The sequence below is a fragment of the Streptomyces sp. NPDC031497 genome (assembly GCF_055580905.1).
This window is the reverse complement of sequence record NZ_JBVIKO010000004.1, coordinates 114705-171352: the sequence shown is the minus strand read 5'-3', so window position 1 is coordinate 171352 and position 56648 is coordinate 114705. Positions and strand designations below refer to the sequence as shown.

The following is a 56648-nucleotide window of genomic DNA, read 5'->3' as shown; positions in this document are numbered from 1 at the left end:
GTGCGCGCGGTGGAGTTCTTGATCGACCAGGAGGGCATCGCGGGGCCGGTGAACCTGGCGGCTCCCCATCCCCTGCCGCAGCGCGCATTCATGCGCACCCTGCGCTCCGCGTGGGGTGTACCGGTGGGTCTCCCTGCGACCAAGTGGATGGCCGAGGTCGGCGCGTTCGCTCTGCGTTCCGACACCGAACTGCTGCTGAAGAGCCGCCGTGTCGTCCCGGGCCGACTGACCCAGGCAGGCTTCGACTTTCATTACGCACAGTGGCCGCAGGCCGCGGCTGAGCTGGTGCGTCGGGTGCGCAAACGGGTCGAAGGCGGTTCCGCGGCACGCCGCTGAACGGATCCGGGACGGCGGCCGATCTGGCCGCCCGTCGGGCCCTGGCCAGCCTGTGCTGCACCAGCCACCATGCGCGCAACCCCGGCTGCCCTACTGACCTGCGGCCAAGGGCGCTGGAGCCCCTGGTGGGTTGCCCTTCGATTCCCGGTGTTCCCCGTACAACCTGGCATGCGCCTGGCACGACCCCTTCCTGAACTGCGAGCGGAGCCGCCGCTGACGTCTCTTCGGGCTATCGGCTGGCCTGCTCGGCGTTGCCCCTTGGAAGACCCTCTTGTGTTGTCAGTACACGGCTTGCTCTTGACCGCCATGTACTTTGCATCGCAAAGTTACTGCCGGGGCGACCATCCGATGGTCCGCTCACGAGCGCTGCCAGAGCGCCGGCCACAAGGGGGAGAGATGGGAACATCCGCAGCGAGCAGCGCGGGATCGGAACCGAGGGCGGCCGCGGCCGCTTTGTTGGCTGCGACGGAAGGCCTCCGGGCGAGGACCCGCACGCAGACCAACGGAGCATGGACTCCCCTCCTCGGCTTCGGGCTCCTTGCACTGGCGGCCATTCCGGTCGCCCGGTACGCCTTCAACTTCGGAGCCCATGGACGCTACGTCGGGTCCTATCCGGCCTTTGCCTACGCCGAGCTGACCGGCCTGTGCGTCGTCCACGAACCAGGAACCCCCTGCCTGAAAGGCGAGTTCGACGGAGCCGTTTTGCGCTTCGCGGCATGGGGCGTGTGGTTCGCGCTCCTCCCCCTCGCATGGTTCGTCTTCGCCCGCTGGTATCGCCTGCGCGGGGAGGCCCGGGGCGTCGTCCCCCGGCGCGGCATGTGGGTCAGCGTGACCGCCGTATCCACCACTGTGATCACGACAGCTCTGGTGGCGCTGCTGTTCGGCAGGAACCAGTCCTGGGAGGCCGTGCTGCTGGAGAACAGCTACGCCTCCCCGTGGTACCTGGTCGGCATCGGACTTCTCGCCCTCGGAATCGCCGAACGCAGCTGGATCGCCACGGTGGCCGGCACCGCTCACGCCCTGCTGCTCACGGGGTACCTGGGAGCCTCCTGGGGCAGTGGATGGCTTCCCTGGCAGCACCCCGCCCATCCCGGCTGGGCCGACGGACCGCAGTTCAAGGCCTTTCTGCTCGCTGCCGTCCTGCTCCTCGCCGGTCTGTGCGAGTGGACAGCGGTCCGCCGCCGGGGCGCGCCCGGTGTCGCAGTTGCGGGTACGGTCGTCTCATGAGCGTCGAAGACTCGACCGCTACGCAGGACGACCAAGAGGAACTGCATCCCACCCAGGCGCTGGACGACACCGTCCACCAGCGCGTGCGGCTCGGCGTCCTCACCGTTGCCCGTGAAGCCGACCGGGTCGAGTTCAGCTTCCTGAAGAAGCAACTGGCCGTCACCGACGGAAATCTCTCCCGGCACCTGAAGGTGCTGGAGGAGTCCGGAATGATCACCGTGGAGAAGGGCTACGCCGGTCGACGCCCCCGAACATGGGTATCCCTCACCCGTGAAGGTGCGCAGGCCCTGGACGCCGAACTCCGGGCCCTACGCGCACTCGTGCTCCGCCTTGAGGCTCCCCGTCCCGTGCCCGGCACACCCGACGCGTGATCACCGCTTTAGGAGCGAGGTTGGGCGATCACGGTCATGACCTGGGGATTCCCTACCTCGGACGGCGTGGGGCGTCGCACCTCCGCGAACCCCGATTCCCCGTGAGTCCCCGTCCGTTCTGGCACGGGAATGGCACGACACCTCGCCGTGCTACCAGGACTCGGCCTGCAGGAACAGCGTGATCACCTCCGCGAAGAACCAGATTGTGAACACCAGACACGCAAGCCACAGCCCCCACAAGATCCAACGGATCTCTCTTCGTATGCGCATGAGCGGATCATTCCCCCCCTGCAGTCCTGGACCTGTCACCGGCCCAGTCCTCCCAAACCACCGCTCACCCCTGCTCCCATCCCGTCCGCCGTCGACCCACACACCGTGGAGCGGGCGTGGTTCATGGCTTCCAGGTGGAGCGCGCAACTGTACGAACGACCTGGACGCCATGGGCCGCGTCTGCTCGGCTCTGCCTGGGTCGATGGTGGACGGGATGGGAGCTCCCCGCGCACGCCACTACGGGCCCGCGGTCGCGAACGGCGCCCCCTCCATCCCGGTGCCGGCCGATCCCCCGCCGGAGGCATCGTCTTGACCGTGGGCCGCGCTCTGCGGTGATCGCCTCATGGCCACCGGCCCTATTCACATGTGGGCGCGCGTCGGCGCAGCGCGGGCGGAGCGGGCCGGAGGCAGGAGCGGCGCCCGCAGCGGAGCCGGGAGCGCGCCCGGCGGAGCTGAGCGCAGTCGGGGCTTGATGAGGTAGGGAAACCCGTAACGGGCTACGGGCACCGTCGGCTATTCAAGGTCATAGTCGGCGGCAAGCTCGCGGTCCGGGCCCATGAAGTCGCCGGCATACTCGGTGACTTGGCGGTGCTGGTCCCAGTAGGTGTTGGCCATGGTCAGGGCCAGGGTGCCAGCTTCAAGGGCGAGGAGCGGTGCCACGTCCTCGGGCACGGAACGCAGTGATACGACATCCCGCCGCTTGACCGCTCAACGCCCCGTCCGATCTTCGATCAAGCCAAACGGGCGCCGAAGTCCGATGCCGGGGTGCGGCCGGTGGCCTTCCCGACCGAACTCCTGCCGGACGTGAAGCTGCATCTCGCCCACTTCCACGACCTTCGGCACACGGGCAACACTCTCGCCGCGTCCGGCGCGAGCCTGCGTGAGCTGATGACCAGGATGGGCCACAGCACGCCGCGCGCGGCGCTGATCTATCAGCACATGGTCAACGGCCGTGACCGTGAGATCGCCGACCGACTCGGCTCGATGATCCGGAAGGAGCGCGGGGACGTGGCACCGTAGTGGCATTGCTGGCACGTGAGTGGCACGGCCGTGATCATAACTAAGGGCCAGTTCGAGAGGATCAAGCCTCTGAACTGGCCCTTAGCCCTGTGCCCCCGGGCAGATTCGAACTGCCGACACCCGCTTTAGGAGAGCGGTGCTCTATCCCCTGAGCTACGAAGGCGAGGGTGGATCGTGGCCGTGTGGGCCACAGGCGTCAGCGTACCGGATTCGGTTGGTGGGGTGTGGGGGTGTCAGGAGGGTGGGACGCGGGTGAAGCGGGAGGCGGTGTGCAGGTCGGTCTGGATGTGGGTCGCTGTGGCGCGGAGTTCCGGGAGGAGCTCGGTCACGCATTCCTCCAGGGTGCGGCGGGCCGCGTGGGTGGCCACGTTCAGGGCGGCGACCGGGCGGCCCGTGCGGTCGCGTACCGGTACCGCGATCGAGCGCAGACCCGACTCCAGCTCCTCGTCCGCCAGGGCGTATCCGCGTGGCTCGTCGGGGGCGAGGAGGGCCCGGCCGAGAGAGGTGCGGGCCGCCGGCAGGCGGGTGCCGACCGTGATGTCCACGGTCAGGACGCGGCTCGCGGTCGCCACCGCGATGTACTGGATCTCCGGCGGGTCGGTTCCCGGTACCAGTACGGCCAGGGCCGCCGGCTCGTGCAGGCGGTCCGTGAGGGCCCGGAGGCGGGGGGTGGCCAGGCGGGCGAGGGTGGTGCGGGACAGCGGCGGGTAGCCGAGGGACAGCACCCGGGGGGTGAGGGCGAACGTGCGGCCCGCCGCGGTCACCAGGCCCAGGTGCTCGTACGTGATCAGTGCCCGTCGGGCCGTCGCCCGGGCCAGGCCTGTCGCCTTCGCCACGTCCGTCAGCGTCAGGGCCGAGCGGCCCTCGCCGAACGCGGTGAGGACCGTCAGCCCACGGGCCAGTGACTCCACGAAGTCGCGGCCCAACTCGTGCTTGGACGCCGTGGTCCAGCCGGCCAGACCGGAGGGCGGCGGGCCCGGCCGCGGCGGCGGGGCCTCGCGCAGTTCCGTCTCCATCGCCGTCACCGCCGTGCGCAGGCGGGGGAGGAGTGCGGCACGCAGGTCCGCCGCCGTGTGACGGCTCGTGTGGCTGACGACGCTGGCCACGCAGGCGACCCTGCCGGTGGCCGGGTCGCGGACGGGGACGGACACCGCGACCAGGCCCGGTTCGATCAGCTGGTCGTCCAGGGCCCAGCCGTCCCGGCGGGCCCGGTCCGCCCTCGCCTCGAAGCCGTCCCCGACACCGGGGCCGCGGGGCGGTACGGCCGGGAAACCCGCGTCGGTCGGGTCCGCCGCGCGCCGGGCCCGCCAGGCCGACCACTCCGTCTCCGTCCAGGCCGCCGCGAACAGCGGGCCGGGGGCGGTGCGTTCGGCCGGCAGCAGGTCGCCGATGCGGAAGCTGACGGACATCGCGCGGCGGCGGGTGGCCTGGTGGATGAAACGGATGCCGTCCCGGTCGGCGACCGCGAGCGAGACCGACTCGTCGAGTTCGTCGGCGAGCGCGTCGGCGTACGGGTCGAGGAGGGCGGGCAGACGGAGCGCGGCCAGGTAGGCGTTGCCGAGCTCCATCACGCGCGGGGTGAGCACCGCGTCCCGGCCGGCCGGGCGGACGTATCCCATGCGGGTGAGGGTCGCGGTGATCCGGTCGACCGTGGAACGGGCCAGGCCGGTACGGCGTTCCAGCGCGCTCGCGCTCAGGGTCCCGCCCGCCTCGGTCAGCGCCTTCAACACCGCCACGCCCCGGATCAGCGGCGCGACCGCCTCGGCGGGCGGCTCGTGCGGTGCGGTGGAGGAGGGCAGGGGGGCGGCGGCGGTCATCGACTCTCCGGTACGGCCATCAGCACAGGCCTCGATCGGGCCACGCCTACCGTAAACCGTGAACGCCTGAGCCGATCAGCGCCGGGTCCGGCAGCGCCGCGCCGGGGCCACGATTCCGTGCCGGGTCTGGCAGCGCCGCACCCCCCTACCCCCGAGCAACCCGCACCCGGTAGTCCCCCGTCGCATCCACCCCCAACACCCGCACCTCGATCCCGTGCTTCGGGTCCTTGAAGGTCTCGCCCGGGCCGAACGGGGCGTCGGAGAGTTCCGCCTGGACGTTGGGGCTGCGGGTGCAGCCGCCGGTGTCGCCGTGGGCGTCGTACACCTTGATCGGTCCGCGGCCGGTGTCGACGTTCGCGTCGACCTTGTAGACGAGGACGCCTGGGCGGCAGATCTCCTCGTCGTTGCCGCCCTTGGTGCGGACCTCCAGGGCGTAGCCGGTGCGGGCGTCGACGGGCACGAAGACCAGCTTGGGGCCGCCGGCGCGGGAGAGCGGGGTCAGTGTGTGGTCGGTGGTGCCGTGCGCCGCCGCGCAGCTGACCTGGTCGGCGTCGAGCCAGCCCAGCTTCCACTTGTGCCAGGCGAGGAGGTCGTTGTCGGCGCCCCAGTCCTCGCTCATGATGTCCCAGTGCCCGACCGCGCCCCCGCCCTCTTGGGTGTAGAGGTCGGGCAGGCCGAAGACATGGCCGTTCTCGTGGGGGAGGACCCGGTAGCCGGTCTGCGGGTAGGAGCCGGAGCCGTCGTCCTGGCGGGAGTAGACGAAGGAGGCGTTGGCGACCGGGACGCCGTCGGCGACCGGGGCGTCGGAGTTGCCGGCGAAGGTCACCGACAGCACGGTGTCCAGGGCGGAGGGGCCGGCGTTCGGGGTGATCAGCACGTTCAGGAGGTCGTACGACCGGAAGTCCACGTCCGGGTCGGCGGCGGCCACGATGTCCTGGACCAGCTGCCGGTAGCCGGGGTCGAAGGGGGCGCCGCGCTCTATGCCGTACGCCGCGAACGGCTTGGGCATCCGCAGCCAGTGGTCGACAGGGGCGGCCGGCTGGTAGTCGAGCTTGCCGTAGGAGGCGGTGCGGAACCAGTCCTGGGTCTGCGGGAAGAACTCGCGGTAGCGGTCGAGCGCGCTGCCCTGGCCGGGCGCGTCGGAGAAGTCGACCATCAGGGTCAGAGCGTGCACGGTGCCGGTGGAGCGGGAGTAGCCGCCCGGGGTGGGTATGCCCTCGGTCATCTGGACCTCGTGGGCGCCGCTGATCAGGCAGGGGCCGTAGGCCGAGGAGCGGGCCAGCGCGATCGGGCCGGCGCCGGCCGGCGTGGGCGCCGCCGTGAGGTGCCCGGTGCCCGCCGAGGTGCCGACCGCGAGGATCAGCACGGTCACGGCGGCGAGGGAGACCGCACGGCGGCGGCCTATCCGGCGGTTCGGGGGTATCGGGCGGCGGGGCTGCGGCTGCATGCATGGACCTTCCGCTCCACGGCAGCCGCCGGTACCCGGCTGCACCCTTTCGATCACCCTGTGTCGACGGGGCGTCGGGCGCGCGCTGGAGAGGCCGATCGTGGGATCCTCCGCGGCCAGAAGGTGTGACTCAGGTCACATGAAGTTTGGAGAAGGTGTGGAAATAACCGGGGACCCGCTCCCCGTTTAGACGTGTGTCCGCGCGAAACGGGGAGCGGATCCCCGGATCGTGGAAGCCCAGAGCATCACCCAGACCACCGACCAGGAGTGCGCCGTGCAGACCGCGACCGCCATCCCCACCGTGCGCAAGGCGCCCCGGCCTCGCGCCGATGCTCTGCGCAACCGGGAGCGGATCGTCACCGCCGCCCGCGAGATGTTCACCGAGTACGGCCCTGACGTGCCGCTCGACGAGATCGCCCGCCGGGCCGGCGTCGGCAACGCCACGGTGTACCGCAACTTCCCCGACCGTGACGCACTCGTCCGCGAGGTCGTCTGCTCCGTGATGGACCGGACGTCGGAAGCGGCCGAGCTGGCGCTCGCGGAGAGCGGGGACGCCTTCGGGGCGCTGGAGAGGTTCGTGCACGCCTCCGCCGACGAGCGGGTCAGCGCGCTGTGCCCGATGGTCTCCAGCACCTTCGACAAGAACCACCCTGACCTGGAAGCGGCGCGCGAGCGGTGCGAGCGGCTCATCGAGCAGCTCATGGACCGCGCCAAGGCGGCCGGACAGCTCCGTCCGGACGTGGGGGTCGGCGACGTGATGATCGCCGTGGCTCAGCTCAGCCGGCCCCCGTTCGGCACGGACTGCCTGGTCGGTGACCGCTTCGTCCACCGTCATCTGCAGCTGTTCCTGGACGGACTGCGGGCCCCGGCCTGCTCCGCCCTGCCGGGCACGGCCGTGACCATGGAGGACCTCCGCCAGGCCTGAACGACCGAGAGCGACCGCACCGTCCCGCAGGGGGCCGATCAGTTCCGGACCGAGCAACGGTCCTTCATTCGGCGCGCCCCTTGGTTCGCGCCGACCACCGTCTGCGCTGCACCGACCCCTTTTTCCGTCACGACCGCCGACCTTCCGTCAGGAAACGCCGACCTTCCGTCAAGAAACGCCGACCTTCCGTCACGTAGCACCGACTTTCCGTCACGCATTCACGAAGTCAAGAAGTGGGTACCCCCATGTCCGAAACAGCCGCCAAGGCTCCTGGCGCACCGGCACAGTCCGGTGACGCCAACCGCTGGAAAGCGCTCGTCTTCATCGCGCTCGCCCAGCTGATGGTCGTCCTCGACGCCACCATCGTGAACATCGCACTGCCCTCCGCCCAGACCGACCTGGGCATCTCCGACGGCAACCGGCAGTGGGTCGTCACGGCCTACGCCCTCGCCTTCGGCGGTCTGCTGCTCTTCGGCGGCCGGATCGCCGACCTGTGGGGCCGCAAGCGGGCCTTCGTCATAGGCCTGACCGGCTTCGCCGCCGCCTCCGCACTCGGCGGCGCGGCCACCAGCGGCGCGATGATGTTCGGCGCCCGCGCCCTGCAGGGCGTCTTCGGCGCCATGCTCGCCCCGGCCGCGCTCTCCCTGCTCGCCGTGATGTTCACGGACGCCAAGGAGCGTGCCAAGGCGTTCGGCATCTACGGCGCGATCGCCGGTGGCGGCGGCGCCGTCGGCTTCATCCTCGGCGGTGTGCTCACCGAGTACCTGGACTGGCGCTGGACGTTCTTCGTCAACATCCCGTTCGCCATCGTCGCGGCGCTCGGCGCGTACTTCGTCATCCGCGAGCCGGAGGGCGGCCGCAACCGCAACCCGCTCGACATCCCCGGCGTGCTCCTGTCCACCCTGGGCCTGGTCTCCCTGGTCTACGGCTTCACCCGCGCCGAGTCCGACGGCTGGGGCGACGCCACCACCATCGGCCTGTTCGTCGCCTCCGTGGTGCTGCTGGTCGCGTTCGTCGTCACCGAGGCCCGGGTCAAGGCCCCGCTGCTGCCGCTGCGCGTGGTCCTCGACCGCAACCGCGGCGGTATCTACCTCTCGCTCGGTATCGCGATCATCGCGATGTTCGGCACGTTCCTCTTCCTGACCTACTACCTCCAGGTCATCAAGGGCTTCTCGCCGATCAAGACCGGCTTCGCGTTCCTGCCGATGATCGCGGGCATGATGGTCGGCTCCACCCAGATCGGCACCCGTCTGATGACCCGGGTCCCGGCCCGGGCGCTGATGGGCCCCGGCTTCCTGGTCGCCGCGGCCGGCATGCTGGTGATGACCCAGATGGAGATCGGCTCGTCGTACGCCTCGACGATCCTGCCGGCGATGCTGCTGCTCGGTCTCGGCATGGGTACGGCGTTCATGCCGGCCATGTCCCTGGCCACGTTCGGCGTCGAACCCCGGGACGCCGGTGTCGCCTCCGCTATGGTCAACACCTCGCAGCAGGTGGGCGGCGCGATCGGCACCGCCCTGCTGAACACGATCGCCGCGTCCGCGACGGCGTCGTACATCAAGGACCACATTGGCACCGCGACCTCCAAGTCGCAGCAGCAGCTGGTCCAGATGGAGGGCGCGGTGCACGGCTACGCCAACGCGATCTGGGTCGCCGTCGGCATGCTGGTGCTGGCCGCGGTGGTCGTGGTGACCTTCGTAAACGCCGGCAAGCCGGACACCACGACGGTGGCCTCGGGTGAGGGCGCCGAGGACGAGGTGGCGGTCCCGGTGGTCGCCCACTGAGCCTCTGAGCCACCACTGAGCGACCACTGACCGGCCACCGGTCGACCGGGTACCCGCACGCGGACCTGTCCTGGGCTTCCTGAGTTTCCTCAGCGGAGCCAGGGCAGGTCCGCGCCCGCTTCGTTGGGCTGCAGGCCCTCGGCGACGATCTGCATGATCTCGCCGAGGGCCTGCTGCTGTTCGCGGGTCAGCCGCTCGAACAAGGCCTGCCGTACGGCGGCCACATGGCCCGGCGCGGTGCGCCGCAGCACCTCGGAGCCCTCGTCGGTCAGGACGGCGAACTGGCCCCGCTTGTCGTCGGGACAGTCCTCCCGGCGTACCCAGCCGTTCTTCTCCAGGCGCGCGACGGCGTGCGAGAGCCGGGACCGGGTGATCTTCGCCCCCATGGCCAGCTCGGTCATCCGCAGCCGCCGCCCGGGCGCCTCGGCGAGCCCGACGAGCAGGCCGTAGTAGATGTGCGGCATCCCCGCGTCCCGCTGGAGCTGACGGTCCAGATGGTCCTCCAGCAGGGTCGTGGCGTGCAGGTACGAGCGCCAGACGCGCTGTTCGTCGTCGCTGAGCCAGCGGTGCCGTTCGGCGGTCGCGGATGTGGATGCCGTATTCATGTATCCCACTGTACGAGGCCTCTCCTTGAAGGTTAAACAAGTGGGGCGTAGGGTGTTCCACGAAAAGCTTGAGAGTTAAAACATGCGACCACGGGGCCCTGGGGGTTTCCGTCCGTGGAGGGAGCCGCCGTCATGACCGCCGCCGCACAGGAGCGCACCGCCGCTTCCGGGGAGCGCATGCCCGCCCTCTATCTGAGCCACGGCGCGCCCCCGCTCGCCGACGACCCGGTCTGGCCCGGCGAACTGGCCGCCTGGAGCGCCGGTCTGCCCCGTCCCCGGGCGATCCTGATGGTCTCCGCCCACTGGGAGGAGGCCCCCCTCGCCCTCGGTGCCGTACAGACCGTCCCCCTCGTCTACGACTTCTGGGGCTTCCCCGAGCACTACTACCAGGTGCGGTACGCGGCCCCCGGCGCACCCGCGCTCGCCGAGTCCGTACGCAAGCTGCTGCGCGCCCCCGGCACCCCCGTGCAGGACATCCCGGACCGCGGACTCGACCACGGCGCCTATGTGCCCCTGGTGGAGATGTTCCCGGGTGCGGACATCCCTGTCCTCCAGATTTCCATGCCCACCCTCGACCCGGTCCGCCTGATGGAGATCGGCCGCCGGCTCGGCCCGCTGCGCGACGAGGGCGTGCTGATCGTCGGCTCCGGTTTCTTCACCCACAACCTGGCCGCCCTGCGCCACACCGGGGCCGGGGTGCCCTCCTGGTCCTCGGAGTTCGACGACTGGGGGCACCGCGCCCTGGAGAACCGCGACTGGGACGCCCTCCTCGACTTCCTCGACAAGGCCCCGGCCGGCCGCTACGCCCACCCGCGCACCGAGCACTTCGCCCCGCTCTTCGTCACCATGGGCGCGGCGGAGGCCGGCGGCGAGCTGGACGCGCAGAAGTCGGTGATCGACGGGTTCTGGATGGGGATGGCGAAGCGGTCGGTGCAGTTCGGCTGAGCCGACCGCCGCCGCCGGCTGCTCGTGTCGGCGGCTGGAGGGGCCGTCGCGTCGGCGGCTGGAGCGGTCGCTGTGTCGGTGGTCAGAGCGGTCGTTGTGCCGGTGGCTGGACCGGCTGTGTAGGTGGCTGGAGCGGCCGCTCGTACCAGGCCACGTCCCAGTAGCGGCCGAACTTGCGGCCCACCTCGCGGTACGTGCCGACGTACCGGAACCCGAAGCGTTCGTGCAGCCGGGTGGACGCCTCGTTCGGCTGCGCGATGCCCGCGTAGGCGCGGTGCAGGTCCTCGCCCACGAGCGCCTCGAAGAGGGCTTCGTAGAGGAGCGTGCCGATGCCGCGGCCGCCCGCGTCCGGGGCGACGTAGACCGTGGTCTCCACCGAGGTCCGGTAGGCGGGTTTCGCGCGGTAAGGGCTGGATGTGGCGTACCCGAGAATCTGCTGTGAGTCCGCCGCCGTGGCAACCATCAGCCGGTACGGGCCGTCTTCCGGGTGGGAGAGCAGCCACGCACGACGCTCTTCCGGCGTGAAGACCGCAGTGTCAAAGGTGATGGAGGTCTCACGTACGTAGTGGTTGTAGAGGTTCGTGAGGGCTTCGAGGTCCCCTTCGACTCCCGGCCTGACCTGCACCTCTGTACGTTCCGACGACATCATGCCCCCTCGGTCGGTCGGACAGGGTACTGCATGATCAGAAAATCGGGGGACGGCATGGGAATTCTGTCCGGATTCCAGTCGTTGTTTCCTTCGGATGCCGGGCACCCGACCAGGACGCCGGGAGTTCCAGAGGTGGACTTCCGCGGCGCCGGGAGCCGAGCGCCGAGCATCCACCGGAAGACCGAGAAGAACCGGATAGGACCACCCCGCCCACCATCGCAAGGGAGCACCGCATGGCAACCCGTGCCGTCGCCCGTCGTCAGTCCGCCACAGGCGAGACGGCCGACTCGGCAAGCAGTGTTCGCCGCGTTCATGGCGGCGAGATCGCCGACCGCGATCTGGTCGGCATGTATCTCGACGAGATCGCGCGCACACCGCTCCTCGACGCCGCCAAGGAAGTCGAACTGTCCCAGACCATTGAGGCGGGGGTGTTCGCGCGGCAGGTCCTCGACGGCGAGGAGGAGTCCGGGTCGGACGCCACCCGCGAGGAGCTGGAGGCGCTGTTCGCCGCCGGCGAGCGGGCCAAGGACGTCTTCATCCGTTCCAACCTCCGCCTGGTCGTGGCCGTCGCCCGACGCTACCCGCGCAGTGGTCTGCCCCTGCTGGACCTGATCCAGGAGGGCAACGCCGGCCTGGTGCGCGCCGTCGAGAAGTTCGACTACCGCAAGGGCTTCAAGTTCTCCACGTACGCCACCTGGTGGATCCGTCAGGCGATCACCCGTTCCATCGCGGACCAGTCCCGGACCATCCGGCTCCCCGTCCACCTGGTGGAGGAGCTGGGCCGGATCCGGCGCGTCCAGCGCGAGTTCAACCGGGAACACGGCCGCGATCCGGAACCCGCCGAGATCGCCGCCGAGCTCGGCTCCAACCCGGAGCGCGTCATCGATGTCCTCGACTGGGCCCGTGACCCGGTGTCCCTGAACATGGCGGTGGACGACCAGGGCGAGACGCAGTTCGGCGACCTCCTCGAGGACACGTCGGCGGTCAGCCCCGAGCAGTCCGTCCTGACCCTGCTGCGCAGCGAGGAACTGGACGACCTGATCGGCCGCCTGGACCAGCGCACGGCCTCCATCATCAAGATGCGGTACGGCATCGAGGACGGCCGCGAGCGCACGCTGACCGAGGTCGGCAAGGAGCACGGTCTGACCCGCGAGCGCATCCGCCAGATCGAGAAGCACGCGCTGCTGGAGCTGAAGAAGCTGGCCCGCAGCACGGGGTTCGAGCCGGCCGCGTAAGGGAGTGCGAGGGGGCTCGTGCACAGGGGGCTCCCGCCTCCGCGGGGCTCGCGGGTCCGTGGGGACCTGAGTGTGTGTGCGGGCTCGCGGGTCCGTGGGGGCTCCCGCGTGTGTGCGGACTCGCGAGCCTGGGGGCGCGCGTGGAACCGTTCACGCCGAGCGCGTGCGCCGGGTGGCGAAAGACGGCGCAAACATGGCGCTGTACCGCTGCTTCAAGGCTCCGCGTGTAGGGAACAACCATTCCGGGTCGGGGAGTTGAGGGCCCCGGCCGGGGTGGTGGTCGGCTCAGGAGAGCCGACACGGGAGAGCAGGCTTTCGGTGAGTCTGCTCCGGAGGGTCCACTGGAGGGTCCCCATGGCGAACTTGTGCCCGGCCGACTCCCGGTGGCAGCCTGCGCCGACCTCTGACGACGACGTATGACGACCCCTCAGTGAGCTTCGTCCCGACGCGCCATCCCCCCCGGCGCCGGGACTTCCCCAGAGCCGGGCTTCGGCACCTAACCCCCCCCGGGTGCCGGAGCCCGGCTCCATTACTGGGCGATTGCCCGGCGACTGTTCCGCGGTTGCTCGATACGGCTCGGCGCGCGGGCGGCGCGATCGATGCGGTCGACCCGCCCGCCCGCCACGGCTCGGCGGGGATCGATCGCCCGCCACGGCTCGGTGCGTTTGCCGGGTCCGTCTCTCCCCGGCATGCTGGAACGCTCTCCCCGGCATGCCGGAACGGCGGCCCACCCCGTACCTGAACCACGGGGTGAACCGCCGGATGGCAGATTCTGCCACAGCGGCATAGCCTGCCGAGGTGAGCACCCCCAGCACCACCGGCAACACCCCTCGGCAGGATCCTCCCGGTGTCTCCCTGACAGAGCGTCGCAAGGCGGAGACCCGGATGGAGATCGCCCGGGCGGCCGCGGGCCTCTTCGTACGGCAGGGCCTGCGGGCCACCCGTGCCGAGGACATCGCCCACGCCGCCGGCATCGCCCCCCGCACGTTCTACCGCTACTTCGCCACGAAGGAGGAGGCGGTCGCCCCGCTCTACGCGGCGGGCGCCCGGCGCTGGGCGGAGGCCGTACGGTCGGCCCCGGCGGCCCTCTCGGTCCCCGAGGCACTAGAACACGCCGTTCACCACACCCTGACCCCCGGCGTGGGCGTCTCCGCGGCGTCCTGGGAATGGGTGCGCACCCTGATCCACCTCGCCGACACCAGCCCGGCCCTGCGCAAGGTGTGGGCGGAGGTCTGCCAGTCCTCGGAAGACCTTCTGGCGACGATCCTGGCGGAGCGCACCACACCCGACAACGTTGCCCCCACTCCTCGCCTCCGTTTCACCTCGGCGGTGGCCGGCGCGGCGGTCCGGGTGGCGGTGGAGTCCTGGGCGGCGGGCACGGCGTCCCCGTCGGGCGCGGAGGGACCGGCGGCGCTGGCGCTGCGGAACCTGGGGGATCTGCGCGGGTTCGCCTGGGGGGAGCAGGCGTAGCCGGTACGGCTGCGCAAGCCGACTGCGGGCCGTCGCGCCTCCCCCCCAGCGCCTGAAGCGCCTTCAGCGCATCAAGGGGCTTCCCGTGTCCGCAGGGCCCCCCGGTGCCTGGGGGGCTTCCGTCTTCTGAAGGGCCCCCGGTGTCTGAAGGGCCCCCGGTGCCTGAGGGGCATTGAGTGTCCGAAGGGGCCCCGGTGTTTGAGGGGTATCGAGTGTCCGAAGGGTTCCCGGTGCCTGAGGGGCCTCCGGTGTCTGAAAGGCCGGGGAGGTGCCCCAGCCTCCCGCTCACGCCCACTCGCTCACGCACCCCCCGCCGCCCGAACCGCTCACGCACCCCCGGCCGCCCGAACCGCTCACGCACCCCCGCCCGCCCGAACCAGCCGACCCCCCAACTCCCGTACGCACTCCACGAGTTCCCGAGGCTCCCGCACCACGAACTCGCACCCCGCCATCACCAACCGCACCGCCAGCCACTCCATCGGATCCCCGCCGGCCCCCCGCACCACACACCACCCCTCCCCTTCGTCCACCGGCGTCCCCAACCACCCCGGCACCCGGGCCCCCACCTCTTCCACCGTCCCGGCGAACGCGATCACGAACTCGTACGTTTCCTGCTGCCGTTGGATCGACCGGCGCAGATACTCCGCAGCGCTCCCCGTCGGCATCTCCCGCGCAGCGAACCGCACCCCGGTCGCGAACGGCTCGCTCACCCGGTCGACCCGGAACGTCCGCCAGTCGTCACGATCGAGGTCGTACGCCACGAGGTACCACCGCCGTCCCGTCGACACCAGCCGGTACGGCTCGGCCTGCCGCCGCGTCTCGCTTCCGTCCGCCGCCCGGTAGGCGAACCGCAGCCGCTCCCGCCCCGCCACCGCCGACGCCATCACGGTCAGCGTCTCCGGCGCGATACTCGCCCCGTCCCCGCTGGTCAACGGGGTGGTCGCGGCCTGGAGCGTGGCCACCCGGTGCCGTAGCCGGGCCGGCAGCACCTGCTCCAGCTTCGCCAGCGCCCGTACGGACGCCTCGTCCACCCCCTCCACGGCATGCCCCGCCCCGGCGCGCAGCCCGACCGCGATGGCCACCGCCTCCTCGTCGTCGAGGAGCAGAGGTGGCATCGCCTTCCCGGCGACCAGCCGGTACCCGCCGTCGGCGCCCTTGCTGGCCTCCACGGGATACCCCAGTTCCCGCAGCCGGTCGATGTCCCGCCGCACGGTGCGCCGGGACACCCGGAGCCGTTCGGCGAGTTCACCGCCGGGCCACTCGCGGGGCGTCTGGAGCAGAGACAGCAGCTGGAGCAGTCGAGCCGGAGTGTCTGTCGTCATGCACCAGAGGATGCCGTACGACTAGGACAGGATCTGTCCTACTCGCGTCCTACGTTGACGACATGACTTCCGTCGACGACAACGCCGCACAGGGGCGCGGGGAACTGCGCACTCCACCACGACGAAACCGCAGGCAACCCACCACAGCGACCCCGACGGCGCTCGAAGCGTCGGCCGCCCCCGGCGCCCCGCACCGCTGGCTCGCCCTGGCCATCGTCATGACCGCGGCCTTCATGGACCTGGTCGACGTCACGATCGTCAACATCGCCATCCCGTCCATCCAGCGGACCGCCCACGCCTCCTTCAGCCAGATCCAGTGGATAACCGCCGGCTACGCCCTCGCCTTCGCGGCCGGCCTGATCACCGGGGGCCGCCTCGGTGACATTCACGGCCGCAAATGGATCTTCCTCCTCGGTGTCGGAGGCTTCACCCTCGCCTCGGCCCTGTGCGGCTTCGCCGCCAACCCGGAGATGCTGGTCGCCTCCCGCATCCTGCAGGGCGGCATGGCCGCGATGATGGTCCCGCAGGTCCTGTCGATCGTGCACGCCACCTTCCCGGCGCATGAACGCGGCAAGGTATTCGGCCTGTTCGGCGCGATCGTCGGCCTGGGCGCGGTCTCCGGCCCGCTGCTCGGCGCCCTCCTGACGGAGTGGAACCTCCTCGGCCTCGAATGGCGCCCGATCTTCCTCATCAACCTCCCGGTCGGCATCGCCGCCCTTCTCGCCGGTCGCCGTTACATCAGCGAATCCAAGGCCCCCCACGCACTGAAGCTGGACCTCGTCGGCGTCGCCCTGGTGACCCTCGGCCTGCTGATGCTGCTCTACCCGCTGACCCGCGGCCGCGAGCTGGGCTGGCCGCTGTGGGGGTACGCGTCGATGGCGGGGGCGCTCGTCGTCTTCGGTGTGCTGGTCGCGTACGAACGCCGCAAGGCCGCCCGCGACGGTTCCCCGCTCATCGAACCGTCCCTGTTCCAGGTGAAGAGCTTCGCCGCCGGCATCGCCGTGCAGACCGTCTTCGGTGTCGCCCTCGGCATCTTCTTCCTGGTCTGGACGCTCTACATGCAGGTCGGCCTCGGCTGGACCCCGCTGCACGCGGGCCTGACCGGGGTGCCGTTCTCGATCGCCGTCTCCGTGGCGGCCGGCCTGTCCGTGCAGAAACTGGTCCCCCGCTTCGGCCGCAAGGTGCTCCAGGCGGGCGCCCTGGTGATGGGCCTCGGCGTCCTGCTGTACATCTGGGAATCCGATCGCTACGGCCTCGCCATCGCCTCCTGGCAGATGGCCCTGCCGCTGGTCGTGATGGGTACGGGCATGGGTTTGATCGTCGCCCCGCTGACCGACGCGGTGCTGTCGGAGGTGCCGCGCGAGCACGCCGGTTCCGCCTCCGGGCTGATCAACACCGTGCAGCAGATGGGCAACGCGCTCGGCCTCGGCCTGGTCTCGGTCGTCTTCTTCGGCGTCATCGACGACCGCCTGACCTCCGCCCGGCTCGGCCCGGCCTTCGTGAACGCCTTCCAGCACGCGCTGCTCTGGGTGGCCGCCGTCATGGCCGTGATGTTCCTGCTGATGTACGCCCTGCCGAAGCGCCCGGCGCAGCACGCGGAGGGCGGCGGCGCGGACCTGGAGGGCGACGGCGCACGGGAGCCGCTCCCGGCGCATACGCAGGAGGAGGGCGCGCTCGTCCACTGAGCACGCCCCCTGCTGAAGGGCCTGGCGCCTCCCGGTGTCGGGCCCTTCGACATGCGCGAGGAAGTCTCCCGCGCTCCCCGGCCGCCCCCTCGGAACAGCACGGAAGTCCGATCGTGCCCGGTCCATGCCCGAACCTGTTTACTTTCTGGAAATCCGGGCGTAGCCTCCAGCGAAACCACAAGTTCGGGCACGAGTCGGACGCAGTCGGACATGAGCCGGACACCAGTCGGACGTATCTTGGAGCGGAGGCGCAGGGCATGTACGCACCGGAGCGGCAGCAGGAGATCCTCCGGCTCGCCCGTGACGGCGGCCGGGTGGACGTCGTGTCGCTCGCCGAGGAGTTCCAGGTCACCGCGGAAACCATCCGCCGCGACCTGAAAGCCCTGGACCGCGCCGGTCTGGTCCGCCGCGTGCACGGCGGTGCCATCCCGGCCGGCCGCCTCGACTTCGAGCCGGACCTCGCCGAACGCGAGTCCACCTCGGCCGACGAGAAGGACCGCATCGCCAAGGCCGCCGTCTCGGAACTGCCGACCGAGGGCACCCTGATCCTCGACGCCGGCACGACGGTCGCCCGCCTGGCCGGGGCCATCCCGCTGGAGGCGTCCCTCACCGTCGTCACGCACAGCCTGCCGATCGCGGCCCGCCTCGCCGACCACCCGGGCATCCAGCTCCACCTGGTCGGGGGGCGCGTACGGCACCGCACGCGCGCCGCGGTGGACGCCTGGGCGCTCCGCGCATACGGCGAGATCCGCGCGGACGTCCTCTTCGTCGCCGCCAACGGCTTCTCCGCCGACCAGGGCCTGACCACCCCCGACCTCGCCGAGGCCGCGGTCAAGCGGGCGGCCGTCGCCGCGGCCCGCCGGGTGGTCCTGCTCGCCGACTCCGCCAAGCACGGCCAGGAGCACTTCGCCCGCTTCGGCGACCTGAGCGACGTGGACCTGCTGATCACCGACAGCGGGCTGAGCCCCGAGGACGCCGCCGCCATCGAGCGCGGCGGTACGGAAGTAGTACGAGCATGAGCACCACGAACAGCGCGAGCGCGACGAACGGCACGAGCGGTACGGCCATGATCCTCACCGTCACCCCCAACCCCTCCCTCGACCGCACCTACGAGGTCCCCTCCCTGGAGCGCGGTGAGGTCATCCGCGCCACCGGCGAACGCATGGACCCCGGTGGCAAGGGCGTGAACGTCTCACGCGCCGTCGCGGCCGCCGGCCGGCGCACGGTCGCCGTGCTGCCCCTGGGTGGTGCGCCCGGCGCGCTCGTGTCCGACCTGCTCGACGCGCAGGGCATCGAGGTCGCGCCGGTCCCGGTCGCCGGAGCCACCCGCTCGAACATCGCCCTCGCGGAGTCCGACGGGGTGCTCACCAAGATCAACGCGCCGGGTCCGGAACTCTCGCGGGCGGAGCAGGAACTGCTCCTGGAGACCGTGCGCGAGCAGTCCCGCGACGCGGACTGGATCGCGTGCTGCGGGAGCCTGCCCCGGGGGCTCGCGCCGTCCTGGTACGCCGACGTGGTCGCCCGGGCGCACGCCGGAGGCGCACGCATCGCGCTGGACACCTCGGGGCGCGCGCTGCTGGAAGCGCTGCGCGAGCGCCCGGACGTGGTGAAGCCGAACGCCGAGGAGCTCGCGGAGGCCGTCGGGCGCCCCCTGGCGACGGTCGGCGACGCACTGAAGGCGGCCGAGGAGTTGCGCGGCATGGGCGCACGCGCCGTCCTCGCGAGCCTGGGCGCCGACGGCCAGCTCCTCGTGGAGGACGCGGGCGCCTGGTTCGCGAGCGCCCGCGTGGACACCGTCCGCAGCAACGTCGGCGCCGGCGACTCCTCCCTCGCCGGATTCCTCATCGCCGGCGGCAGCGGTCCCAAGGCCCTCGCCTCCGCCGTCGCCCACGGCGCCGCCGCCGTCCAGCTGCCCGGCAGCGTCATGCCCACCCCTGCCGACCTGGACCCCACGGCGGTGACCGTCACCGACCGCGTCCCCGTCGACCGCGAACTGACGGAGCCGGTGTCATGAACGCTCGTACGACCTCGCTCGCGGCCGCGCCCCTCACCGGCGCCGCCCTTCCACAACCCGCCCAGGAGCGGCGAGGTTCCTCCTTACTCGCCGCGCCGACGGGCCGACGGGGCACCCTGAGCCGCCCTGCCGTCCCCGGGAGGCGGGGCTTCCCCTGCCCCGTCTCCCACCCCGCCCCCCACGGCACCCCCGTCCCCACCCTCGCCCACCCCACATCCCGGGCGACACGCGTGCATTGGAGCCCGCGATGAGCGACATGATCACCGCGGACCTGGTCGATCTCGACCTGTCCGCCGACACCAAAGAAGCGGCGGCGCGCGCCCTCGCCGAGCGCATGGTGGCCCTGGGCCGGGTGACCGACCTGGAGGGCTTCCTCGCCGACGTGGCCGCCCGCGAGGCCCAGATGCCCACCGGCCTCGACGGCGGCATCGGCATCCCGCACTGCCGCAGCGCCCACGTCACCGAGCCGACGCTCGCCTTCGGGCGCAGTGCCGCCGGCATCGACTTCGGCGCGGCGGACGGCCCCGCCGACCTCGTCTTCCTGATCGCGGCCCCCGCCGGCGCCGACGACGCCCACCTCACGATCCTCTCCTCGCTGGCCCGCCAGCTGATGAACAGCGAGTTCACGGACGCGCTGCGGTCGGCGGGCGACGCGGAGGCGGCCGCGGCGCTGATCCGCGGGGACGAGACCCCCGCGAAGGGCGCGGAGGCCGGTGATACAGGCGCTGGCGTTGCTGCTGGCGCTGGCGCGAAGGGCACCGTGAGCGCCGCTGAGGGCGCCGTGAGCGCCTCCCAGAACACCGCTGCGACGCCGGCGGCGGCCTCCGCCGGCGTCGCAGCGGCAGACACGGCGCAGGCGTCCGCCCCGGGCTCCGGCGCGGACGCGGCCGCCGAGCGCCCCTTCCGAATCGTCGCCGTCACCTCCTGCCCCACCGGCATCGCCCACACCTACATGGCGGCCGAATCCCTGGAGAACGCGGGCCGCGAGGCGGGCGTCGAACTCGTCGTCGAGACACAGGGCTCGGCCGGTTTCACCCGGCTCGACCCCGAGGTCATCGCGGCGGCGGACGGCGTGATCTTCGCGCACGACGTGCCCGTCCGCGACAAGGACCGCTTCGCCGGCAAGCCGACCGTTGACGTCGGCGTCAAGGCGGGCATCAACCGCCCCGCCGAACTGATCGGCGAGGTCCGCGAGAGGGCGGCCCGCGGCGAGGCGACCTCCGGTTCCGCGCCGGCCACGCCGGTCGAACGCGCCGGGGACGCCGGCGAGGGCTACGGCACCAAGCTGCGCAAGTGGCTGATGTCCGGCGTGAGCTACATGGTCCCGTTCGTCGCGGCCGGCGGTCTGCTGATCGCCATCGGCTTCGCGATCGGCGGATACAAGATCAACAAGGCGCCGTCGGTCATGGACCACTTCATGTGGACCCAGGCCGACAGTTGGGGCGCGCTGTTCTTCCAGATCGGCGGCGTGGCCTTCGCCTTCCTCGTGCCGGTCCTGGCGGGCTACATCGCCTACGGCATGGCCGACCGGCCGGGCCTGGTCCCCGGATTCGTCGGCGGCTCGATCTCTCTCACCATCAACGCCGGCTTCCTCGGCGGCCTGGCGGCCGGTCTGATCGCCGGCGCGGTGGTGATGGGCATCCAGAAGGTCAACATCCCGGCGGCGCTGCGCGGCATCATGCCGGTGGTGGTGATCCCGCTGATCTCCTCGGCGATCGTCGGCTTCCTGATGTTCGTCGTCATCGGCAAACCCATCGCGTCCGCCCAGAAGGGCATGACGGACTGGCTGAACGGCCTCACCGGCACCAACGCCGTCCTGCTCGGCGCCCTGCTCGGCGTGATGATGTGCTTCGACCTCGGCGGCCCGGTCAACAAGGTCGCCTACACCTTCGCCACCGCCGGTATCGCGGTCTCCAACCCCAGTGACTCCGCGATGAAGATCATGGCCGCGGTCATGGCGGCCGGCATGGTCCCGCCGCTGGCGATGGCCCTGGCCACCACCGTGCGCGGCAAGCTCTTCACCGAGACCGAGCGCGAGAACGGCAAGGCCGCCTGGGTCCTGGGCGCCTCCTTCATCTCCGAGGGCGCGATCCCGTTCGCGGCCGCCGACCCGCTGCGCGTCATCCCGTCCTCGATGGTCGGCGGCGCGGTCACCGGCGCCCTGTCGATGACCTTCGGCGCCACCCTGCGCGCCCCGCACGGCGGCATCTTCGTGGTCCCGCTGATCGGCAACCCGTTCCTCTACCTGATCGCCATCGCCGCCGGTGTCTGTGTCACCACGGCCCTGGTCGTCATCCTGAAGGGCCTGCGCAAGCCGGCCCCGCAGACCCCGGCGGGCGGCTCCGCGGCCGGCCCGGCCGCCACCACGAAGGAGACCAAGCAGCCCGTCGCGGCCTGATCACCCGCACCCTCTTGTCCCTTTGATTCGCTGTGAGTTGTTCACGGCACCTGCGAGATACGTCACGGTCCGGGACCAAAGTCCCGGACCGTGGTGTGTACTGGGGCGCATGCCTGAGCACGTCGCGCCCCTCCAGCTGATCGGAGTGACCGCCCTCGCCCTGGCGACCGTCGCCTGGGTGGTGGTCCTGATGCGCGTGCTGCGCCACACCCGCCGTGAGGTCACCGCCTGGCACACGGCCCGCGTGCTCCCCGGCCACCCGCACCCGCTGCAGGCCGGGCCGCCGCGGGAGTCCGTGGAACTCACCCCCGCCGAACAGGACGCCTTCGCTGGCCTGGTACGCCGACTCGGCGGCCGCTGAGGCGCGGTCGATGGGGTGCGCTCGGCTCAGGACCGCCGCGCCGCCCGCCGCTCCATGGCCTCCCGGGCCGCGTCCTCCGACGGGTACACCTCGCACATATGCCGACCGTCCGGCGTCGCCGTGTGCTCGACCTCCCACAGGGACAGCTCCCGGCCGTCGTTCAGCAGGAACGCGTGCTCGTAGAGCGAGAAGCTCAAGCCGGTCCGGCCCGCCCGCCCGGGCCGTCCGAACGCCTGGGTGATCTGGTGCGCGAACGCCGTCGCCAGCACCTGAGCCGTCTCCGTGTCCGGCCGGTCGGTGTTCTCCGCACGGCGCAGAAGCCGGCGCGCGTGGTCCGCGGAGTCGTCCGGTACATACACGTGCCGTGGTTCGGGGACCGCCGCCAGCGTCATCAGCACCGGCAGCTCGAAGTCCGGGGCGTCCGGCGGCAACGGCAGCCGCGCCGTCGCGGCCCGCAGCTCCTCCTCGTCGACGTACACCTCGGCCTGCGGGTCGCTGCCCGGCGCGGTGTTGTGCACGAGCTCCCACAGAGTGACCGCCGACCCGTCGGCGAGCAGCCAGGTGTGCCGGTACGTCTCCCGGTGCAACCCCGCGCTGTGGTGCGCGGAGTGCAGCGAGCTGTCGTGCGCGAGCGCGCAGTCCAGCTGCCTCAGCGCCTCGTCGGGCAGTTCGAATGAGTTCAGGGCACGGCCGAGGAGCCGCGCGAGATGCTCCTCCGGAGACTCGGGCGACTCGGCTGGTTCGTACGCTGCCGTCTCGTACGGAACGCTCAAGGTTTCTCCCGGCGTTGCTGCATGTCACCTTGTGGGTGCATACCGTAGCCCCTCGGTCGGACATCATGTCCGGGAACCGAGAAAACGTATGCCGGGAAAACACGCGGGCCGCGCGAAAAGTTCCCGCGCGGCCCGACGATCCGTCAAAACCAGCCGGTCAGGCTGCGCTTCCCGCGGTCCACTCGCTCCACGACAGGTTCCACCCGTTGAGCCCGTTGTCCGGCTGCACGGTCTTGTCGGGGGAGTTCTTCACGATCACGACGTCCCCGATGAGGGAATTGTCGTAGAACCACTTGGCCGTCGTGTCGCCCTGCGCGCCCTGCGCGTCCGCGAGCCCCACACAGCCGTGGCTGGTGCCCTCGCGCCCGAACGGCGGGTTGCCCTTGTTGTACCAGTAGTTGCCGTGGATGAACGTCCCCGACTGCGTCAGCCGCATCGCGTGCGGCACGTCCGGGATGTCGTACTCCCCGCCCAGACCGACCGTCTGGCTGTTCATCCGGGTCTGGGTGAACTTCTCGGAGATCACCATCTGCCCGTTGTACGTCGTGTGCTCCGGGCTGCCCGTCGACACCGGCACCGACTTGAGCGTCCTGCCGTCCCGGACCACCGTCATGGTCTGCGTGTTCGCGTCGACCGTGGAGACCTGCGAACGCCCGACGGCGAAGGTCACCGTCTTCTTCTGCACCCCGTAGACACCGTTCGCGCCCTCGACGCCGTCCAGGTCGATCTTCATCGTGACCTTGGAGCCGGCCTTCCAGTACTCCTGCGGCCGGAAGTCCAGCCGCTGCGACCCGAACCAGTGCCCCACCACCTGCTGGCCGCTGCTGGACGTCACCGTGATGTGCGACAGCACGGCCTTCTTGTCGCTGATGACCTTGTCGAAGTTGAACGACACCGGCATCCCCACGCCGACCGTCGTCCCGTTGTCCGGGGTGTACGTCCCGATGTAGCTGTTCGAGGAATTGACGGTGGTGAAGATGGAGTTGGCCGCCGCCGTGAGCCCCTTGGAGTCCTTCGCGGTCGCCGATATCTCGTACTTCGTGCCGCGCTCCAGCTGTTCCTTCGGCTTCCAGACGCTGCCGTCCGCCGAGAGAGTGCCGTCCACGGCCTGCCCCGACCCCGCCACGGTCATCTTCACGACCGTCAGCTTGCCGCCGCTGACCTGCACGCCGGTCGTGTTGATGGACGCGCCGGTCGAACCGTCCTTCGCCGAGATCAGGATCTTCGCGGTCGACGTCTTGGCGGCGCTGTCCTGCCCACCGGCCTTGCTGTCGTCGCTGTTGGCGTTGGCGTTGCCGCCACAGGCGGTCAGGGTGAGGGCGCCGACCATCAGGGCGGCACAGGCCCCCAGTGCGCGCCGCGCTGCAATGTCCGGCGTTGTCACGGGCTGCTCCAGGTTCTTGTGATGTGCGTGATCCGCTCCAGTGCGTGGAGAGAGAGGGAATCGGCGCGGGTTCGGGTTCCCCCGAACGGTCGAGAACGCCATCACGTGACAGAACCGGGACAAACAGCGGGGGCGTGCGAGAGCCAGGGCGCGCCCCTCGCCGCTGTCATCGCGCCCCGTACAACTCCCCGTACGACGGCCACACTCCGCCCGGCCCGGCCACGGACTGAGCGGCCCGCACAGCGCGCACGATGGCGCGCGTCACCAGGTCCGCGCCGGCCGCGAGGATCTCGTTGAGCGCAAGCGGGCTCGCGTCGAGCGGGCGCGCGCCCGTGGCCAGCGCGAACACCGTGTCCCCGTCGTGCAGCAGGTGCACCGGCCGCACGGCGCGCGCGATCCCGTCGTGCGCCGTCCCGGCCAGCTTCTGCGCCTGCGCCTTGGAGAGGTCGGCATCGGTCGCCACCACCGCGAGTGTGGTGTTGAGCGGGGGGAGCCCGTTCTCGGCGGCGGCCTCGGCGAGCCGCCGGCGCGCGGCCGCGTGCACCCGCTCCTCGGGGTACTCCACGCGCCCCTGGAACAACTCCCCGTACAACACGCCTGTTTCGGGATCCATCACGGCGCCGGCGGCGTTGGCCACCACCAACGCGGCCACCGTGATCCCTGACTCCAGCACCGCGCTCGCGCTGCCCACCCCTCCCTTCAGCGCCCCGGCCACGGCGCCCGTACCAGCCCCCACGCACCCCTCCCGCACCGGTGCCCCGGGTGCGCACGCCGCGGCTTCCTCGACCGCCGCGCGCCCCGTGGCCGCGTCCGGCCGGGCCCGGAAGTCCCCGCCCCGCCCCAGGTCGAAGACGCAGGCGGCGGGCACCACCGGCACGACGTGCGCAGGATCCGCCCCCACCCGCACCCCGCGTCCCCGCTCCTCCAGCCAGGCCATCACCCCGGACGCCGCGTCGAGTCCGTAGGCGCTGCCGCCCGTGAGCACGATCGCCTCCACCCGCTGCACCAGGTTGCGCGGGTCGAGGGCGTCCGTCTCCTTGGTACCCGGGCCGCCGCCGCGTACGTCCACCGCCGCGACCGCGCCGCCCTCGGGAGCGAGCACCACCGTGGTGCCGGTGAGCCAGCCGTCGCCCCTGCGGGACGCGTGTCCCACCCGCAGCCCGGCCACGTCCGTCAATGCGTCAACTGTCATGACGGCCAGTCTGGCCCAGCCCGCCTTCGCCGCGGAGCGTCAGGAGGCGGTCGCGGCGGCGTCCGCCCGGCGCTCGCGGCCGACCGTGCGCGCCGTCAGAGTCGTCCCGGTCGCCACCGCCAGCGCCGACACCAGGCCCGCCGTCAGTACCGCCCAATCGCCCAGGAAGGTGCAGCAGATCACGAGCAGGGCCGTCATCGGCAGCACCAGCTGCTGGGCGATACCGACCTTGAAGTACCGCGAGTGCAGCGCCCACACGGTCAGCAGGTACAGCGCCGTCGGCAGGGTCACGGCCGCCGAGGCGGCCAGCGTCGAGATGTGCGCCGTGCCGACCGCCTGCTCGACGGCCACCTCCAGGCCCGCGCCGATCGAGGCCGCCGACGCGAAGATCAGGTAGTGGCCGTAACCCCAAAGGAACGATTCCTTGTTGGAGCGCAGATGGCCGTGGATCGGCACCACGAAGTAGATCCACCATGCGGAGAAGACGATCAGCAGGCCGCCCGCCGCGATCGGCAGCAGCTCTGCCAGCGCGTCATGCTCGGCCAGGGCCGACTTCACGGCGACGGTCGCCGCCGCGATCGTCTCTCCGAGCACGATGATCGTGAACAACCCGTAGCGTTCGGCGATGTGGTGCGGATGCCAGGAGGTGGCAGAGGCCTTCTCCGCGTACAGCGGCACACACATCTCGACGACCGCCATCACCAGGAACACCCAGGCGCGCGCGTGCTCCGGCAGCAGCACCAGGCCAGTCCAGCCGACCTGGCACAGCAGCACGCCGCCCGCGTACCGGAGGGCCATCGTTCTCTCCGCGCCCTCGGCCGATCGCGCGGCTCTCAGCCACTGCGCGGCCATCGCCAGCCGCATGATCACGTAGCCCAGCCAGACCGCCATGTAGTCGTGGTCCGCGAAGGAGCGCGAGACGCCGGCCGCCAGCACCAGCACGCCGGCGATCTGGATCAGGGTGACGACCCGGTAGAGCGCGTCGTCGTTGTCGTACGCCGAGGAGAACCAGGTGAAGTTCATCCAGGCCCACCAGATGGCGAAGAACAGCATCGCGTAGTTCAGGATGCCCTCGCCGGGATGGCCCTCCGCGACGGCGTGCACCAGCTCCCCACCCGCCTGTGCGATGGCCACCACGAAACACAGGTCGAAGAAGAGCTCGAGCGGCGAGGCGACGCGGTGGGCTTCGTCGCGCCCGCGCGCGGTGAGCCGGCGCAGCGGCCGGAGATGCTGGGTCGCGCCCTGGGAAGCGGGCGCCGGAGTGGAACTCGACGTCATGCGTCCAGCACAGCAGAAAAGGGCAGCGAAAGCTTGTGAAGGAGTTCACGAACGGAGGGCGGTGAGAACGGCGAGAGGGATGCAGGTGGAACGCCGACCGGACCGCCGGACGGACGGTGTGCATGCGTGCGCGGGCGACGCCCGGGCGCGCGACGCAGACGACCGCAGGCGCGGCCTCCGGGTACGGCTCGGGGACCGTCGTTGTGGCCGGGGGCTGCTCCTGGCTCTCGGACAGCTGCCTGATCTGCTCGTCCAGGAACGCGCGGAATCCGGTGAGCAGATCCGGGCCCGTATAGGGGTCGGCGCCCTCGCCCTCCCAAAAGGACACGGCATCCGCGACCTCGTCCGCGGCCTCGTGCCGGTCAGGCCGGGTGGCAGGCCCGGGGCCGACGGACGCCTCGGTCGGGCCGGGACCGTACGGGGCCGGGCCGGGACCGTACCCTTGAGGCATGAGTACCGCCGCCCCCGAGCCCGAGCCGCGCGACCCGAAGGCCGCGCTGATCTTCGACGACCCACTGGACCGGCAGTCGTCGGACGACACGGACGGCGGCTGGGGCGAACGCCCCGCGGGGGACTCCGCGGCGGACCTCAAGCGCTTCCTCGACGAGAAGCCGCCCCACCACCTCTGAACCGTCCGGGCCGTCGCCCGGACCCACCACCGCCGAGCGGCCCGCGCCGTCGCCCGGACCGCGCGCGGCAGCGTCGCTAGCGCTCGTTGTGCCCGGATCCGCGCTGTGCGATCAGGGCATCGCGGATCTGCTTCAGTACTTCCAGTTCGGTCACCTCGACGACCTCGCGCGTGCCCTCCTTCGCCCTCCTGCGGGCCTCCACCCGGGCCAGGTACTTCGACATCGGCAGGATCATCAGGAAGTACACGACCGCCGCGGTGATCACGAAGCTCAGTGTGGCTCCCAGGACGGAGCCCCACATGATCGGGATGCCGCTCTTCACCGAGCCGTCCGGGTTCAGCGCGCACGGGTCCTTCAGGCACGAGCTGTAGCTGTCGAGGTTCTTCGTGCCGATCGCGCCGACCAGCGGGTTGATGAGCCCCTTCACCACCGAGTTGACGATGTTGGTGAAGGCGGCGCCGATGACCACCGCGACTGCCAGATCGACGACGTTGCCGCGCATCAGGAAGGCCTTGAAGCCCTGCCATATGCCCGGTTCGTTCTTCTCGCTCACCTCGGGGACTCTCCTCGCATGCACAGGGTGTGGAACAAAACGCTCCGCAACCTACGTCACCAAGTGGCCTTCGTGCCCAATCCGGTAGCTCGAACCAGGGGTTTGACAGGATTCGGCCAAGAAATCTCCCCAGGCTGTTCAGCACAACGTCACCGCCAGCCGCGCCGTGGCGCTGGCGCCGACCAGCCGTGCCGCGGCGGCACGCGGAACCGAGAGCACGACCAGCGCCCCGCTCTCCGAGGTTCCCTCGACCGGCTCCGGCAGTTCCGTCACACGTACCCCGCGCGCGATCACCCGGGCGTCCCCGCCCGTCGAGGGATCTCCGGCGGCGATGACGTCCACCCGGTCGCCCGGGCGCAGCAGGCGGACCGTCGCGGCGTCGGCGATCCGCACCGGCGCCGTCACCATGTCCACGGGCGGGGCGTGCCGCCGTACCGGCTGGGTGACCGGATGCTTCCGGGGCCGGTCGGCGCGCAGGGGATCCGTGGCGGCGCGGGGGCCGGCCGCGACGAGCGCCGCCGCCGTGACCGCCAGGCCGGCCGCGAGAGCCCGCCTGCGGTGCCGTAGCAGCCGCCCCAGCCCGTAGCTTCCGCCGCGTACCCGCACCGGGTCGAAGTGCGGGATCTCGCAGGTGGCGGGGGCGTCCGTGCCCAGCGGGCGCGGAACGCGAAGGGGAGGGGGGAAGGCGGGGGACGAGGGTGGAGGAACGGACATGTGGATCACCACCTGCGACGAGGAATCGGCTTGCGGGACCACGATGAGGCCTCGCGCCGTAACGCGTCGGAGCCCGTGGAATACCCACGGGCTGTGGACAACTCCGCCACTCGAACGGGAAGTTCCGCCCGTTTTCCACAGGGTGCCGGATACTCGGGAACGGCCCGCCGCCCGTGCTACGGCAGCGGGAACCCCGGATCCATCCCGCCGAGCGCGTTCGTGCACAGGCAGTCCCGCGCCGCGTTCTCCGGCAGGGCCGCCACCGCGTCGAACAGCACGCCCCGCAGCCGGTCCACGTTCGCCGCGAACACCTGCAGCACCTCGTCGTGCGAGACGCCCTCACCGGTCTCGGCGCCCGCGTCCAGGTCGGTGACCAGCGTCAACGACGTGTAGCAGAGCTCCAGTTCACGGGCGAGCGCTGCCTCGGGATGGCCGGTCATGCCCACCACGGACCAGCCCTGCGCCTGATGCCATAGCGATTCGGCGCGGGTCGAGAAGCGCGGTCCCTCGACCACGACCAGCGTGCCCCCGTCCACCGGCTCCCAGTCCCGGCCACGGGCCGCCTTGAGCGCCGCGGCGCGTCCGGTGGGGCAGTAGGGGTCGGCCAGGGAGACGTGCACCACGTTCGGCACGGTGCCGTCGGGAAGCGGCAGCCCGTCGAAGTACGACTGCGCCCGGGACTTCGTCCGGTCCACCAGCTGGTCCGGCACGAGGAGCGTGCCCGGCCCGTACTCGGGGCGCAGACCGCCCACCGCGCACGGGCCGAGCACCTGGCGCACGCCGACTGAGCGCAGCGCCCAGAGGTTGGCCCGGTAGTTGATGCGGTGCGGCGGCAGATGGTGGCCGCGTCCGTGGCGGGGCAGGAAGGCGACCCGGCGGCCGGCGATCTCGCCGAGGAAGAGGGAGTCGCTGGGCGGCCCGTAGGGCGTGTCGACCTGGACCTCGGTCACGTCGTCGAGGAAGGAGTAGAAGCCGGAGCCGCCGATTACGCCGATCTCTGCGTTCACCATGCCCAGCACACTAGCTGGCCGCCGGAGCAGGCAGGAGCCGGTGCCCGGGAACACCTCGGACCCCGCCGTCGTACCACGGCGGGGTCCGGGAGGAGGAGTCTCAGGCGGCGGAGCTGCTGGCCGAGCCCGAGGAGGACGTCGAACCCGACGAAGACGTCGAGGACGACGACTTCGATTCGGAGGACTTCGAGTCGGACGACGTGCTCGACGAGCCGGAGCCGGACGGCTTCGACGCGGGGCTGCTGCTCGACGAGGAGCCGCGGCTGTCGTTGCGGTAGAAACCCGAGCCCTTGAAGACAATGCCGACGGCGGAGAACACCTTCTTCAGGCGGCCACCGCAGTTGGGGCACTCGGTCAGGGCATCGTCGGTGAACTTCTGCACCGCCTCGAGGCCCTCGCCGCACTCGGTGCACTGGTACTGGTAGGTCGGCACTGTCTTCCTCCTGGCACTCTCACTCGATGAGTGCTAACGACGGTCCATAGTGACGTATTCCTGAGGATCAGTCCACCGTCACCGGCACGCGGTGACCGACGCCACGTGCGACCGTACGGTTCCGGGGCCGGGTGACGAGCCGCGAGCGCAGCGCCAGCAGGGTCACCAGGGCGAGCACCGTGCCTGCCATCGGCACCAGGAACCCGGCGCCGCCCCACAGGCGGTCCTCCAGTTGTCCGGCGACCGTGACCGCGGCCGCCTGGCCGAGCGCCACCGCGCCCGTCAGCCAGGTGAACGCCTCCGTGCGGGCGCCGGCCGGGACCAGGCCCTCGACCAGCGTGTAGCCGGTGATCAGCGCGGGTGCGATGCACATGCCGACCAACAGACCGAGGCCGGCCAGGACGAGCACGGAGTGGGACGTCCACAGCGCCGACGCGGTCAGCGCGAGCGCCGCGTAGCCGACGACCAGGCGCCGGTGCGGGGCGGCCTTCCAGACGATCGCGCCGCAGACGATGCCCGAGAGCATGTTGCCCGCGGCGAAGGTGCCGTACAGGACACCGTTCAGGCCGGGCTCGCCGATCGACTCGGTGAACGCGGCGAGCGAGACCTGCATGCCACCGAAGACAGACCCGATACCGAGGAAGGCCACGACCAGCACCCGCACGCCGGGCACGCGGAGCGCGGAGACGTGCTGCACGCGCGCGTGGCCGGTGCCGGTCACCCGAGGCTGGGTGCCGCTCTGCGCGGCGAAGAGGAGACCGCCGACCAGGGTCAGCGCGGCTTCCGTGACCAGGCCGGCGGCCGGGGTCACGGCGGTGCACAGGGCGGTCGCGAGCAGCGGCCCGAAGACGAAAGTGAGCTCGTCCGTGACGGACTCGAAGGCGGCCGCGGTGGACATGAGGGGCGAGTCCTGGAGCTTCACGCCCCAGCGGGCGCGCACCATGGGGCCGACCTGCGGCACCGAGGCGCCGGTCGGCACGGCCGCCACGAACAGCGCCCACAGGGGCGCGTGCGCCAGCGCGAGCGCCGTGAAAGCGAGGCCCGACAGCGTGTGGACCAGCACTCCGGGGATCAGCACCGCGCGCTGCCCGTAGCGGTCGGCGAGGCGGCCGCTGTAGGGCGCGAACAGTGCCATGGAGACACCGGTGACCGCCGCTGCGGCACCTGCGGCGCCGTACGAGCCGGTGGTGTGCTGCACGAGCAGCACGATCGAGATGGTGAGCATCGCGAACGGCTGGCGCGCCGCGAAACCGGGGAGCAGGAACGTCCAGGCGCCACGGGTGCGCAGCAGCTGTCCGTATCCCGGGCGGGACGGAGCCGCCGAGTTCTCCGACGGCTCGGTGGTGACCGTGGATGCCACGGCCGTGCCTTTCTGCCGCCTGGTAGCGCGCCCGTGCGGGGGCGCCGAGAGCTGTCCTCTTGCGCGGAACTGCGGTAGATACCGGTGTCCACTGCGAAGAGCGATCCGGCCGCCATACGGTCGCGCCAGCTCTGCGTCAGGCAGAGTTGGTTCGATCAGGGTGCTTTTATCGTACAGGGCTCAACCCCTTGTACGCCTGTGAAAACGGGCACCACGAGGGCCGTTCACCTGGGATTGGCGGCGGTGTGAACCGTCTGAAACGCGTCCTTAACACGCGCCTCGCGCGCCCCGCGCGCCCGCGCTCAACGCCCGGAGGGCGACCCCGATCCCGATCCCGCGCCCGCCGTCCCGTTCGTGCCCAGCCAGCCCGCCAGCTTGCCTCCGTGCCCGACCGCGCGCAGCCGACGCTCCGCGGTGTCGCGCACCGGGTCGGTGGCGACCACGAGGAGTTCGTCCCCGCGCCGCAGCACTGTCGTGGGCAGGGGGACAAACGATTTTCCTTCGCGGACGACCAGGGTGACGGCGGCTCCGGCGGGCAGCCGCAGTTCGTTGACCTCGACGCCGTGCATCCGCGAGCCCTCGGGGATCGAGACGGACAGCAGGTGCCCGCGCAGCCGCTCCAGAGGGGCGGACTCGATGCCGAGGTCGGTCGCCTCCGGGCCGGTGCCGAGCCGCAGCTTGCGGGCCAGCCAGGGCAGCGTCGGCCCTTGGATGAGGGTGTAGACGACGACCAGGACGAAGACGATGTTGAAGATCCGGTGGCTGGTGTCGACGCCGTTCACCATGGGGATGGTCGCCAGGATGACGGGGACGGCGCCGCGCAGGCCTGCCCAGGACATCAGGGTCTGCTCCCGCCAGGGCACACGGAACGGCGCGAGACTGACGATCACGCTCAGGGGCCGCGCCACCATGGTGAGCGCGAGCCCGATGATCAGGGCCGGCCAGATGTCGTCGCCGAGCTCGTGCGGGGTGACCAGCAGGCCGAGCAGGACGAACATGCCGATCTGGGCGATCCAGCCGAGTCCCTCGGCGAAGCCGCGCGTGGCGGGCCAGTGCGGCAGCCTGGCGTTGCCGAGCACCATGGAGGCGAGGTAGACGGCGAGGAAGCCGCTGCCGTGCGCCAGCGCGCCGGCGGCGTACGCCGTGACCGCGATGGCCATCACGGCGATCGGGTAGAGGCCTGAGGCGGGCAACGCCACGTGTCTGAGACCCCAGGAGCCGAGCCAGCCGACCGCGAGGCCCATGGCCGCGCCGATGGCCAGCTCCAGGGCTATCTCGCCGAGCAGGACGTACCAGTGCTCGACCGGTCCCGCGGTGGAGAAGGCGACGACCAGGATGACCACCGGGGCGTCGTTGAAGCCGGACTCCGCCTCCAGCGTGCCCGTCACGCGCGCGGGGAGGGGGATGCGCCGGAGCACGGAGAAGACCGCCGCCGCGTCCGTCGAGGACACCACCGCTCCGATGATGAGCGCCTGCCGCCACTCCAGCCCGACCAGATAGTGCGCGCCCGCCGCGGTGACCCCGACGCTCACCCCGACCCCGACCAGGGCCAGCATGGACGCGGACGCCAGGACCGGTTCGACCTCCTTCCACTTCGTGCCGAGGCCACCCTCGGCCAGGATCACGACCAGGGCCGCGTACCCGATGACCTGGGTCAGTTCGGCGTTGTCGAAGTGGATGTCGCCGACGCCGTCCTGGCCCATGAGGACGCCGATCCCCAGGTACACGAGCAGGCTGGGGAGCCCGCTGCGCGAGGAGATCCGGACCGCCGCCACGGCGACGAGCAGGACCAGGGAGCAGACGAGCAGGAGCTGGTTGAGGTGCTGGACAGTCAGTGGCGATTCCCTTCGTCGGCTCGCGCGCGGGCGACGCGAAAGCTCACGTACACAAGACCCGAGGCTGCGGCACCCCGCACCCAAGTACTTCGTTACCTTACCTAACTCTTGACGCTTTCTTGACGTTGCGCGAGGCAAGATCGAACACCCATGCCCGCCGGTTCCCGACTCCGCGTCAAGGGGCGCGAGGCCCTGCGCCTATGGTTGCTCCAGCACTCCAGGACCGCCTGCCGCTCGCGTTAGGACAGCAAGGACAGCGATGCCCCCCAACACCACCGCCACATCGGGTGACAAGCCTGGCAAGTCCGGCAGGAAGAAGGGGCGCAAAGCCCGCCTGATCGTTCTGGTGCTCGTTCTCGCCATCGTCGGGGGCATCGCCTACGGTGCGTACTGGTCGATCAGCACGGTCCGCGCGTCCTTCCCGCAGACCAAGGGTTCGCTCACGCTCAAGGGCCTCTCCGGACCCGTGACCGTGAAGCGGGACGGCTACGGGATCCCGCAGATCTACGCCTCCTCCGACGCGGACCTGTTCATGGCGCAGGGCTACGTCCAGGCGCAGGACCGGTTCTACGAGATGGACGTGCGCCGTCACATGACGTCCGGGCGCCTGTCGGAGATGTTCGGCAAGGGCCAGGTGAAGGACGACGAGTTCCTGCGCACCCTGGGCTGGGACCGCGTAGCGAAGGAGGAGTACGACACCAAGCTGTCGGACTCGACGAAGAAGTACCTCCAGGCCTACTCCAAGGGAGTCAACGCCTACCTCGCCGGCAAGGACGGCAAGGACATCTCCCTGGAGTACGCGGCCCTCGGCTTCATCAACGACTACAAGCCCGAGCAGTGGACCCCCGTCGACTCGGTCTCCTGGCTGAAGGCGATGGCCTGGGACCTGCGCGGCAACATGGACGACGAGATCGACCGCGCCCTGATGACCAGCCGCCTGGGCCCGCAGCAGATCAAGGACCTCTACCCGGAGTACCCGTACAGCCGCAACAAGCCGATCGTCCAGGAGGGCCAGTACGAAGAGCTCACCAAGACGTTCGAGCAGAGCGGCTCCACGAGCGGCTCCGGGACCTCGACGGACACGAGTGGCTCCTCCATCTCGTCGACCACCGGTTCGGCGCTCACAAGCCAGCTGGCGGGCCTCTACGACGTCCTGGACGACGTTCCCACGGCCGTCGGCGTGAACGGCCAGGGCATCGGCTCCAACTCCTGGGTCGTCGCGGGCAAGTACACCATCAGCGGCAAGCCGCTGCTCGCCAACGACCCGCACCTGTCGGCCTCGCTGCCGTCCGTCTGGTACCAGATGGGCCTGCACTGCACCACGGTCTCCAGCAAGTGCCAGTACGACGTCACCGGGTACACCTTCGCCGGCATGCCCGGTGTGATCATCGGCCACAACGCGGACATCGCCTGGGGCATGACCAACTCCGGTGTCGACGTCACCGACCTCTACCTGGAGAAGCTCTCCGGCGACGGCTACCTGTACGACGGCACGACCAAGCCCTTCACGAGCCGCGAGGAGACCATCAAGGTCGCCGGCGGCACCTCGAAGAAGATCGTCGTACGGCAGACCGCCGACGGGATGCCCCTGCTGTCCGACCGCGACGACGAACTCGTCAAGGTCGGCAAGAAGGCCTCCGTCGACAACGCCGCACCCGACCGCGGCGACGGCTACGGCGTCGCGCTGAGGTGGACCGCCCTCGACCCGGGCACCACCATGGACGCCGTCTTCGCCCTCGACAAGGCGTCCGACTGGAACTCGTTCCGCGAGGCGGCCGCCCAGTTCGACGTGCCGTCGCAGAACCTGATCTACGCCGACACCAAGAACCACATCGGCTACACGCTGCCCGGCAAGATCCCCACGCGTTCGTCGGCCGACGACGGCTCCATCCCGGCCCCCGGCTGGGACTCCAAGTACAAGTGGACCGGCTACATCAAGCAGGACGAACTGCCCTACGAGTACGACCCGAAGCGCGGCTACATCGTCACCGCCAACCAGGCCGTGGTCGACAAGGACAAGTACCCCTACACGCTCACCACGGACTGGGGCTACGGCACCCGCAGCCAGCGCATCACCGACCTGATCGAATCGAAGATCAAGGACGGCGGGAAGATCTCCACCGACGACATGCGTCAGATGCAGCTGGACAACAGCAGTGAGATCGCCAAGCTGCTCGTGCCCAAGCTGCTGAAGATCAACCTCGACGACAAGGACGTCCGCGAGGCGCAGAAGCTCCTCGAGGGCTGGGACTACACCCAGGACGCCGACTCCGCTGCCGCCGCCTACTTCAACGCGGTCTGGCGCAACATCCTCAAGCTCGCCTTCGGCAACAAGCTGCCCAAGGAGCTGCGGGTGAAGGGCCAGTGCCTGTGGGTCGAGAAAGCCGACGGCACCGGTCCGGTCGACGACGACACCAAGGTCCGCGAGTGCGGCGAGCGCGATGCCGACCAGGCCCAGCCGGACGGCGGCGACCGCTGGTTCGAGGTGGTCCGCACCCTCATGGACAAGCCGGACAGCGACTGGTGGAAGACGCCGGCCGGAGCGGGTGACCGCAACAAGGCCGACAACATGGACGAGCTGTTCGAGCGTGCCATGGTCGACGCCCGCTGGGAGCTGACCGCCAAGCTCGGCAAGGACATCGACACCTGGAGCTGGGGCCGGCTGCACCGCCTGTTCCTGAAGAACCAGACGCTGGGCACCGACGGCCCGGCCATCGTCCAGTACGTCCTCAACCGCGGCCCCTGGAAGCTCAGCGGCGGCGAGGCCACGGTCAACGCGACCGGCTGGAACGCCGCCGGCGGCTACGGCGTCGTCTGGGTCCCCTCCATGCGGATGGTCGTCAACCTCGACGACCTCGACAAATCCAAGTGGATCAACCTCACCGGAGCCTCCGGTCACGCCTTCAGCGCCCACTACACCGACCAGACCGGCAAGTGGGTCGACGGCGAGCTGCTCCCGTGGTCGTTCTCGGACAAGGCGGTCGACAAGAGCACCGGCGACACGCTCGTCCTCAAGCCCTGAGCTGTTGACCGCACGCCGGCGAAAGCGGCCCTCCACGCGCGCGTGGAGGGCCGCTTCACGTACCGGCGCCTGCCGTGGCCCTGCGTGCCGGCTACCTCAAGAGCCCGCCGCGAACCGGCGCGCGCCCGACGGCGTCACCACCGCTTGGACCGGCCGGTCGTGCGCCTCCGCGGGCACGCGTTCGACGACCTCCGTGTCGTACAACAGCACCACGAGCGCCGGGCGCGCGCCCGCGCGCTCCAGACGTGCCAGTACGCGGTCGTACGACCCTCCACCGCGCCCCAGCCGCATCCCGCGCGCGTCGACCGCGAGCCCCGGCAGCAGCACGACGTCGGCGGAGAGCACGGCGTCCGGGCCGAGGAGTTCACCGGAGGGTTCGAACAGCGCCATCTTCCCGCCGTGTTGGACGCGCGCGAGGGAGCCCTCGCCGGCGTACGCGCCCCAGTCCAGATCGTTGTCCGGCAGGAGCGCGGGGAGCAGGACGCGTACGCCCCGCGTGAGCAGCGCGTCGAGTAGCGTGAGGGTGCCGGGCTCGCCCCCGACGGAGACGTACGCCGCCACCGTGCGTGCACGCGCCAGCTCGGGCAGTTCCAGAGCGTGCTCGGCCAGCGCGTCGGACGACTCCCTGACGACGTCTGTCGTCAACCTGTTCCTCACCCCCAGGAATTCTCGTCGCAACATTCGCTTGTCAGTCTCGCCCCCGGGTTCACCGTGCTGCACAGGTCGTCCCCGCATCCTTTCTAATCCGCTCATATGAGTGCCAATTAACCGGAGCCTCAGATTCTTCGCAAAGGCACCGGATAAGGTTGCGGACATGACTCAGTCGCACCCCAGGATCAGCAAGGCTGTCATTCCCGCGGCAGGCCTCGGCACCCGGTTCCTGCCGGCCACCAAGGCCACTCCCAAGGAGATGCTGCCGGTCGTCGACAAGCCGGCGATCCAGTACGTGGTCGAGGAGGCCGCGTCCGCGGGGCTCGACGACGTCCTCATGATCACCGGGCGCAACAAGCGCCCCCTGGAAGACCACTTCGACCGCAACTACGAGCTGGAATCGGCGCTTCAGAAGAAGGGCGACGCCGGCCGGCTCGCCAGGGTCCAGGAGTCCAGCGATCTGGCCACGATGCACTACGTACGCCAGGGCGACCCCAAGGGCCTCGGCCACGCCGTGCTCTGCGCGGCCCCGCACGTGGGCCACGAACCCTTCGCCGTCCTGCTCGGCGACGACCTGATCGACCCGCGCGACCCGCTGCTCCAGCGCATGATCGAGGTCCAGGAGCAGTACGGCGGCAGCGTGATCGCGCTCATGGAGGTGGACCCGGAGCAGATCCATCTGTACGGCTGCGCCGAAGTGGAGACCACGGTCGACGGTGACGTCGTCAGAGTGACCGGTCTGGTGGAGAAGCCGGACCCGGCGGACGCCCCGTCGAACTACGCCATCATCGGCCGCTACGTCCTCGACCCGCATGTCTTCGACATACTGCGGCGCACCGAGCCCGGCCGCGGCGGCGAGATCCAGCTCACCGACGCCCTGCAGCAGCTCGCCCAGACGTATTCATCAGCGGCTACCGCCGCGGGGAAGGTCGGCGGCCCCGTGCACGGCGTCGTCTTCAAGGGCCGCCGCTATGACACCGGCGACCGCGGCGACTATCTGCGTGCCATTGTCAGGCTCGCGTGCGAACGTGAAGACCTGGGCCCGGACTTCCGGACCTGGCTTCGCAGTTACGTAGCCGAGGAGATGCAGCAGAGTTGAGCAGCGCCGCGACCCGCCCCGCCGGCCAGGACCACCTGTGGTCGGTGGACGAGCACCTGGAGGACATCCTCACCACCGTCCGCCCCCTGGAAGCCATCGAGCTGCAACTCCTCGACGCCCAGGGCTGCGTACTGGTCGACGATGTCATGGTGCCGGTGTCACTGCCGCCGTTCGACAACAGCTCCATGGACGGGTACGCGGTACGGGTCGCGGACGTGGCGGGCGCGAGCGAGGAGTTCCCGGCCGTCCTGGAGGTCGTCGGGGATGTCGCGGCGGGCGCGGCGGAGCTCACCCCGGTCGGCCCCGGCCAGGCCGCACGGATCATGACCGGTGCCCCGCTGCCGCCCGGCGCCGAGGCCGTCGTCCCCGTGGAGTGGACCGACGGCGGCCTCGGCGAGGGACCGGTCGAGGGGATGTTGGCGCGCAGCCTCGCGCCCGAGGGCGCCGAGGGGCACGTGCGCGTGCACCGGCCGGCCGACGCACGCGCGCACGTACGCGCGAAGGGCAGCGACGTGCGGGCAGGCGAGCGCGCACTGGAGGCCGGCACCGTGCTCGGCCCGCCGCAGATCGCGCTGCTCGCCGCGATCGGCCGCGGCTCGGTACGCGTGCGCCCGCGCCCGCGCGTGGTCGTCCTGTCCACCGGCAGCGAGCTCGTCCAGCCCGGCGAGGAGTTGGGCAGCGGCCAGATCTACGACTCCAACAGCTTCGCCCTGACCGCCGCCGCCCGGGACGCGGGAGCCATCGCCTACCGGGTGGGCGCGGTCATCGACGACGCCGACACCCTGCGCTCCACCGTCGAGGACCAGCTCGTCCGAGCCGACCTGATGGTCACCACGGGGGGCGTGAGCGTGGGGGCGTACGACGTCGTCAAGGAGGCGCTGGCGCACGTCGGCGACGCGGACGAGGCGGGCGGCGGCATCGACTTCCGCAAGCTCGCCATGCAGCCGGGCAAGCCCCAGGGCTTCGGCTCCATCGGCCCCGACCACACGCCCCTGCTGGCCCTGCCCGGCAACCCCGTGTCGTCGTACGTCTCCTTCGAGCTGTTCGTCCGCCCCGCCATCCGCACCCTGATGGGCCTCCCCGACGTGCACCGGCCCCGCACCAAGGCGATCCTCAAGGCGGACCGGGCGCTCGGCTCGCCGAAGGGGCGCAGGCAGTTCCTGCGCGGGGCGTACGCCGACGGCGAGGTGACCGCCGTGGGCGGCGCCGGTTCGCATCTGGTCGCCGCCCTGGCCCATGCCGACGCGCTGATCGTCGTACCCGAGGACGTGGAGTCCGTCGAGCCGGGCAGCGAGGTCGAGGTCGTCCTGCTCGGCTGACCCGCGCGCGTACCCGTTCGCCGGGCGGTCCTGCTCGCCGGCGCGCGCCGGCATGGCGGTACCGTGTCGCGCACAGCAGGCCCGAGCGCCGCACCGCGACGGGCCCGGACCGGGAGCGCCACACAGCATGACTGAGCCTTCCCGGGGGGACACCCCCGGACGCCCTGCGCCAGACCGCCTCACGCACATCGACGACGCGGGCGCGGCCCGCATGGTCGACGTGTCCGGCAAGGACGTGACCGCGCGCACCGCACGCGCCAGCGGACGCGTCCTCGTCTCACCCCGCGTGATCGAGTTGCTGCGTGGTGAGGGTGTCCCCAAGGGCGACGCCCTCGCCACCGCGCGCATCGCGGGCATCATGGGCGCCAAACGCACCCCGGACCTGATCCCGCTGTGCCACCCCTTGGCGGTCTCCGGTGTGAAACTGGATCTGTCGGTCGCGGAGGACGCCGTGGAGATCCAGGCCACCGTGAAGACGACGGACCGCACGGGCGTCGAGATGGAGGCCCTCACCGCGGTCTCCGTCGCCGCACTCACCGTGATCGACATGGTCAAGGCGGTCGACAAGGGAGCGGTCATCACGGACGTACGCGTGGAGGAGAAGACGGGCGGCAAGTCGGGCGACTGGAGCCGGGCGTGAACGCCGGGCCGTCCGCCGGTGGTGCGCCGCGCGCGCCGTACCGTGCGCTGGTGGTGACCGCCTCCAACCGCGCCGCCGCCGGCGTCTACGAGGACAAGGGCGGGCCGCTGATCGCGGCGGGACTGGAGGGCTTCGGATTCACCGTGGACGGGCCGCGGGTCGTGCCCGACGGGGATCCCGTGGCAGCCGCCCTGCGCGCGGCCGTCGAGGCCGGGTACGACGTCGTCGTCACCACCGGAGGCACCGGCATCTCGCCCACCGACCGCACGCCCGAGGCGACCCGTGCGGTGATCGACCACGAAGTGCCGGGCATCGCGGAGGCCGTCCGCGCGTTCGGACGGGAGAAGGTGCCCACCGCCGCGCTCTCCCGGGGTCTGGCCGGGGTGGCGGGCCGGACACTGATCGTCAACCTTCCGGGGTCCACCGGCGGGGTACGGGACGGCCTGGCCGTCCTGGAACCGCTGCTGGCGCACGCCGTCGACCAGATCCGAGGCGGCGACCACCCCAGACCCAGCACCGGGGGTGCGAGCTGAACAGCCCATCCTGGCCCGTCGTGCTGGTGGACGGCGATGTCGTCCTCCGGCCCATAAGGGTGCGCGACCAGCGGGCCTGGCGCGACGTCAACCGGCGCAACCGCGACTGGCTGCGCCCCTGGGAGGCGACCATCCCGCCGCCCACCCCCAGCGGCCCGATCGCGCACCGGCCGACCTACCGGCAGATGGTCCGGCACCTGCGCTCCGAGGCGAACGCGGGCCGCATGCTGCCCTTCGTCATCGAGTACCAGGGGCGCCTGGTCGGGCAGTTGACGGTCGCCGGGATCACCTGGGGGTCGATGTGCTCGGGCCACGTCGGCTACTGGGTGGACCGGGCGGTGGCCGGCCGCGGGGTGATGCCGACGGCCGTCGCACTCGTGGTGGACCACTGTTTCCGCACGGTTGGTCTGCACCGCATCGAGGTCTGCATTCGCCCCGAGAACCGGCCCAGCCGCCGGGTCGTGGAGAAACTCGGATTCCGTGAGGAGGGGCTGCGGCCGCGTTATCTCCACATCGACGGCGCCTGGCGCGACCACCTCGTCTTCGCTCTCACGGCGGAAGAAGTGCCCGAGGGGTTGCTCGGCCGCTGGCGGCGGGAACGCTCCCAGAGCGAGTCGCCGAAGGCACCGGGTACGACGGGCACCCCGAACGTGCCCTGGAATCCGCAGAACACTCCAGGGAATCCCGGGTAGTCGAAAAATGGAATACATGTTCGAAATTGATCGACTGATGACCGTCTCAGGGCATTGAATTCGCGGCTCCGACGGCTGGTTGATCGCATCGGTCACAAAAAAAGCTCGAAATATCAGCCAGATCGTGCGACACACCGGCGCAATTGGCAGATGGCCCCACGCAAACCCCTCTACCGTGTGAGGCGTGAGCAGCAGCGGCCTCATCTACGCAGTCATTGTCGGGGCCTGGGCCGCCTACTTGGTGCCGATGTGGCTCCGTAGGCAGGACGAGCTGAACGAGGCCCGTCCGACGGAACGCTTCAGCACCGCCATCCGGCTGCTGTCCGGACGGGCGGGGATGGAGCGCCGATACGCCAGGGACCTGCGGGCGCGCTCCACCCCCGAGGGGGAGCAGGACGCCGGTGATCCGGACGCCGTCACCGACTCGGTGGACGTCCGGGCCTTCGCCATGCCTCCGACCCGCCGTCAGGTCCGGGCCGACGCGCAGCCGGAGACACCCGGGCGCCAGGAACCGGCACGCGACCAGGCGGTCGCGCCGGCGGCCAAGTCCCCGTCCGCACCGGCCCGTCAGGCAGGCACCACGCCCGCCCCGGCATACACCCCCGCGCGCAAGCGAGTTCCGGCCGCGCGGCGCGCGTCCTCGGCACAGACAGCCGAAGCGCGCGCCCGGCGTACGAAGGCGCTCGCGCGCCGTCGGCGCACCACGGTCTTGCTCTTCGTCGCGTTCACGCTGGGCGCGATCGTCGCCGCCGTCGGGGGGCTGGCGTTCCTGTGGGCGCCGGGCGTACCCGCCGTCATGCTCAGCGCCTACATCGCCTACCTCCGCGCACAGGAGCGCCGGCGCTTCGCCTACCAGATGGACCGGCGTCAGGCCGAGGTCGCCGCACAGCGGTTGCGGGAACGCCAGCCGCGGCGGCGCGCGCCTCTCGACCCGGGCGCGGTCGCCGACGAACCGGACGAGGGACCAGCGGCCGAGACCGACCCCGGCCTGTCCGCGCTCGCCGCTGACCGGCGCGCTCTCGTCGAACAGACCGACCACGCCGAGTGGGTCGACCAGCAGCGCGAGCGGCAGCGGCGGCCCGGGCGCGGGGACAGCTGGGACCCGGTGCCGGTGCCACTGCCGACGTACGTGACCGCGCCGGTCGCGCCCCGCGCCACCTCCGACGTGGACCTGGGGGCGCCCGACGCCTGGAGTTCGGCCCGGTCCAGCTCCGTCGCGCCGGAGCAGGAGGCCAGGCCGGTCGCGCCGGAGGCGGAAGCGGAGGCGGAGGCGCCGGAGACCGCTGCCGACGACAAGTCGGCGGACGGCCGGACCGACGCGCGCCGCGCGGCCTCCGCGCGCCGGGCGCGCGAGCGTGGTCGCACGCCCCTGTTCGACCAGTACGACGACGGCGACCGCCCGCGCGCGGCCAACGAGTGACACCAAGAGGGCATGGGGCGCCTCCCGGTACCCCGGTCCTGACCAGTCAGGGAACGGATTTCCAAGCACCCCGACAGGGATGCTAGAGTTTCACTCGTTGCAAGGGCCTGTGGCGCAGTCTGGTAGCGCACCTCGTTCGCATCGAGGGGGTCTGGGGTTCAAATCCCCACAGGTCCACTGCACGACGAGATCCCGGCGATCATGATGATCGCCGGGATCTCTGTCGTTTCCCCGGGGTCTCCCGACCGGGCGGATGCCGCCGAAGGACGAGTTGGTCCAGGGCTGAGGGCCGGGCGGCCACCCGGCCGGATCGGTAGGGCAGTTGGGGTTGACGTGGCGGCGCCACGATCCGCCCGACGCCCGGCGCCGGGTTCCCGCCTCAAGTGGCGCCCGTCGAACGACCAGCGTGACGTGGATTACAGGTCGCCCCTCAGGGTCTTCTCGCCCCGCAGGGTCTTTGCGTAGCAGCGGCTCGACTCGTAGTGGCGGTAGTAGCCGAACTTCACGCACGGCTCGTAACCGCTGGAGGTGTACAGGGCGATCGCCTCCGGCTGCTTGGTGCCCGTCTCCAGGACCATACGGAGGCGGCCGGCCGTGCGCGCGTCGTCCTCCAGGGCCGCGAGCATGCGGCGGGCCAGGCCCCGCCCGCGCATCCCCTCGATGACGAACATGCGCTTGAGTTCGGCGTCGCCGTCCTCGTTGCCCTCGCCGTTCTCATCCTGGCTGCGCCAGCCGCCGGTGGCCACGGGGCGGTCGGACTCGTCGTACGCGATCAGGTAGACACCGTTCGGCGATGCGAAGTCGGCCGGGCCGAGGGTCGTGGCGTCGCCACCGTCGCCGTAACGCAGGTGGTACTCGGCCTGGACCTCGTCGTTCAGCTTGATGGCGTCGGGGTGGTCGAAGGCAACGCGACGTATATTCATGTAAGGCATCGTATATTCGTGCAGGCGAGGAACGCGATGGGCATCGGTACTGCGTACCAGTGTGCCGGTATCGTGCCCTGGTGCTGACTGTGACCACGGTGAATGTGAACGGACTGCGGGCCGCCGCGAAGAAGGGCTTCGTGGAGTGGCTCGCGGAGACCTCCGCGGACGTGCTCTGCCTGCAGGAGGTGCGCGCGGAGCCGCAGCAGCTCCCGGAGGAGGTGCGCGCGCCCGGCGGGTGGCACGTCGTACACGCCCCCGCGTCCGCCAAGGGGCGTGCGGGTGTCTCCCTGTACACCCGGCGCGAGCCGGACGGCGTGCGGGTCGGCTTCGGCTCTGACGAGTTCGACGCGAGCGGGCGCTATGTCGAGGTCGACCTGCCCGGTGTCACCGTCGCCTCCCTGTATCTGCCCTCCGGGGAGGTCGGTACCGAGCGGCAGGAGGAGAAGGTCCGGTTCATGGGCGAGTTCCTCGCCTACCTGAAGGGGCTGCGCGAGGGGGCCGCCGCCGACGGGCGCGAGGTCGTCGTCTGCGGCGACTGGAACATCGCCCACCGGCAGGCCGACCTGAAGAACTGGCGTGGCAACACCAAGAACTCCGGCTTCCTGCCGGAGGAGCGAGAGTGGCTCGGCAGCGTCCTGGATCCGGCCGACGGCGGGTACGTCGACGTCGTGCGCGCGTTGCACCCGGAGGTCGAGGGGCCGTACTCCTGGTGGTCCTACCGGGGGCGGGCCTTCGACAACGACTCGGGTTGGAGGATCGATCTCGCCGTGGCGACCCCTGGGCTGGCCGCCCGTGCCGTCAAGGCAGTCGTGGAGCGGGCGGCCAGCCATGATGAACGGTGGTCGGATCACGCGCCTGTGACGGTGGTCTTCGAGATGTGACGCGGACCGGTGCCCTCGCCGCGTGCCGAGGCCAGACGTGAGGTGTCCGGTCCAGGGCGGTGAGCCGGACGACTGCGCGCTGCCGGGCCGGCGAGGGCGGGGTGAGGTGGGCGGAGTCGCTTGAGGGCCACGCCTGGGCACGTGGACGCTGCCAGGCAGGGCCGGCCGTACTCCGGGGCTGGTCGCACAGCCGCCGGGGTCTTTTCGATCTCGCTCTCGGAGCGCGAACATCATCACGAGGAACATTCACCGGAAAGCGAAGGAGTGATGTTCGCGATCGGTGATCTAGCCCCTCTTGCGCAGCCGCCGGTCCAGGGCCAGGGACATCTCCGCCTCCACCACGCTCCGCGCCAGAGGGCGCAGGCGCTCCATGTCCTCCTCGGGGCCGTGGCGCAGGACGAGGTCGGCGAAGAGTTCGGCGAGCGCGTCGGCGTGCTCGCGGACGCCTCGGCCCGCCGCCAGAACCTCCGCGAGCGGGAAGCCCTCGCGGACCAGGGCCTCCGAGGCGTCCAGCAGACGGCGGCTGATGTGGACGATGTCGTCGCCGTCGGTGCCGAGGTAGCCGAGGTCCAGGGCGGCGGCCAGGTTCTCCGGGGTGGCCTCGCCCTCGAAGCGGGCGGCGAGTTCCTCGGGGGTCAGGCGGACCGGCTCCTCCTCGGTGGGGGTGCCGACGCCGAGCAGGTCGGCCACGTCGCGGCCGTGGTCGAAGGCCTCCGCCAGCTCCGCGATGCCGTTCAGGGTGTGGCCGCGATCCAGGAGCGCCGAGATCGTGCGCAGGCGGGCCAGGTGGTGGTCGTCGTACCAGGCGATACGGCCCTCGCGGCGGGGTGGCGGGATGAGCTTGCGCTCGCGGTAGAAGCGCAGCGTGCGCACGGTGATGCCGGCCAGGCGGGCCAGTTCCTCCATGCGGTACTCGCGCGGTCCGCCCTGGCCCGGGAGCCGGCCGCGGTCCGCGGAGGTGCTTCGTCCACCGTCGTCTGCCACGTGCGAAGCCTATGTTGTACCGCCGGTACCCGCGGCGGAGCCGCTGATGCGAACGTCCTCCGACCGACCCCTACCCATCAGTACGGAGCTGCTCTACAGTCCAATCGTGCCAGCGTTCACTGGCGTAATCATGGTCGATGCCTGGAGGCTCCGGATGGCCCAGCACGAGCAGGTACGGGTGGCGGTGATCGGGTCCGGGTTCGGCGGACTCGGCGCGGCTGTGCGGTTGCGCCGGGAGGGGATCACCGACTTCGTCGTCCTGGAACGGGCCGGCAGCGTCGGGGGCACCTGGCGGGACAACAGCTACCCGGGGTGCGCCTGCGACGTGCCGTCCCACCTGTACTCCTTCTCCTTCGCGCCCAACCCCGACTGGCCGCGCACCTTCTCCGGGCAGGAGCACATCCGCGCCTATCTGGAACACGTCGCCGATGTCTTCGGGCTGCGGCCCCACCTCCGCTTCGACTCCGAGGTCAAGCGGATGACCTGGGACCCGGAGAAACTGCGCTGGGACATCGAGACGGCCTCCGGTTCGCTCTCCGCCGACGTCGTCGTCTCCGCCACCGGGCCGCTGTCCGACCCGAAGATCCCCGAGATCCCGGGGCTGGACTCCTTTCCCGGCGAGGTCTTCCACTCCGCCCGCTGGGACCACGACTACGACCTGCGCGGCAAACGGGTCGCCATGGTCGGCACCGGCGCCTCCGCGATCCAGATCGTGCCCGCCATCCAGCCCGAGGTCGCGAAACTCACTCTCCTCCAACGCACGCCCCCGTGGGTGATGCCCCGCGTGGACCGCGCCATCAGCGCCGCCGAGCGCCGGATGCACCGGGCGCTGCCCTTCACCACCCAGGCCCGGCGCGGGTTCCTGTGGGGGATCCGGGAGCTCCAGGTCCAGGCATTCACCAAGCGGCCCGACGAACTCGGCCTGGTCGAGAGCCTCGCCAAGCGCAACATGGCCCGTGCCATCAAGGACCCCGCGCTGCGCGCCAAGCTCACCCCGGACTACCGCATCGGCTGCAAGCGGATCCTGCTGTCCAGCACCTACTATCCGGCGCTGGCGCAGCCCAACGTGGACGTGGTGACGAGCGGGCTCAGCGAGATCCGCGGATCGACCGTGGTGGCCACCGACGGCACCACCGCCGAGGTCGACGCGATCATCTTCGGTACCGGCTTCCACGTCACCGACATGCCCATCGCCGAGCGGGTCGTCGGCGCCGACGGACGGACCCTCGCGGAGGCCTGGAAGGGCGGCATGGAGGCGCTGCGCGGTGCCGCTGCCGCCGGGTTCCCCAACTGGATGACGATCATCGGGCCCAACACCGGCCTCGGGAACTCCTCCATGATCCTCATGATCGAGTCCCAGCTGAACTACATGGCCGACTATCTGCGCCAGCTCCGTGTCCTCGGGGGGCGTGCGGCCCTCGACGCGCGCCCCGCCGCCGTGGCCGCCTGGAACCACAAGGTCCAGGAACGCATGAAGCGCACCGTGTGGAACACCGGTGGCTGCACCAGCTGGTACCTGGACGCGAGCGGCCGCAACACCACCATCTGGCCCGGCACGACGACGGAGTTCCGGCGCGCGACCCAGCGGGTGGATCTCGCGGAGTACGAGGTGGTCCGCGCGCCCCTGACCAGCGGCGCGGACGGCGCGCACGGCGCGCGCGGCGCCAAGTCCGGTGCGGAGGTGGGCGCGTGAGCCGGCTCACCCACGTGACCACCGGGCCGTACGCGCCACCCGCGCCCACGCGCGAACTCACCGCCGTCTCCGCCGACGGCGCGCGCCTCCACGTCGAGGTGCACGGCCCCGAGAACGCGCCCCCCGTCGTCCTCGCCCACGGCTGGACCTGCTCGACCGCCTTCTGGGCGGCGCAGATACGGGAACTGGCCGCCGACCACCGGGTCATCGCGTACGACCAGAGAGGGCACGGGCGCAGTCCCGCGAGCCCCGCGTGCACCACCCAGGCGCTCGCGGACGACCTCGAAGCGGTCCTCGCGCACACGCTCGCACGCGGGGAGCGGGCCGTGATCGTCGGGCACTCCATGGGTGGCATGAGCGTCATGGCGGCCTCGGCGCGTCCGCGCTTCCGCGAGCACGCCGCCGCGGTCCTGTTGTGCAGCACCGGCAGTTCGCGGCTGGTCGCGGAGGCGCGCGTCATACCGTTGCGTGCCGGGGCCGTACGCACCTGGCTCACGGCGCACGTCCTGGCATCGCGCGCCCCGCTCGGACCGGTCACGCCCGTCGCCCGGAGCATTCTCAAGTACGCCACCATGGGCGCCGGTTCCACCCCGCACATGGTGGAAGCGTGCACGCGGATCGTGCACGCCTGCCCGCGCGCCGTGCGCCACGCCTGGGCGCTCGTTCTCGCGCATCTCGACCTCGACGACGGCGTAAGGGAGTTGCGCGCGCCCACGGCGGTCATCAGCGGCGCGTCCGACCGGCTCACGCCCCCTCTGCACGCCCGCGCGCTGGCCGCAGCACTGCCGCACTCCCTCGGTCTCACCGAGCTGCCCGGCATGGGCCACATGACTCCGGTCGAGGCGCCGGAACTGGTCAACGGAAAGATCCGGGAACTGGTCACCGCGTATGTGACGGACACCCCCGGCCGAGCCGGCGCCGAGGCGCCCGGGCGGATCAAGGAGGGCTCATGAGCAGGGTCGGTCTCGAAGGACAGGTCGCCGTCGTCACCGGAGCGGCGCGCGGGGTCGGCGAGTTGCTCGCCCGCAAGCTCTCCGCGCGCGGGGCGAAGGTCGCGCTGGTCGGGCTGGAGGAGGAGGCGCTCAAGGAGGTCTCCGGGCGGCTGCACACCGACAGTGCGTACTGGTACGCCGACGTCACCGATCACGAGGCGATGAGCCGGGTGGCGCGGGAGGTCAAGGAGCGGTTCGGGAAGGCCGACATCGTGGTGGCCAATGCCGGGGTGGCGAACGGCGGTCCGTTCGCCGAGTCGGATCCCGAGGCCTGGCGGCGGGTGATCGAGGTCAACCTGATCGGCTCGGCGGTGACGGCACGCGCGTTCCTGCCGGTGCTCACGGAGAGCCGGGGCTATCTGCTGCAGGTGGCGTCGCTTGCCGCGATCACGCCGGCGCCCATGATGACGGCGTACTGCGCGTCCAAGGCGGGTGTGGAGGCGTACGCGCACAGTCTGCGCGCCGAGGTCGGCCACCAGGGGGTGCGCGTCGGGGTCGCGTATCTGTCCTGGACGGACACCGACATGGTGCGCGGCGCCGACCAGGACGATGTGATGCGGGAGCTGCGGCAGCGGCTGCCGTGGCCGTCGAACAAGACGTATCCGCTGGGACCTGCGGTGGACCGGATCGTGGCCGGGATCGAGCGGCGCTCGGCACACGTGTACGGGCAGTGGTGGCTGCGCGGGATGCAGGGCGTGCGCGGGTACCTGCCGGCGCTGATCGGGACGGTCGGGCAGCGCGAGATGAAGCGGTTCGCGCCCCGCTTGCAGGGCATCCGCACCGGGCTCGTCGGCGCAGGTGGGGCGGCTGACGAGGAGGCGCGCGCTACGCACCGTCACTGATCGAAATGCGGGCTGTAGCGCCCCGTGTGAATCTGGTCGAGGCCCCACAGATGGGCCAATCCCCCTCACCCACCACGGGAGTGAACCCACATGGGTATGAAGGACAAGGCCGGCAAGACGCAGGGTCAGGCCAAGCAGAAGATCCGCGAAGGCCAGGAGCAGGCCAAGCAGCGCGGCGGCCAGCAGCCGGCGCAGGAGCACGGCGGGCAGACGGCGCAGGAGCGTGGCCGGCAGACGACGCAGCAGCGTGGTCAGCAGGCGACGCAGCAGCGTGGTCAGCAGGCGACGCAGGAGCGTGGCCAGCAGATGCGTGAGCGCGGCCGCCAGAACATGGACGACACCGAGCAGGAGATGCAGGACCGGTTCAACCAGGACTACGACGCGTAGTCGTTGTCCTGGCTCGGCCGAAGTATGTGGGGCGCCCTCCGTTGCGGAGGGCGCCCTGCGGCGCCTCAGGGGGCCGTCGGCCGCGGGGGCAGCTTCGGGCGGGATCTGTCCGGGGTCTCGCTGTAGTCCGGGGGGAGCGCCGCCGGGTGGTCGGTCAGGAGGTCCAGGGCCAGTTGGATCGCGTCGTCCATCTCGACGTGGCGGCCCTCCGCCCAGTCCATCGGGGTGCGCAGGACCTCCACGTCGGGGGCGACGCCGTGGTTCTCGACGGACCAGCCGTAGTCCTCGAACCAGGCCGCGTTCATCGGCACCGTGATCACCGTGCCGTCGCCCAGCCGGTGCCGCCCGGTCATGCCGACGACCCCGCCCCAGGTGCGCTGCCCGACCACAGGGCCGAGCCGCAGCAGCTTGATCGCGGCCGTGATCATGTCACCGTCGGAGGAGGTCGCCTCGTCGGCGAGCGCGACGATCGGGCCGCGCGGCGCGTTGGAGGCGTACGACACCGGCTGCGCGTCCCTCGTCAGGTCCCAGCCGAGGATGGTCCGGGTGAGTTTCTCGACGACGAGTTCGCTGATGTGGCCGCCCGCGTTGCCGCGCACGTCGACGATGAGCGCGGGGCGCGAGACCTCCATGCGCAGATCGCGGTTGAACTGGGCCCAGCCCGACCCGCCCATGTCCGGGATGTGCAGATAGCCGCACCTGCCGCCGCTCGACTCCCGTACCACCGCACGGCGCTTGGCCACCCAGTCCTGATAGCGCAGCGGCCGCTCGTTGATCAGCGGGAGGACGGCGACCCGGCGCGGCGGCCCAGGCTCGCCGTCGCCCGGCACGAACGTCAGCTCCACCGTCGTACCGCCCGCTCCCGCGAGCAGCGGATACGGGCCGGTCACCGGATCCACCGGCCTGCCGTCCACGTGCGTGAGCACCGCGCCCTCCCGGATCCCCGTGCCCGCCAGCGGTGACCGCGCCTTGGAGTCGGAGGAGTCGCCGGGCAGGATCCGCTTGACCGTCCAGCCGCCGTCCCGGCGTACGAAGTCGGTGCCGAGCAGGCCCTGGAAGCGCTGGTAGTGCGGTGGGCCCTCGTTGCGGCGGGCGGGGGTGACATAGGCGTGCGAGGTGCCCAGTTCGCCGAGGACCTCGCGCAGGAGGTCGGCGAACTCGTCGGGGGAGGCCACCCGTTCGACCAGCGGACGGTACTGGTCGAGGACCCCGTCCCAGTCGATGCCGCACATTCCGGGGTCCCAGAAGTAGTCGCGGATGAGCCGGCCGGCCTCGGCGTACGCCTGCCGCCACTCGGCGGGCGGATCGACCTGGTGCAGGATGCGGCGCAGGTCGATCCAGACGGTCGAGTCGGCGTCGCCGGACTCGGTCGACGGCACGGCCCGCAACTCGCCCTCGTCGACCACGACCAGGCGGCTGCCGTCGCCGCTGACCGTGAACCAGTCCAGGTGGTCCACGAGTTCGGACTTCTTCGCCTTGGTGATGTTGAAGTACTCCAGGGTCGGCCGGCCGCTGGTGTCCGCGGGGTTGACGAAGGTCTCGCCCAGCGCACCCGAGATCGGCCAGCGCAGCCAGACCAGACCGCCGCCGGCGACCGGGTACAGCGCCGAGTACTTGGAGGCGGCGACCGGGAAGGGGGTCACCCGGTTCTCCAGTCCCTCCACCTCGACCGTGACCGCGCCGCCCTCGCCGGGCTCCTCGTCCTCGACGGGGTCCAGACCGCCCGCCGCCGGTCGCCCGTCGGGACTGAGGGCGAAGGGGGAGGGGGTCGCCGACGAGAGCGGGACCAGGTAGGGGCGGCAGCCGAGCGGGAAGGACAGGTCGCCGGTGTGCACGTCGTACACCGGGTCGAAACCGCGCCAGGACAGGAACGCGAGATAGCGGCCGTCGCGGGTGAAGACGGGGTTCTCGTCCTCGAACCGGCCGTTGGTGACGTCGATGACGAGCCGGTCGCTGATGCGGGCCAGCTTGATCTGCCGCAGCGAACGGCCGATGCCTGGATGCGACCAGGTCAACCATGACCCGTCCGGTGAGAAGGCCAGATCACGGACCGGACCATTGATCGACTGGATCAACTCGGTGACCACGCCGTCGGAGCTTTCGCCGTCAACAGAATCAATGCCGCCAGGGGTAGTGGCATCAACATGGTCAATACCGTCAATGGAAGCGGCCGAATCAACAGAACCAACGGAATCAACGGAGCCAGCCGGAACGTCGGAATCGGCAGCCTCGGAAGCATCAACGGCATCAACGGCATTGACGGTGTCGACGGAATCAACAGATGCCCCGTCGCCCTCAACATCCTCGGACACGTCGATCAACAACAGCCGTCCGTCGTGCGCCGCCACCGCCAGCCGCTCGCCCAGCGGGTCCGACACCAGTTCAAGGACCCGGCCCAGCTTCCCGGAGGCCAGTCGGCGCGGTGGGCGGTCGCCGCTCGCCCGGGGCAGGTGGGCGATCTCGACCGCATCCTCGCCGCCGGCGTCCGTGACGTACGCGATCTGCCCGGTCGAGCCGAGCATCTCCGGGAGCCGCACCCGTACCCCCGGCGTGTCGGCGATGGTGCGCGCCGGGCCGTCGCGGTGGGTGAGCCAGTACAGGCTGCCGCGTACGACGACGGCGCTGGCCCGTCCCGTCTCGTCGACGGAGACGCCGTCGACGTGCTGGGCGGCCGGTACCTGGTAGGGGCGGCGCCCGGCGCGCGGCCCGGACAGCCGTACGTCCAGCCTGCGCGGCGCCGAGTCCGGGCCGAGGTCGTCGACGAGCCACAGGTCGCCCGCGCACTGGTACACCACCCGGGCGCCGTCGCTGGCGGCGTGCCGGGCGTAGAAGGCGTCGTGGTCGGTGTGGCGGCGCAGGTCGGAGCCGTCGTAGGCGCAGGAGTAGAGGTTGCCGACGCCCTCGTGGTCGGAGAGGAAGGCGATCCGGCCGGCGACGAACATCGGGGAGTGCAGATGGCCGTCGATGCCGGCGAGCAGCCGCTGCCCGTGCAGCCAGAGCCGGCCCATGGCGCCGCCCCGGTAGCGCTTCCAGCCGGCCGGTTCGTGCGGCGGGGTGCCGGTGAGCAGCAGAGTCCTGCGCTCGCCCTCGATGTCGGCGACCTGAATGTCGGCGACCGGCCCCCAGGGCAGTTTGCGGCCCGGGTCGCCGTCGGGGGACACCTTGTAGGCCCAGGTGAAATAGGAGAACGGCTGCCCATGGGAGGCCACCGCGAGAATGTCGCCCTCCGGGGTCCAGCCGCACACCTGGGTGTCGGCGCTGCCCCAGTACGTCAGCTGCCGCCCGGGCCCGCCGTCCACGTCGACCAGGTGGATCTCGGGCACCAGGCTGCGCCAGCTCGTGTACGCGACCTGACGGCCGTCCGGCGAGAAGCGCGGATGGCCGACCTTGGTGCGGTCGACGGTGAGCCGCCAGGCGCGGCCCGGGGCGTCCAGCGAGGTCAGCCAGAGGTCGTCCTCGGCCACGAAGCACAACAGGTCACCGTGGAGATGCGGCATGCGCAGATAGCTCACCTCCCCATGCTTTTCCGGGTACAGGGGGCAGGCAACTCGTGGGCACGCGCGCGTGGCGGACGCACGTGAGAGAGCACACGTACGAAACGGTTTCGTTTCTATGGATCCCGGGGTATCTTCAATATGTACGCAGCGAGGTGCACGATGCACGATGTACGCATCAGGTGCCGACGGAACAGGGAAGGGTGAGTGACATGGCTGAGGTCGCAACGGCGCGTCGCAGCCGGATCACGCCCGAGCGCGAGACGGAGCTGTACGAGGCCGTGCTCGACCTGCTCCGTGAGGTCGGCTACGACGCCCTCACCATGGACGCCGTCGCCGCTCGCACCAAGTCCAGCAAGGCCACCCTCTACCGCCAGTGGGGCGGCAAGGCCGAACTGGTGGCCAAGGCGGTACGGCACACCAAGCCGGGGGGCGCGGGTCTCAGCAAGATCGACACCGGCTCGCTCCGGGGCGATCTGCATGCCCTCACCCTGCGCTCGGACGACTGCGAGATGGAGCAGAACTCCGCGCTGATGCGAGGTCTCGCCATGGCGGTCCATGGCAACCCGGACCTCCTGGAAGCGTTCAAGGAGCATCTGATCGGGCCCGAGATGGCCGACTTCAACCAGGTGCTGCGGCGTGCCATCGACCGGGGCGAGGTCCGTGCGGACAACCCGGCGATCGACTTCGTGATGCACATGATGATCGGCGGGTTCGCCGCCCGTTCCCTGATCGACGAGCAGCCGCCCAACCAGGCCTTCCTCCTGTCGTACATCGACGCCGTGGTGCTCCCCGCACTCCGCGCGCCCATCACCGGCTGACCCCTCCCCACAGCCAGCCCACCTGACGCCTTCGCTCACGTCGTCGGGCCGATCACCCCTGCCACCCACCGGGTTGATCACCCCTGCCCTGAATACCCCACGACCTGACCGGGAGTACGCCCTCGTGGCCACGTTCCTCTACAAACTGGGCCGGCTCGCCTTCAGGCGACGGCACTTCGTCGCCCTCATATGGGTGGCGCTGCTCACCCTCGCGGGAGTCGGCGCGGCCAGTGCCCCCGCAGCCGGCAACACCTCCTTCTCCATCCCCGGAACCGAGGCCCAGAAGGCCTTCGACCTGCTGGACCAGCGCTTTCCGGGCACCAGCTCCGACGGCGCCACCGCGCGCGTGGTCTTCAAGGCGCCGGCCGGCGAGAAGATGACGGACAAGCTCAACAAGGCGACTGTCAAGAAGACCGTCAAGGAACTGTCCAACGGCTCCGAGGTCGACTCGGTCGCCGACCCCTACAAGGGCAAGGCCGTCAGCAAGGACGGCACGATCGCGTACGCCTCGGTCAAGTACAAGGTCTCCGGCATGGAACTGGAGGACTCCTCACGGGACGCCCTGAAGGCGGCCGCGCAGGACGCTCGGGACGCCGGGCTGACCGTGGAGATCGGCGGCGACGCGCTCAGCGCCACGCCCGAGACCGGTTCCAGCGAGGTCATCGGCATCGCGATCGCCGCGGTCGTCCTGGTCATCACCTTCGGCTCGCTGCTCGCGGCCGGATTCCCGCTGCTCACCGCGATCATCGGCGTCGGCATCGGCGTCTCCACGATCACGGCCCTGGCCAGCGCCCTCGACCTGGGCTCCACCACCTCCACCCTGGCCACGATGATCGGCCTCGCGGTCGGTATCGACTACGCCCTGTTCATCGTCTCCCGCTACCGCGCGGAACTCACCGAGGGCCGCGAACGCGAGGAAGCCGCCGGCCGCGCGGTCGGTACGGCGGGCTCGGCGGTCGTCTTCGCCGGTCTGACGGTCGTGATCGCCCTGGTCGGACTCTCCGTCGTCAACATCCCGATGCTCACCAAGATGGGGGTGGCCGCCGCGGGAACGGTCGTCGTCGCCGTCCTGATCGCCCTCACCCTCATCCCCGCGCTGCTCGGCTTCGCGGGCCGCAGGATCAAGCCCACCGGCGAGAAGAGCAAGCTGCTCGGCGGCGGCCGCGCGAAGAAGAAGCACGCCGACAGGCCCAACATGGGCACCCGGTGGGCCAGCTTCGTCGTACGGCGCCCGGTCGCCGTGCTGCTGCTCGGTGTCGTCGGCCTCGGCGCGGCGGCGGTCCCCGCGGCCTCCCTGCAGCTGGGCCTCGGCGACGACGGCTCCCAGCCGACCTCGACCACCCAGCGCCGCGCCTACGACCTGCTTTCCGACGGCTTCGGCCCCGGCTTCAACGGCCCGCTCATGGTCGTCGTCGACGCCAAGGACAGCGCCCACCCGAAGGCCGCGTTCAACAAGGTCGACAGCGAGATCAAGGGCCTCAAGGACGTCGTCACGGTGACCCCGGCCGCGCCCAACAAGGCCGGCGACACCGCGACCATCACCGTCATCCCTAATTCCAAGCCGTCCTCGACCACCACCGAGGACCTGGTCCACGCGATCCGCGACCAGGGCACCGAGATCACCGCCGACACGGACGCCAAGGTCCTGGTCACCGGCTCGACGGCGATGAACATCGACGTCTCGCAGAAGCTCAACGACGCCCTGATCCCCTACCTGGTCCTGGTCGTCGGCCTCGCCTTCCTCCTGCTGATCGTGGTCTTCCGCTCGATCCTGGTCCCGCTGAAGGCCGCCCTCGGCTTCCTGCTCAGCGTGATGGCGGCGCTCGGCGCCGTGGTCGCGGTCTTCCAGTGGGGCTGGCTGTCCGGCCTGCTCGGCGTCGAGGAGACCGGCCCGGTCATGTCGATGATGCCGATCTTCATGGTGGGCGTCGTCTTCGGCCTCGCCATGGACTACGAGGTGTTCCTCGTGACCCGGATGCGGGAGGCGTACGTCCACGGCGAGAAGCCGAGCCAGGCCGTCGTCACCGGCTTCAAGCACGGCGCACGGGTCGTCACGGCCGCCGCCGTCATCATGATGGCCGTCTTCTCCGGCTTCATCGGCTCCAGCGAGTCCATGATCAAGATGATCGGCTTCGGCCTCGCGATCGCCGTCTTCTTCGACGCGTTCATCGTCCGCATGGCGATCGTCCCCGCCGTACTCGCCCTGCTCGGCAAGCGCGCATGGTGGCTGCCGAAGTGGCTGGACCGCCTGCTGCCCAACGTCGACGTCGAGGGCGAGGGCCTGCGCGCCCTGTCCGACAAGCACGCCGGCGAGGACTCCGGCAAGGACGACGAGGACCGGGAGCTGGTACGCGCCTGACGCGCACTTCGTGAAAGACCGCCGGTGAGGGCCCGTGGGGACGGGGCGCCCTCACCGGCTTTTCCGTACCCGATGAACCGGCCGCGGAGGGCGAGCGCCGGCTGGGGCGGCGTCCGGCCGGGAACGGAACCCGACGCGACGCTGCCGACCGGCACGGCGCCCGGTTTGATCGTGATCTCCACGAGGTTCCCTCCCCGCGTGGTCGTACTCCGTGACCGGCACGGATCACGCGTTAACCATTCGCCGTCACTTCGTCCGCTTGGTTAGCGTGCCCTCCATGACGACGACAGCCGACGCCGACGCCGGGGGCTTCGGAGCCCATCCCCGTTTCGCCGCCGCCCTGGACGAACTGGGGCTGGGGGAGCTGACCTCCCGGATCCGGCGGTTCCCGGACGCGACCCGTACCGCCGCCGAGGCCGCCGCGGCGATCGGGTGCGAACTGAGCGAGATCTGCAAGTCGCTGATCTTCGCGGCCGACGGGGTGCCGGTGCTGGTGCTGATGGACGGCGCCTCCCGCGTCGACGTGGAGCTGGTGCGCAAGGAACTCGGCGCCCAGAAGGTCACCCGGGCCAAGGCGGACGTCGTACGGGAGACGACCGGGTACGCCATCGGGGGCGTGCCGCCGTTCGGGCACCGTACACGCACGCGCGTGCTCGCAGACCGGGCGCTGCTGCGGCACGACGTGGTGTGGGCCGCCGCCGGCAACCCCCACGCCGTCTTCCCGATCGCGCCCGGCGCCCTGGTCGGGCACGCCGGCGCCACCGTCGTGGACGTGCGCGAGCCCTCCGCGTGAGCCCACTGGTCACCGCGGCCGTCCTGTGCGCCGCGGTCACGCACGCCAGTTGGAACGC

General features: G+C 70.9%; 50 protein-coding genes, 2 tRNA genes and 1 pseudogene (2 of these 53 cut by a window edge). 32 read left to right on the top strand and 21 right to left on the bottom strand.

Going from position 1 to position 56648, the window contains the following annotated elements:
* The 3 genes from ACZ5K7_RS09435 to ACZ5K7_RS09425 all read left to right on the top strand — a co-directional run.
* On the top strand, window positions 1-336 hold the end of the coding sequence (locus ACZ5K7_RS09435) for a TIGR01777 family oxidoreductase (RefSeq protein WP_468912180.1). Its footprint begins 633 nt before the window's first position; only the last 336 of its 969 coding nucleotides appear in the window; its start codon lies beyond the left edge, outside the window; the stop codon is at window positions 334-336.
* Window positions 337-732: 396 nt separating this feature from the next.
* The gene (locus tag ACZ5K7_RS09430) at window positions 733-1563 is read left to right on the top strand and encodes a hypothetical protein (protein ID WP_468912178.1); all 831 of its coding nucleotides are present in this window, start codon (window positions 733-735) and stop codon (window positions 1561-1563) included.
* Window positions 1560-1934: a winged helix-turn-helix domain-containing protein gene (locus ACZ5K7_RS09425; protein ID WP_351711740.1), complete on the top strand. Its 375-nt coding sequence runs from the start codon at window positions 1560-1562 to the stop codon at window positions 1932-1934. The genes ACZ5K7_RS09430 and ACZ5K7_RS09425 overlap by 4 nt, the downstream gene beginning before the upstream one ends.
* Window positions 1935-2717: 783 nt before the next feature.
* Here ACZ5K7_RS09425 and ACZ5K7_RS09420 read toward each other — a convergent pair.
* A complete protein-coding gene (locus ACZ5K7_RS09420) occupies window positions 2718-2876 on the bottom strand; it encodes a hypothetical protein (RefSeq protein WP_468912176.1) in 159 nt (52 codons plus the stop codon).
* 69 nt (window positions 2877-2945) lie between these two features.
* Between ACZ5K7_RS09420 and ACZ5K7_RS09415 the strand changes: the two are divergent.
* A pseudogene (locus ACZ5K7_RS09415) lies at window positions 2946-3224 on the top strand (tyrosine-type recombinase/integrase); the annotation flags it as partial.
* Window positions 3225-3314: 90 nt separating this feature from the next.
* On the opposite strand, the gene ACZ5K7_RS09410 reads toward ACZ5K7_RS09415, so the two are convergent.
* The 3 genes from ACZ5K7_RS09410 to ACZ5K7_RS09400 all read right to left on the bottom strand — a co-directional run bounded on the left by ACZ5K7_RS09410 (window position 3315) and on the right by ACZ5K7_RS09400 (window position 6488).
* A tRNA-Arg gene (locus tag ACZ5K7_RS09410) sits at window positions 3315-3387 on the bottom strand.
* Window positions 3388-3457: 70 nt separating this feature from the next.
* Window positions 3458-5041, bottom strand: a complete 1584-nt coding sequence (locus ACZ5K7_RS09405) for an IclR family transcriptional regulator domain-containing protein (protein ID WP_468912174.1) — start codon at window positions 5039-5041, stop codon at window positions 3458-3460.
* A gap of 145 nt (window positions 5042-5186) precedes the next feature.
* Window positions 5187-6488: a M6 family metalloprotease domain-containing protein gene (locus tag ACZ5K7_RS09400; RefSeq protein ID WP_468912172.1), complete on the bottom strand. Its 1302-nt coding sequence runs from the start codon at window positions 6486-6488 to the stop codon at window positions 5187-5189.
* A gap of 274 nt (window positions 6489-6762) precedes the next feature.
* On the opposite strand from ACZ5K7_RS09400, the gene ACZ5K7_RS09395 reads away from it, so the two are divergent.
* A complete protein-coding gene (locus ACZ5K7_RS09395) occupies window positions 6763-7413 on the top strand; it encodes a TetR/AcrR family transcriptional regulator (protein WP_351712335.1) in 651 nt (216 codons plus the stop codon).
* A 245-nt stretch (window positions 7414-7658) separates the two neighbouring features.
* Window positions 7659-9197, top strand: coding sequence for an MFS transporter (locus ACZ5K7_RS09390; RefSeq protein ID WP_468912170.1), 1539 nt, complete (start codon window positions 7659-7661; stop codon window positions 9195-9197).
* A gap of 89 nt (window positions 9198-9286) precedes the next feature.
* Here the strand turns inward: ACZ5K7_RS09390 and ACZ5K7_RS09385 are convergent, their stop codons facing one another.
* Window positions 9287-9802, bottom strand: coding sequence for a MarR family winged helix-turn-helix transcriptional regulator (locus ACZ5K7_RS09385; RefSeq protein WP_351712271.1), 516 nt, complete (start codon window positions 9800-9802; stop codon window positions 9287-9289).
* Window positions 9803-9934: 132 nt separating this feature from the next.
* On the opposite strand from ACZ5K7_RS09385, the gene ACZ5K7_RS09380 reads away from it, so the two are divergent.
* Window positions 9935-10747, top strand: coding sequence for a dioxygenase family protein (locus ACZ5K7_RS09380; RefSeq protein ID WP_468912168.1), 813 nt, complete (start codon window positions 9935-9937; stop codon window positions 10745-10747).
* 82 nt (window positions 10748-10829) lie between these two features.
* On the opposite strand, the gene ACZ5K7_RS09375 is transcribed toward ACZ5K7_RS09380, so the two are convergent.
* A complete protein-coding gene (locus ACZ5K7_RS09375) occupies window positions 10830-11393 on the bottom strand; it encodes a GNAT family N-acetyltransferase (RefSeq protein WP_468912166.1) in 564 nt (187 codons plus the stop codon).
* A gap of 236 nt (window positions 11394-11629) precedes the next feature.
* Between ACZ5K7_RS09375 and ACZ5K7_RS09370 the strand changes: the two genes are divergently transcribed.
* The gene (locus ACZ5K7_RS09370; RefSeq protein ID WP_351712267.1) at window positions 11630-12631 is read left to right on the top strand and encodes a sigma-70 family RNA polymerase sigma factor; all 1002 of its coding nucleotides are present in this window, start codon (window positions 11630-11632) and stop codon (window positions 12629-12631) included.
* An 885-nt stretch (window positions 12632-13516) separates the two neighbouring features.
* A complete protein-coding gene (locus ACZ5K7_RS09365; RefSeq protein WP_450973168.1) occupies window positions 13517-14101 on the top strand; it encodes a TetR/AcrR family transcriptional regulator in 585 nt (194 codons plus the stop codon).
* 353 nt (window positions 14102-14454) lie between these two features.
* Here ACZ5K7_RS09365 and ACZ5K7_RS09360 read toward each other — a convergent pair whose 3' ends face one another.
* A complete protein-coding gene (locus ACZ5K7_RS09360; protein WP_468912164.1) occupies window positions 14455-15423 on the bottom strand; it encodes a helix-turn-helix transcriptional regulator in 969 nt (322 codons plus the stop codon).
* A 62-nt stretch (window positions 15424-15485) separates the two neighbouring features.
* Here ACZ5K7_RS09360 and ACZ5K7_RS09355 point away from each other — a divergent pair, with 62 nt between their 5' ends.
* The 5 genes from ACZ5K7_RS09355 to ACZ5K7_RS09335 all read left to right on the top strand — a co-directional run bounded on the left by ACZ5K7_RS09355 (window position 15486) and on the right by ACZ5K7_RS09335 (window position 21881).
* Entirely contained in the window at window positions 15486-17108 is a 1623-nt protein-coding gene (locus ACZ5K7_RS09355) for an MFS transporter (RefSeq protein WP_468912162.1), read from the top strand.
* A 257-nt stretch (window positions 17109-17365) separates the two neighbouring features.
* A complete protein-coding gene (locus tag ACZ5K7_RS09350; protein ID WP_351712261.1) occupies window positions 17366-18127 on the top strand; it encodes a DeoR/GlpR family DNA-binding transcription regulator in 762 nt (253 codons plus the stop codon).
* 47 nt (window positions 18128-18174) lie between these two features.
* Entirely contained in the window at window positions 18175-19122 is a 948-nt protein-coding gene (pfkB, locus tag ACZ5K7_RS09345) for a 1-phosphofructokinase (protein WP_351712329.1), read from the top strand.
* A 247-nt stretch (window positions 19123-19369) separates the two neighbouring features.
* Window positions 19370-21520, top strand: coding sequence for a PTS fructose transporter subunit IIABC (locus tag ACZ5K7_RS09340; protein WP_468912160.1), 2151 nt, complete (start codon window positions 19370-19372; stop codon window positions 21518-21520).
* A gap of 109 nt (window positions 21521-21629) precedes the next feature.
* Window positions 21630-21881, top strand: coding sequence for a hypothetical protein (locus ACZ5K7_RS09335; protein WP_351712257.1), 252 nt, complete (start codon window positions 21630-21632; stop codon window positions 21879-21881).
* A 26-nt stretch (window positions 21882-21907) separates the two neighbouring features.
* On the opposite strand, the gene ACZ5K7_RS09330 is transcribed toward ACZ5K7_RS09335, so the two are convergent.
* The 4 genes from ACZ5K7_RS09330 to ACZ5K7_RS09315 all read right to left on the bottom strand — a co-directional run bounded on the left by ACZ5K7_RS09330 (window position 21908) and on the right by ACZ5K7_RS09315 (window position 26508).
* Window positions 21908-22654, bottom strand: coding sequence for a DUF6227 family protein (locus tag ACZ5K7_RS09330; protein ID WP_351712255.1), 747 nt, complete (start codon window positions 22652-22654; stop codon window positions 21908-21910).
* Window positions 22655-22811: 157 nt separating this feature from the next.
* On the bottom strand, window positions 22812-24038 hold the full coding sequence (locus tag ACZ5K7_RS09325) for a L,D-transpeptidase (RefSeq protein WP_468912158.1): 1227 nt from the start codon (window positions 24036-24038) through the stop codon (window positions 22812-22814).
* Window positions 24039-24204: 166 nt separating this feature from the next.
* Window positions 24205-25230 carry a P1 family peptidase gene (locus ACZ5K7_RS09320; RefSeq protein WP_468912156.1) on the bottom strand — a complete coding sequence of 342 codons (1026 nt, stop codon included), beginning with the start codon at window positions 25228-25230 and terminating at the stop codon, window positions 24205-24207.
* Between the two features lie 39 nt (window positions 25231-25269).
* Window positions 25270-26508, bottom strand: coding sequence for a low temperature requirement protein A (locus tag ACZ5K7_RS09315; protein WP_351712249.1), 1239 nt, complete (start codon window positions 26506-26508; stop codon window positions 25270-25272).
* Between the two features lie 449 nt (window positions 26509-26957).
* Here ACZ5K7_RS09315 and ACZ5K7_RS09310 point away from each other — a divergent pair, with 449 nt between their 5' ends.
* Entirely contained in the window at window positions 26958-27137 is a 180-nt protein-coding gene (locus ACZ5K7_RS09310; protein ID WP_351712247.1) for a hypothetical protein, read from the top strand.
* A 76-nt stretch (window positions 27138-27213) separates the two neighbouring features.
* On the opposite strand, the gene mscL is transcribed toward ACZ5K7_RS09310, so the two are convergent.
* From mscL to ACZ5K7_RS09280, 6 genes are all read right to left on the bottom strand, one after another.
* Window positions 27214-27690 carry a large conductance mechanosensitive channel protein MscL gene (mscL, locus tag ACZ5K7_RS09305; RefSeq protein WP_351712245.1) on the bottom strand — a complete coding sequence of 159 codons (477 nt, stop codon included), beginning with the start codon at window positions 27688-27690 and terminating at the stop codon, window positions 27214-27216.
* Between the two features lie 138 nt (window positions 27691-27828).
* Window positions 27829-28404 (bottom strand): CpaB family protein, encoded by a 576-nt coding sequence (locus tag ACZ5K7_RS09300; RefSeq protein WP_351712243.1) that lies wholly within the window; start codon window positions 28402-28404, stop codon window positions 27829-27831.
* A gap of 176 nt (window positions 28405-28580) precedes the next feature.
* A complete protein-coding gene (locus tag ACZ5K7_RS09295) occupies window positions 28581-29414 on the bottom strand; it encodes an S-methyl-5'-thioadenosine phosphorylase (protein WP_468912154.1) in 834 nt (277 codons plus the stop codon).
* A gap of 100 nt (window positions 29415-29514) precedes the next feature.
* Window positions 29515-29847 carry an FmdB family zinc ribbon protein gene (locus tag ACZ5K7_RS09290; RefSeq protein WP_468912152.1) on the bottom strand — a complete coding sequence of 111 codons (333 nt, stop codon included), beginning with the start codon at window positions 29845-29847 and terminating at the stop codon, window positions 29515-29517.
* 67 nt (window positions 29848-29914) lie between these two features.
* Complete coding sequence (locus ACZ5K7_RS09285) at window positions 29915-31207, bottom strand: MFS transporter (RefSeq protein ID WP_468912150.1); 1293 nt, start codon at window positions 31205-31207, stop codon at window positions 29915-29917.
* Between the two features lie 302 nt (window positions 31208-31509).
* On the bottom strand, window positions 31510-33042 hold the full coding sequence (locus ACZ5K7_RS09280; protein WP_468912592.1) for a potassium/proton antiporter: 1533 nt from the start codon (window positions 33040-33042) through the stop codon (window positions 31510-31512).
* A gap of 259 nt (window positions 33043-33301) precedes the next feature.
* On the opposite strand from ACZ5K7_RS09280, the gene ACZ5K7_RS09275 reads away from it, so the two are divergent.
* Complete coding sequence (locus ACZ5K7_RS09275) at window positions 33302-36064, top strand: penicillin acylase family protein (protein ID WP_468912148.1); 2763 nt, start codon at window positions 33302-33304, stop codon at window positions 36062-36064.
* Window positions 36065-36160: 96 nt separating this feature from the next.
* Here ACZ5K7_RS09275 and ACZ5K7_RS09270 read toward each other — a convergent pair whose 3' ends face one another.
* The gene (locus tag ACZ5K7_RS09270) at window positions 36161-36745 is read right to left on the bottom strand and encodes a 5-formyltetrahydrofolate cyclo-ligase (RefSeq protein ID WP_468912146.1); all 585 of its coding nucleotides are present in this window, start codon (window positions 36743-36745) and stop codon (window positions 36161-36163) included.
* Window positions 36746-36878: 133 nt separating this feature from the next.
* Here ACZ5K7_RS09270 and galU point away from each other — a divergent pair, with 133 nt between their 5' ends.
* From galU to ACZ5K7_RS09235, 7 genes are all read left to right on the top strand, one after another.
* On the top strand, window positions 36879-37814 hold the full coding sequence (gene galU / locus ACZ5K7_RS09265; RefSeq protein ID WP_351706820.1) for a UTP--glucose-1-phosphate uridylyltransferase GalU: 936 nt from the start codon (window positions 36879-36881) through the stop codon (window positions 37812-37814).
* Window positions 37811-39133 carry a molybdotransferase-like divisome protein Glp gene (gene glp, locus ACZ5K7_RS09260; protein ID WP_468912144.1) on the top strand — a complete coding sequence of 441 codons (1323 nt, stop codon included), beginning with the start codon at window positions 37811-37813 and terminating at the stop codon, window positions 39131-39133. The genes galU and glp overlap by 4 nt, the downstream gene beginning before the upstream one ends.
* A 127-nt stretch (window positions 39134-39260) precedes the next feature.
* Window positions 39261-39773, top strand: a complete 513-nt coding sequence (gene moaC, locus ACZ5K7_RS09255) for a cyclic pyranopterin monophosphate synthase MoaC (protein ID WP_351706814.1) — start codon at window positions 39261-39263, stop codon at window positions 39771-39773.
* Window positions 39770-40306 (top strand): MogA/MoaB family molybdenum cofactor biosynthesis protein, encoded by a 537-nt coding sequence (locus ACZ5K7_RS09250; protein ID WP_468912143.1) that lies wholly within the window; start codon window positions 39770-39772, stop codon window positions 40304-40306. The genes moaC and ACZ5K7_RS09250 overlap by 4 nt, the downstream gene beginning before the upstream one ends.
* A gap of 20 nt (window positions 40307-40326) precedes the next feature.
* Window positions 40327-40998, top strand: a complete 672-nt coding sequence (locus tag ACZ5K7_RS09245; protein ID WP_351706808.1) for a GNAT family N-acetyltransferase — start codon at window positions 40327-40329, stop codon at window positions 40996-40998.
* A gap of 184 nt (window positions 40999-41182) precedes the next feature.
* Window positions 41183-42418, top strand: coding sequence for a divisome protein SepX/GlpR (sepX, locus tag ACZ5K7_RS09240; RefSeq protein ID WP_468912140.1), 1236 nt, complete (start codon window positions 41183-41185; stop codon window positions 42416-42418).
* 103 nt (window positions 42419-42521) lie between these two features.
* Window positions 42522-42595: transfer RNA gene (locus ACZ5K7_RS09235), tRNA-Ala, on the top strand.
* Window positions 42596-42834: 239 nt separating this feature from the next.
* Here the strand turns inward: ACZ5K7_RS09235 and ACZ5K7_RS09230 are convergent.
* Window positions 42835-43341 carry a GNAT family N-acetyltransferase gene (locus ACZ5K7_RS09230; RefSeq protein WP_468912139.1) on the bottom strand — a complete coding sequence of 169 codons (507 nt, stop codon included), beginning with the start codon at window positions 43339-43341 and terminating at the stop codon, window positions 42835-42837.
* Between the two features lie 59 nt (window positions 43342-43400).
* Here ACZ5K7_RS09230 and ACZ5K7_RS09225 point away from each other — a divergent pair, with 59 nt between their 5' ends.
* Window positions 43401-44225, top strand: a complete 825-nt coding sequence (locus tag ACZ5K7_RS09225; RefSeq protein WP_468912137.1) for an exodeoxyribonuclease III — start codon at window positions 43401-43403, stop codon at window positions 44223-44225.
* A 285-nt stretch (window positions 44226-44510) separates the two neighbouring features.
* Here ACZ5K7_RS09225 and ACZ5K7_RS09220 read toward each other — a convergent pair whose 3' ends face one another.
* Window positions 44511-45131, bottom strand: a complete 621-nt coding sequence (locus ACZ5K7_RS09220) for a MerR family transcriptional regulator (protein ID WP_468912590.1) — start codon at window positions 45129-45131, stop codon at window positions 44511-44513.
* Between the two features lie 232 nt (window positions 45132-45363).
* Here ACZ5K7_RS09220 and ACZ5K7_RS09215 point away from each other — a divergent pair, with 232 nt between their 5' ends.
* The 4 genes from ACZ5K7_RS09215 to ACZ5K7_RS09200 all read left to right on the top strand — a co-directional run bounded on the left by ACZ5K7_RS09215 (window position 45364) and on the right by ACZ5K7_RS09200 (window position 49123).
* Window positions 45364-46902: a flavin-containing monooxygenase gene (locus ACZ5K7_RS09215; RefSeq protein ID WP_468912136.1), complete on the top strand. Its 1539-nt coding sequence runs from the start codon at window positions 45364-45366 to the stop codon at window positions 46900-46902.
* On the top strand, window positions 46899-47855 hold the full coding sequence (locus tag ACZ5K7_RS09210) for an alpha/beta fold hydrolase (RefSeq protein WP_351706793.1): 957 nt from the start codon (window positions 46899-46901) through the stop codon (window positions 47853-47855). The genes ACZ5K7_RS09215 and ACZ5K7_RS09210 overlap by 4 nt, the downstream gene beginning before the upstream one ends.
* Window positions 47852-48736, top strand: a complete 885-nt coding sequence (locus tag ACZ5K7_RS09205; protein WP_351706790.1) for an SDR family oxidoreductase — start codon at window positions 47852-47854, stop codon at window positions 48734-48736. The genes ACZ5K7_RS09210 and ACZ5K7_RS09205 overlap by 4 nt, the downstream gene beginning before the upstream one ends.
* 96 nt (window positions 48737-48832) lie before the next feature.
* Window positions 48833-49123, top strand: a complete 291-nt coding sequence (locus tag ACZ5K7_RS09200; RefSeq protein ID WP_468912133.1) for a hypothetical protein — start codon at window positions 48833-48835, stop codon at window positions 49121-49123.
* Window positions 49124-49188: 65 nt separating this feature from the next.
* On the opposite strand, the gene ACZ5K7_RS09195 is transcribed toward ACZ5K7_RS09200, so the two are convergent.
* Complete coding sequence (locus ACZ5K7_RS09195) at window positions 49189-52635, bottom strand: S41 family peptidase (RefSeq protein WP_468912131.1); 3447 nt, start codon at window positions 52633-52635, stop codon at window positions 49189-49191.
* A 194-nt stretch (window positions 52636-52829) separates the two neighbouring features.
* On the opposite strand from ACZ5K7_RS09195, the gene ACZ5K7_RS09190 reads away from it, so the two are divergent.
* From ACZ5K7_RS09190 to ACZ5K7_RS09175, 4 genes are all read left to right on the top strand, one after another.
* The gene (locus ACZ5K7_RS09190) at window positions 52830-53438 is read left to right on the top strand and encodes a TetR/AcrR family transcriptional regulator (protein WP_351706781.1); all 609 of its coding nucleotides are present in this window, start codon (window positions 52830-52832) and stop codon (window positions 53436-53438) included.
* Window positions 53439-53562: 124 nt separating this feature from the next.
* Window positions 53563-55797: an MMPL family transporter gene (locus ACZ5K7_RS09185; RefSeq protein ID WP_351706778.1), complete on the top strand. Its 2235-nt coding sequence runs from the start codon at window positions 53563-53565 to the stop codon at window positions 55795-55797.
* A gap of 277 nt (window positions 55798-56074) precedes the next feature.
* Entirely contained in the window at window positions 56075-56590 is a 516-nt protein-coding gene (locus ACZ5K7_RS09180; protein WP_351706775.1) for a YbaK/EbsC family protein, read from the top strand.
* On the top strand, window positions 56587-56648 hold the beginning of the coding sequence (locus ACZ5K7_RS09175; RefSeq protein WP_351706772.1) for a DMT family transporter. Its footprint extends 784 nt past the window's final position; 62 of the gene's 846 nt are visible here — the first part of the coding sequence; its start codon is at window positions 56587-56589; its stop codon lies off the right edge, out of view. The genes ACZ5K7_RS09180 and ACZ5K7_RS09175 overlap by 4 nt, the downstream gene beginning before the upstream one ends.

Coding starts and splice junctions, on each gene's coding strand:
- ACZ5K7_RS09430 (WP_468912178.1), top strand. CDS start 733: ATGGGAACATCCGCAGCGAGCAGCGCGGGATCGGAACCGAGGGCGGCC.
- ACZ5K7_RS09425 (WP_351711740.1), top strand. CDS start 1,560: ATGAGCGTCGAAGACTCGACCGCTACGCAGGACGACCAAGAGGAACTG.
- ACZ5K7_RS09405 (WP_468912174.1), bottom strand. CDS start 5,041: ATGACCGCCGCCGCCCCCCTGCCCTCCTCCACCGCACCGCACGAGCCG.
- ACZ5K7_RS09400 (WP_468912172.1), bottom strand. CDS start 6,488: ATGCAGCCGCAGCCCCGCCGCCCGATACCCCCGAACCGCCGGATAGGC.
- ACZ5K7_RS09390 (WP_468912170.1), top strand. CDS start 7,659: ATGTCCGAAACAGCCGCCAAGGCTCCTGGCGCACCGGCACAGTCCGGT.
- ACZ5K7_RS09385 (WP_351712271.1), bottom strand. CDS start 9,802: ATGAATACGGCATCCACATCCGCGACCGCCGAACGGCACCGCTGGCTC.
- ACZ5K7_RS09380 (WP_468912168.1), top strand. CDS start 9,935: ATGACCGCCGCCGCACAGGAGCGCACCGCCGCTTCCGGGGAGCGCATG.
- ACZ5K7_RS09375 (WP_468912166.1), bottom strand. CDS start 11,393: ATGTCGTCGGAACGTACAGAGGTGCAGGTCAGGCCGGGAGTCGAAGGG.
- ACZ5K7_RS09370 (WP_351712267.1), top strand. CDS start 11,630: ATGGCAACCCGTGCCGTCGCCCGTCGTCAGTCCGCCACAGGCGAGACG.
- ACZ5K7_RS09365 (WP_450973168.1), top strand. CDS start 13,517: ATGGAGATCGCCCGGGCGGCCGCGGGCCTCTTCGTACGGCAGGGCCTG.
- ACZ5K7_RS09360 (WP_468912164.1), bottom strand. CDS start 15,423: ATGACGACAGACACTCCGGCTCGACTGCTCCAGCTGCTGTCTCTGCTC.
- ACZ5K7_RS09355 (WP_468912162.1), top strand. CDS start 15,486: ATGACTTCCGTCGACGACAACGCCGCACAGGGGCGCGGGGAACTGCGC.
- ACZ5K7_RS09350 (WP_351712261.1), top strand. CDS start 17,366: ATGTACGCACCGGAGCGGCAGCAGGAGATCCTCCGGCTCGCCCGTGAC.
- pfkB (WP_351712329.1), top strand. CDS start 18,175: ATGATCCTCACCGTCACCCCCAACCCCTCCCTCGACCGCACCTACGAG.
- ACZ5K7_RS09340 (WP_468912160.1), top strand. CDS start 19,370: ATGAGCGACATGATCACCGCGGACCTGGTCGATCTCGACCTGTCCGCC.
- ACZ5K7_RS09335 (WP_351712257.1), top strand. CDS start 21,630: ATGCCTGAGCACGTCGCGCCCCTCCAGCTGATCGGAGTGACCGCCCTC.
- ACZ5K7_RS09320 (WP_468912156.1), bottom strand. CDS start 25,230: ATGACAGTTGACGCATTGACGGACGTGGCCGGGCTGCGGGTGGGACAC.
- ACZ5K7_RS09315 (WP_351712249.1), bottom strand. CDS start 26,508: ATGACGTCGAGTTCCACTCCGGCGCCCGCTTCCCAGGGCGCGACCCAG.
- ACZ5K7_RS09310 (WP_351712247.1), top strand. CDS start 26,958: ATGAGTACCGCCGCCCCCGAGCCCGAGCCGCGCGACCCGAAGGCCGCG.
- ACZ5K7_RS09300 (WP_351712243.1), bottom strand. CDS start 28,404: ATGTCCGTTCCTCCACCCTCGTCCCCCGCCTTCCCCCCTCCCCTTCGC.
- ACZ5K7_RS09295 (WP_468912154.1), bottom strand. CDS start 29,414: ATGGTGAACGCAGAGATCGGCGTAATCGGCGGCTCCGGCTTCTACTCC.
- ACZ5K7_RS09275 (WP_468912148.1), top strand. CDS start 33,302: ATGCCCCCCAACACCACCGCCACATCGGGTGACAAGCCTGGCAAGTCC.
- ACZ5K7_RS09270 (WP_468912146.1), bottom strand. CDS start 36,745: ATGTTGCGACGAGAATTCCTGGGGGTGAGGAACAGGTTGACGACAGAC.
- galU (WP_351706820.1), top strand. CDS start 36,879: ATGACTCAGTCGCACCCCAGGATCAGCAAGGCTGTCATTCCCGCGGCA.
- moaC (WP_351706814.1), top strand. CDS start 39,261: ATGACTGAGCCTTCCCGGGGGGACACCCCCGGACGCCCTGCGCCAGAC.
- ACZ5K7_RS09230 (WP_468912139.1), bottom strand. CDS start 43,341: ATGAATATACGTCGCGTTGCCTTCGACCACCCCGACGCCATCAAGCTG.
- ACZ5K7_RS09220 (WP_468912590.1), bottom strand. CDS start 45,131: ATGGAGGAACTGGCCCGCCTGGCCGGCATCACCGTGCGCACGCTGCGC.
- ACZ5K7_RS09215 (WP_468912136.1), top strand. CDS start 45,364: ATGGCCCAGCACGAGCAGGTACGGGTGGCGGTGATCGGGTCCGGGTTC.
- ACZ5K7_RS09205 (WP_351706790.1), top strand. CDS start 47,852: ATGAGCAGGGTCGGTCTCGAAGGACAGGTCGCCGTCGTCACCGGAGCG.
- ACZ5K7_RS09200 (WP_468912133.1), top strand. CDS start 48,833: ATGAAGGACAAGGCCGGCAAGACGCAGGGTCAGGCCAAGCAGAAGATC.
- ACZ5K7_RS09190 (WP_351706781.1), top strand. CDS start 52,830: ATGGCTGAGGTCGCAACGGCGCGTCGCAGCCGGATCACGCCCGAGCGC.
- ACZ5K7_RS09180 (WP_351706775.1), top strand. CDS start 56,075: ATGACGACGACAGCCGACGCCGACGCCGGGGGCTTCGGAGCCCATCCC.